This window comes from Vibrio sp. V09_P4A23P171 (assembly GCF_963875615.1).
GTDB lineage: Bacteria > Pseudomonadota > Gammaproteobacteria > Enterobacterales > Vibrionaceae > Vibrio > Vibrio anguillarum.
In genome coordinates this window covers 1-57,103 of sequence record NZ_CAWNMR010000003.1, presented here as the reverse complement: position 1 = coordinate 57,103, position 57,103 = coordinate 1, and the positions used below count along the sequence as shown (strand labels likewise).

Annotated in this window: 54 protein-coding genes, 9 tRNA genes and 1 pseudogene (1 of these 64 cut by a window edge); 25 read left to right on the top strand and 39 right to left on the bottom strand. The window is 45.5% G+C overall.

Features of this window, described 5'->3' with window-relative positions; translation table 11 throughout:
* The 9 genes from AACT23_RS01480 to tldD all read left to right on the top strand — a co-directional run.
* On the top strand, positions 1–1,506 hold the 3' portion of the coding sequence (locus AACT23_RS01480; protein WP_094128166.1) for a DUF6701 domain-containing protein. 2,916 nt of this gene lie to the left of the window's left edge; the window shows 1,506 of its 4,422 coding nt (coding positions 2,917–4,422); its start codon lies beyond the left edge, outside the window; it ends in the stop codon at positions 1,504–1,506.
* Positions 1,507–1,676: 170 nt separating this feature from the next.
* On the top strand, positions 1,677–2,720 hold the full coding sequence (locus AACT23_RS01475; RefSeq protein WP_013857874.1) for a rod shape-determining protein: 1,044 nt from the start codon (positions 1,677–1,679) through the stop codon (positions 2,718–2,720).
* Between the two features lie 51 nt (positions 2,721–2,771).
* On the top strand, positions 2,772–3,659 hold the full coding sequence (mreC, locus tag AACT23_RS01470; RefSeq protein WP_013857873.1) for a rod shape-determining protein MreC: 888 nt from the start codon (positions 2,772–2,774) through the stop codon (positions 3,657–3,659).
* The gene (gene mreD, locus AACT23_RS01465) at positions 3,649–4,137 is read left to right on the top strand and encodes a rod shape-determining protein MreD (protein ID WP_013857872.1); all 489 of its coding nucleotides are present in this window, start codon (positions 3,649–3,651) and stop codon (positions 4,135–4,137) included. The genes mreC and mreD overlap by 11 nt, the downstream gene beginning before the upstream one ends.
* Complete coding sequence (locus AACT23_RS01460) at positions 4,134–4,700, top strand: Maf family protein (RefSeq protein WP_026027832.1); 567 nt, start codon at positions 4,134–4,136, stop codon at positions 4,698–4,700. Before mreD ends, AACT23_RS01460 begins: the two co-directional genes overlap by 4 nt.
* A gap of 22 nt (positions 4,701–4,722) precedes the next feature.
* Positions 4,723–6,192: a ribonuclease G gene (gene rng / locus AACT23_RS01455; RefSeq protein ID WP_019281135.1), complete on the top strand. Its 1,470-nt coding sequence runs from the start codon at positions 4,723–4,725 to the stop codon at positions 6,190–6,192.
* 10 nt (positions 6,193–6,202) lie between these two features.
* Positions 6,203–10,087, top strand: a complete 3,885-nt coding sequence (locus AACT23_RS01450) for a YhdP family protein (RefSeq protein WP_094128163.1) — start codon at positions 6,203–6,205, stop codon at positions 10,085–10,087.
* Positions 10,088–10,097: 10 nt separating this feature from the next.
* Positions 10,098–10,931: a carbon-nitrogen hydrolase family protein gene (locus tag AACT23_RS01445; RefSeq protein WP_094128160.1), complete on the top strand. Its 834-nt coding sequence runs from the start codon at positions 10,098–10,100 to the stop codon at positions 10,929–10,931.
* Complete coding sequence (gene tldD / locus AACT23_RS01440) at positions 10,928–12,373, top strand: metalloprotease TldD (RefSeq protein ID WP_013857867.1); 1,446 nt, start codon at positions 10,928–10,930, stop codon at positions 12,371–12,373. Before AACT23_RS01445 ends, tldD begins: the two co-directional genes overlap by 4 nt.
* 117 nt (positions 12,374–12,490) lie before the next feature.
* Here the strand turns inward: tldD and arcA are convergent, their stop codons facing one another.
* Positions 12,491–13,711 carry an arginine deiminase gene (gene arcA, locus AACT23_RS01435; protein ID WP_094128157.1) on the bottom strand — a complete coding sequence of 407 codons (1,221 nt, stop codon included), beginning with the start codon at positions 13,709–13,711 and terminating at the stop codon, positions 12,491–12,493.
* 686 nt (positions 13,712–14,397) lie between these two features.
* On the opposite strand from arcA, the gene rraB reads away from it, so the two are divergent.
* Positions 14,398–14,823 carry a ribonuclease E inhibitor RraB gene (gene rraB / locus AACT23_RS01430; RefSeq protein WP_017046663.1) on the top strand — a complete coding sequence of 142 codons (426 nt, stop codon included), beginning with the start codon at positions 14,398–14,400 and terminating at the stop codon, positions 14,821–14,823.
* Positions 14,824–14,986: 163 nt separating this feature from the next.
* Positions 14,987–15,790: a glycosyl hydrolase 2 galactose-binding domain-containing protein gene (locus AACT23_RS01425; protein ID WP_094128154.1), complete on the top strand. Its 804-nt coding sequence runs from the start codon at positions 14,987–14,989 to the stop codon at positions 15,788–15,790.
* Between the two features lie 11 nt (positions 15,791–15,801).
* Here the strand turns inward: AACT23_RS01425 and AACT23_RS01420 are convergent, their stop codons facing one another.
* From AACT23_RS01420 to argR, 5 genes are all read right to left on the bottom strand, one after another.
* The gene (locus AACT23_RS01420; RefSeq protein WP_064624308.1) at positions 15,802–16,194 is read right to left on the bottom strand and encodes a DUF2061 domain-containing protein; all 393 of its coding nucleotides are present in this window, start codon (positions 16,192–16,194) and stop codon (positions 15,802–15,804) included.
* A 168-nt stretch (positions 16,195–16,362) separates the two neighbouring features.
* Positions 16,363–16,800: a universal stress protein gene (locus tag AACT23_RS01415; RefSeq protein ID WP_013857847.1), complete on the bottom strand. Its 438-nt coding sequence runs from the start codon at positions 16,798–16,800 to the stop codon at positions 16,363–16,365.
* A gap of 84 nt (positions 16,801–16,884) precedes the next feature.
* Positions 16,885–19,458, bottom strand: a complete 2,574-nt coding sequence (locus AACT23_RS01410; protein WP_094128151.1) for a TRAP transporter permease — start codon at positions 19,456–19,458, stop codon at positions 16,885–16,887.
* A gap of 287 nt (positions 19,459–19,745) precedes the next feature.
* Complete coding sequence (locus AACT23_RS01405; protein WP_026027829.1) at positions 19,746–20,714, bottom strand: TAXI family TRAP transporter solute-binding subunit; 969 nt, start codon at positions 20,712–20,714, stop codon at positions 19,746–19,748.
* 463 nt (positions 20,715–21,177) lie between these two features.
* The gene (gene argR / locus AACT23_RS01400) at positions 21,178–21,651 is read right to left on the bottom strand and encodes a transcriptional regulator ArgR (protein ID WP_013857844.1); all 474 of its coding nucleotides are present in this window, start codon (positions 21,649–21,651) and stop codon (positions 21,178–21,180) included.
* Between the two features lie 325 nt (positions 21,652–21,976).
* Between argR and mdh the strand changes: the two genes are divergently transcribed.
* Positions 21,977–22,912, top strand: coding sequence for a malate dehydrogenase (gene mdh, locus AACT23_RS01395; RefSeq protein WP_017043806.1), 936 nt, complete (start codon positions 21,977–21,979; stop codon positions 22,910–22,912).
* Between the two features lie 293 nt (positions 22,913–23,205).
* On the top strand, positions 23,206–24,612 hold the full coding sequence (locus tag AACT23_RS01390) for a basic amino acid/polyamine antiporter (RefSeq protein WP_094128148.1): 1,407 nt from the start codon (positions 23,206–23,208) through the stop codon (positions 24,610–24,612).
* A 97-nt stretch (positions 24,613–24,709) separates the two neighbouring features.
* Here AACT23_RS01390 and ispB read toward each other — a convergent pair whose 3' ends face one another.
* On the bottom strand, positions 24,710–25,681 hold the full coding sequence (ispB, locus tag AACT23_RS01385; protein ID WP_094128145.1) for an octaprenyl diphosphate synthase: 972 nt from the start codon (positions 25,679–25,681) through the stop codon (positions 24,710–24,712).
* 272 nt (positions 25,682–25,953) lie between these two features.
* Here ispB and rplU point away from each other — a divergent pair, with 272 nt between their 5' ends.
* From rplU to folA, 6 genes are all read left to right on the top strand, one after another.
* Positions 25,954–26,265, top strand: a complete 312-nt coding sequence (gene rplU / locus AACT23_RS01380; protein ID WP_010320620.1) for a 50S ribosomal protein L21 — start codon at positions 25,954–25,956, stop codon at positions 26,263–26,265.
* 21 nt (positions 26,266–26,286) lie between these two features.
* Positions 26,287–26,544: a 50S ribosomal protein L27 gene (rpmA, locus tag AACT23_RS01375; protein ID WP_010320621.1), complete on the top strand. Its 258-nt coding sequence runs from the start codon at positions 26,287–26,289 to the stop codon at positions 26,542–26,544.
* 221 nt (positions 26,545–26,765) lie between these two features.
* Positions 26,766–27,938 carry an Obg family GTPase CgtA gene (cgtA, locus tag AACT23_RS01370; RefSeq protein WP_010320622.1) on the top strand — a complete coding sequence of 391 codons (1,173 nt, stop codon included), beginning with the start codon at positions 26,766–26,768 and terminating at the stop codon, positions 27,936–27,938.
* Between the two features lie 116 nt (positions 27,939–28,054).
* The gene (locus AACT23_RS01365; protein ID WP_013857840.1) at positions 28,055–28,816 is read left to right on the top strand and encodes a threonine/serine exporter family protein; all 762 of its coding nucleotides are present in this window, start codon (positions 28,055–28,057) and stop codon (positions 28,814–28,816) included.
* Positions 28,804–29,292 (top strand): threonine/serine exporter family protein, encoded by a 489-nt coding sequence (locus tag AACT23_RS01360; RefSeq protein WP_094128142.1) that lies wholly within the window; start codon positions 28,804–28,806, stop codon positions 29,290–29,292. Before AACT23_RS01365 ends, AACT23_RS01360 begins: the two co-directional genes overlap by 13 nt.
* Before the next feature lie 43 nt (positions 29,293–29,335).
* Positions 29,336–29,818 (top strand): type 3 dihydrofolate reductase, encoded by a 483-nt coding sequence (folA, locus tag AACT23_RS01355; RefSeq protein WP_017045398.1) that lies wholly within the window; start codon positions 29,336–29,338, stop codon positions 29,816–29,818.
* A 46-nt stretch (positions 29,819–29,864) separates the two neighbouring features.
* Here the strand turns inward: folA and apaH are convergent, their stop codons facing one another.
* The 6 genes from apaH to lptD are packed head-to-tail and all read right to left on the bottom strand — an operon-like array spanning position 29,865 to position 36,656.
* Positions 29,865–30,680 carry a bis(5'-nucleosyl)-tetraphosphatase (symmetrical) ApaH gene (gene apaH, locus AACT23_RS01350; protein WP_013857837.1) on the bottom strand — a complete coding sequence of 272 codons (816 nt, stop codon included), beginning with the start codon at positions 30,678–30,680 and terminating at the stop codon, positions 29,865–29,867.
* An 11-nt stretch (positions 30,681–30,691) separates the two neighbouring features.
* Positions 30,692–31,072, bottom strand: a complete 381-nt coding sequence (gene apaG / locus AACT23_RS01345; RefSeq protein WP_013857836.1) for a Co2+/Mg2+ efflux protein ApaG — start codon at positions 31,070–31,072, stop codon at positions 30,692–30,694.
* Positions 31,073–31,132: 60 nt separating this feature from the next.
* Positions 31,133–31,939: a 16S rRNA (adenine(1518)-N(6)/adenine(1519)-N(6))-dimethyltransferase RsmA gene (gene rsmA, locus AACT23_RS01340; RefSeq protein WP_013857835.1), complete on the bottom strand. Its 807-nt coding sequence runs from the start codon at positions 31,937–31,939 to the stop codon at positions 31,133–31,135.
* Positions 31,940–31,952: 13 nt separating this feature from the next.
* Entirely contained in the window at positions 31,953–32,945 is a 993-nt protein-coding gene (gene pdxA, locus AACT23_RS01335) for a 4-hydroxythreonine-4-phosphate dehydrogenase PdxA (protein ID WP_017050645.1), read from the bottom strand.
* A complete protein-coding gene (gene surA / locus AACT23_RS01330; RefSeq protein ID WP_019282297.1) occupies positions 32,935–34,230 on the bottom strand; it encodes a peptidylprolyl isomerase SurA in 1,296 nt (431 codons plus the stop codon). The genes pdxA and surA overlap by 11 nt, the downstream gene beginning before the upstream one ends.
* 56 nt (positions 34,231–34,286) lie before the next feature.
* Positions 34,287–36,656: an LPS assembly protein LptD gene (gene lptD / locus AACT23_RS01325; RefSeq protein ID WP_094128139.1), complete on the bottom strand. Its 2,370-nt coding sequence runs from the start codon at positions 36,654–36,656 to the stop codon at positions 34,287–34,289.
* A gap of 149 nt (positions 36,657–36,805) precedes the next feature.
* On the opposite strand from lptD, the gene djlA reads away from it, so the two are divergent.
* Entirely contained in the window at positions 36,806–37,660 is an 855-nt protein-coding gene (djlA, locus tag AACT23_RS01320) for a co-chaperone DjlA (protein WP_017043798.1), read from the top strand.
* Positions 37,661–37,781: 121 nt separating this feature from the next.
* On the opposite strand, the gene AACT23_RS01315 is transcribed toward djlA, so the two are convergent.
* From AACT23_RS01315 to mutY, 12 genes are all read right to left on the bottom strand, one after another.
* Positions 37,782–37,857, bottom strand: a tRNA-Asn gene (locus tag AACT23_RS01315).
* Positions 37,858–37,888: 31 nt separating this feature from the next.
* Positions 37,889–37,964 (bottom strand) — tRNA-Thr (locus tag AACT23_RS01310).
* Between the two features lie 34 nt (positions 37,965–37,998).
* A tRNA-Asn gene (locus AACT23_RS01305) sits at positions 37,999–38,074 on the bottom strand.
* Between the two features lie 14 nt (positions 38,075–38,088).
* Positions 38,089–38,164 (bottom strand) — tRNA-Thr (locus AACT23_RS01300).
* Positions 38,165–38,219: 55 nt separating this feature from the next.
* Positions 38,220–38,295, bottom strand: a tRNA-Phe gene (locus AACT23_RS01295).
* A gap of 401 nt (positions 38,296–38,696) precedes the next feature.
* Positions 38,697–38,772: transfer RNA gene (locus AACT23_RS01290), tRNA-Asn, on the bottom strand.
* A 36-nt stretch (positions 38,773–38,808) separates the two neighbouring features.
* A tRNA-Phe gene (locus AACT23_RS01285) sits at positions 38,809–38,884 on the bottom strand.
* Between the two features lie 6 nt (positions 38,885–38,890).
* A tRNA-Thr gene (locus AACT23_RS01280) sits at positions 38,891–38,966 on the bottom strand.
* A 55-nt stretch (positions 38,967–39,021) separates the two neighbouring features.
* Positions 39,022–39,097 (bottom strand) — tRNA-Phe (locus AACT23_RS01275).
* 106 nt (positions 39,098–39,203) lie between these two features.
* Positions 39,204–40,334: a membrane-bound lytic murein transglycosylase MltC gene (gene mltC / locus AACT23_RS01270; RefSeq protein WP_013857830.1), complete on the bottom strand. Its 1,131-nt coding sequence runs from the start codon at positions 40,332–40,334 to the stop codon at positions 39,204–39,206.
* 78 nt (positions 40,335–40,412) lie between these two features.
* On the bottom strand, positions 40,413–40,685 hold the full coding sequence (locus AACT23_RS01265) for an oxidative damage protection protein (protein WP_010320634.1): 273 nt from the start codon (positions 40,683–40,685) through the stop codon (positions 40,413–40,415).
* Between the two features lie 21 nt (positions 40,686–40,706).
* Positions 40,707–41,762 carry an A/G-specific adenine glycosylase gene (mutY, locus tag AACT23_RS01260; RefSeq protein ID WP_013857828.1) on the bottom strand — a complete coding sequence of 352 codons (1,056 nt, stop codon included), beginning with the start codon at positions 41,760–41,762 and terminating at the stop codon, positions 40,707–40,709.
* Positions 41,763–41,937: 175 nt separating this feature from the next.
* Between mutY and trmB the strand changes: the two genes are divergently transcribed.
* Complete coding sequence (gene trmB / locus AACT23_RS01255) at positions 41,938–42,657, top strand: tRNA (guanosine(46)-N7)-methyltransferase TrmB (RefSeq protein ID WP_026027213.1); 720 nt, start codon at positions 41,938–41,940, stop codon at positions 42,655–42,657.
* Between the two features lie 143 nt (positions 42,658–42,800).
* Positions 42,801–43,721, top strand: coding sequence for a glutaminase B (gene glsB, locus AACT23_RS01250; protein ID WP_026028230.1), 921 nt, complete (start codon positions 42,801–42,803; stop codon positions 43,719–43,721).
* A gap of 83 nt (positions 43,722–43,804) precedes the next feature.
* Here the strand turns inward: glsB and hemW are convergent, their stop codons facing one another.
* The 7 genes from hemW to AACT23_RS01215 form a co-directional block, all read right to left on the bottom strand.
* A complete protein-coding gene (gene hemW, locus AACT23_RS01245) occupies positions 43,805–44,962 on the bottom strand; it encodes a radical SAM family heme chaperone HemW (RefSeq protein ID WP_019282295.1) in 1,158 nt (385 codons plus the stop codon).
* On the bottom strand, positions 44,962–45,561 hold the full coding sequence (locus tag AACT23_RS01240; RefSeq protein ID WP_094128136.1) for an XTP/dITP diphosphatase: 600 nt from the start codon (positions 45,559–45,561) through the stop codon (positions 44,962–44,964). Before AACT23_RS01240 ends, hemW begins: the two co-directional genes overlap by 1 nt.
* A 12-nt stretch (positions 45,562–45,573) precedes the next feature.
* Positions 45,574–46,005, bottom strand: a complete 432-nt coding sequence (locus AACT23_RS01235) for a DUF4426 domain-containing protein (RefSeq protein ID WP_013857823.1) — start codon at positions 46,003–46,005, stop codon at positions 45,574–45,576.
* Between the two features lie 42 nt (positions 46,006–46,047).
* Positions 46,048–46,338, bottom strand: coding sequence for a DUF167 family protein YggU (gene yggU / locus AACT23_RS01230; RefSeq protein ID WP_026028959.1), 291 nt, complete (start codon positions 46,336–46,338; stop codon positions 46,048–46,050).
* Positions 46,338–46,895, bottom strand: coding sequence for a YggT family protein (locus AACT23_RS01225; RefSeq protein WP_010320643.1), 558 nt, complete (start codon positions 46,893–46,895; stop codon positions 46,338–46,340). Before AACT23_RS01225 ends, yggU begins: the two co-directional genes overlap by 1 nt.
* A 62-nt stretch (positions 46,896–46,957) precedes the next feature.
* Positions 46,958–47,776, bottom strand: coding sequence for a pyrroline-5-carboxylate reductase (gene proC, locus AACT23_RS01220; protein WP_094128133.1), 819 nt, complete (start codon positions 47,774–47,776; stop codon positions 46,958–46,960).
* Between the two features lie 61 nt (positions 47,777–47,837).
* Entirely contained in the window at positions 47,838–48,539 is a 702-nt protein-coding gene (locus AACT23_RS01215; protein ID WP_017049526.1) for a YggS family pyridoxal phosphate-dependent enzyme, read from the bottom strand.
* 25 nt (positions 48,540–48,564) lie between these two features.
* Here AACT23_RS01215 and AACT23_RS01210 point away from each other — a divergent pair, with 25 nt between their 5' ends.
* Together AACT23_RS01210 and AACT23_RS01205 are read left to right on the top strand one after the other, a co-directional pair.
* On the top strand, positions 48,565–49,602 hold the full coding sequence (locus tag AACT23_RS01210) for a type IV pilus twitching motility protein PilT (RefSeq protein ID WP_013857819.1): 1,038 nt from the start codon (positions 48,565–48,567) through the stop codon (positions 49,600–49,602).
* Positions 49,603–49,612: 10 nt separating this feature from the next.
* Positions 49,613–50,719: a PilT/PilU family type 4a pilus ATPase gene (locus AACT23_RS01205; RefSeq protein WP_017048293.1), complete on the top strand. Its 1,107-nt coding sequence runs from the start codon at positions 49,613–49,615 to the stop codon at positions 50,717–50,719.
* Positions 50,720–50,802: 83 nt separating this feature from the next.
* Here AACT23_RS01205 and ruvX read toward each other — a convergent pair whose 3' ends face one another.
* The 7 genes from ruvX to metK form a co-directional block, all read right to left on the bottom strand.
* Positions 50,803–51,231, bottom strand: a complete 429-nt coding sequence (gene ruvX, locus AACT23_RS01200) for a Holliday junction resolvase RuvX (protein WP_017045508.1) — start codon at positions 51,229–51,231, stop codon at positions 50,803–50,805.
* Positions 51,232–51,313: 82 nt separating this feature from the next.
* A complete protein-coding gene (locus AACT23_RS01195) occupies positions 51,314–51,877 on the bottom strand; it encodes a YqgE/AlgH family protein (protein WP_017045507.1) in 564 nt (187 codons plus the stop codon).
* A 46-nt stretch (positions 51,878–51,923) separates the two neighbouring features.
* Positions 51,924–52,877 carry a glutathione synthase gene (gene gshB, locus AACT23_RS01190; protein ID WP_040122940.1) on the bottom strand — a complete coding sequence of 318 codons (954 nt, stop codon included), beginning with the start codon at positions 52,875–52,877 and terminating at the stop codon, positions 51,924–51,926.
* A 13-nt stretch (positions 52,878–52,890) separates the two neighbouring features.
* The gene (rsmE, locus tag AACT23_RS01185) at positions 52,891–53,622 is read right to left on the bottom strand and encodes a 16S rRNA (uracil(1498)-N(3))-methyltransferase (protein ID WP_013857814.1); all 732 of its coding nucleotides are present in this window, start codon (positions 53,620–53,622) and stop codon (positions 52,891–52,893) included.
* Positions 53,623–53,730: 108 nt separating this feature from the next.
* A complete protein-coding gene (gene endA, locus AACT23_RS01180) occupies positions 53,731–54,435 on the bottom strand; it encodes a deoxyribonuclease I (RefSeq protein WP_010320652.1) in 705 nt (234 codons plus the stop codon).
* Between the two features lie 134 nt (positions 54,436–54,569).
* Positions 54,570–55,070 carry a SprT family zinc-dependent metalloprotease gene (locus AACT23_RS01175; RefSeq protein ID WP_094128130.1) on the bottom strand — a complete coding sequence of 167 codons (501 nt, stop codon included), beginning with the start codon at positions 55,068–55,070 and terminating at the stop codon, positions 54,570–54,572.
* Between the two features lie 67 nt (positions 55,071–55,137).
* On the bottom strand, positions 55,138–56,292 hold the full coding sequence (gene metK, locus AACT23_RS01170; protein ID WP_026027375.1) for a methionine adenosyltransferase: 1,155 nt from the start codon (positions 56,290–56,292) through the stop codon (positions 55,138–55,140).
* Positions 56,293–56,621: 329 nt separating this feature from the next.
* Between metK and AACT23_RS01165 the strand changes: the two are divergent.
* A pseudogene (locus AACT23_RS01165) lies at positions 56,622–57,103 on the top strand (transketolase); the annotation flags it as partial.

Here is a 57,103-nt window from a genome sequence, read left to right as displayed (position 1 = left end):
CTCAATTTCAACCAAAATGGTGAGGCGAGCATTAACGTATCCTATCGTGAGGCTGGTAGCCTTGCTTTGAATGCCCGTTTAACGGGAAGTGGTGATGAGCAGGATTTGCAACTAACAGGTCAAACGACTTTTATACGAGTTCCTCGTGCTTTAGTGCTCAGCGCGACTAGCTATTATGGTGTTAGTGGAGCGTGTCCTAATGCCGATATTAGCTGTGATATTTTTGCTAGGGCGGATGAAAACTTTAATCTCAATATCAAAGCGGTTGCGGCTGAGCCCAATGAAGATAATGATTTTACCAATAATTTGGGTTTAACTAATTACCAACAGCAATCAATAACTCTGGATCATGTACTGAGAGAGCCAGCTAGTGGTTCTGCTGGTGCTATTGGTACACTGAATTACGATCATGAGCTGGGAGAGGTTACAACCGTTCAACAGAGTGTGACTGAAGTTGGTGTGTTTGATTTTTTATTAGTGCCACCGACTTCTTATCTTGGCATCGATTTAATTGAAGCTGGTTTGCCGATCGCTGTGACGTCAACAGGGCCGATAGGCCGCTTTATCCCAGCTTATTTTGCTGTCTCACCGATGACGGTTACATTAGCAGCAGCTTGCAACAGTGGTGAAAACTCTTTTACCTATTTAGGACAACCGTTTTCTTATGCGAGTAATCCCGGGCTCTATTTACAGCCTAAATCAGGTAGTGGTTCTGATACGCTTAATTATTTAATTGGCGATTGGTGGCGTTATAACAACCAATGGGCGGATAGAGCTTATAATGATGCTGTTGATGGCCTCACGATCGATTTTACGAACGAATTGATAGGACCAGTGACGCGTCAAGCAGCATCAACTAGTGGTGTGATCCTTAATAACGAGCAACTGCGTTATCAAAAGCCAGTGGATCTGAGTGTGCCGTTTAATGCAGACTTTAACTTACTCTTATCAGTCAATGACCTAAGAGATAGTGATGATGTTTGTTATCGAACGTCTTACTCAGAGCCTTGCTTAGATTATACCTTTGAAAATATCGACCAAACCATGCCACTGTATTGGGGACGTTTAACCATTGAAGATGTCTATGGCCCTGAAACACAAGGCTTACAGCAAAAAATCATCAGTGAGTATTATACCTCAGCCGGATTTGTGACCAACACTCATGATAACTGTACTGAGTTACCTCAGCTAAGTGTTTTTGAGTTTGAATCGGAAGATTTTAGTGTTAACCAAGCTGGATCTAAGCCTCCCGTTACCGTAACCATGCAGCCAGATACAAGCCCATTGACTTTAGATCAAGGGGTGAGAAGGCTAGACTATACCGCTCCGGGGGTAGGCAATCGCGGTGTGATCAAAGCGCTACTCGATTTAGAAGAGCATGGGCTGCCTTGGTTACGCCGTTATAATTCTCAAAGCGGAACCTGGGATGATAGTATCTCAGGCCGAGTACAGTTTGGATTGTACCGAGGCAGCGACCGGGTAATCTGGTGGCGTGAAAAAAATTAACCGGATAATTCACACAAATTCATGGAGATTTTTCTACCTAAGTTAGGAATCTGTTAGAAATTGCGTGTTTCAGTCCATGTTTATGCGTCAACGCCTTGCTGTGATCGCAAGGCATTGGTACATTTAGTGCAATTTTCTATCTTCTAATTCTTGCAGGACGAGCGAAGAATATGTTCAAAAAACTGCGTGGCATGTTTTCCAACGATCTATCGATCGATTTAGGTACCGCCAATACTCTTATATACGTTAAAGGACAAGGTATTGTCCTCGACGAGCCTTCCGTTGTTGCTATTCGCCAAGATAAAGGTCGTGGTGGAAAAAGCGTTGCTGCTGTCGGTCATGCCGCTAAGCAGATGCTTGGTCGTACGCCGGGGAATATTTCTGCAATTCGTCCCATGAAAGACGGCGTGATTGCGGATTTCTACGTGACTGAAAAAATGTTGCAACACTTCATCAAGCAGGTACATGACAACAGTGTACTCAAACCAAGCCCTCGCGTTCTGGTGTGTGTGCCTTGCGGCTCCACCCAAGTTGAACGCCGTGCGATTCGTGAATCAGCACTCGGTGCTGGCGCGCGTGAAGTGTATTTGATTGATGAGCCTATGGCGGCGGCCATCGGTGCTGGTCTGCGTGTTTCTGAACCTACGGGGTCAATGGTGGTCGATATCGGTGGTGGTACGACTGAAGTCGCCGTTATTTCCTTGAATGGTGTGGTTTACTCTTCCTCTGTGCGTATCGGCGGTGACCGTTTTGATGAAGCGATCATCAATTATGTGCGTCGTAACTACGGCAGCTTAATCGGTGAAGCGACCGCAGAGAAAATCAAACATGAAATTGGCTCGGCTTACCCCGGCGATGAAGTGATGGAGATTGAAGTTCGTGGTCGTAACCTTGCTGAAGGGGTTCCTCGTAGCTTTACTCTTAACTCCAATGAAATCTTAGAAGCACTGCAAGAACCGCTTTCCGGTATTGTTTCTGCGGTGATGGTTGCGCTTGAACAGTGTCCGCCAGAGCTTGCTTCTGATATCTCAGAAAATGGTATGGTATTAACCGGTGGTGGAGCGCTGCTCAAAGATATCGACCGCCTCTTGACCGAAGAAACGGGAATACCAGTCGTGGTTGCCGATAATCCTCTAACCTGTGTTGCCCTTGGTGGCGGTAAAGCGTTGGAAATGATCGATATGCACGGTGGCGACCTATTTAGCGAAGAATAATGGCTTTGGGAGCCATAAAGCTCCCATCATGACATCTAGGATTTTTATAGAATGAAGCCAATATTTGGTCGAGGACCATCTCTTCAGCTACGTCTCTTTTTTGCCGTGATTTTATCAGCCAGTCTTATGCTGGCTGATAGTCGTTTAGGTGCTTTTTCCAACGTTCGTTTTTTTCTTAATAGCTTAGTGGCTCCCATTCAATACATGGCGGATTTACCGCGCAGCATGTTTGATGATCTGTATGAGCGATTCGCCACTCATCAAAAACTGATTGAATCGAATCAACGTTTAAAACGAGAAGCGATCACCTTGAAAAGTGATTTGATCTTGTTTGATCAATACCGCGAAGAGAACCAACGGTTACGTAAATTGCTTGGATCTTCTTTTGTTCGTGATGAAAAGAAGGTTGTCACTGAGGTGATGGCGGTCGATACCTCACCTTATCGTCACCAAGTTGTGATTGATAAAGGGCGAACGGATGGCGTTTACGAAGGGCAACCCGTTATCAACGATAAAGGTATTGTTGGCCAAGTGACTTTTGTGGCGGCGCATAACAGCCGGGTGTTGTTGCTGACTGACACCAATAGTGCGATTCCAGTGCAAATTATTCGTAATGATATTCGAGTGATTGCTTCAGGGAATGGCCAGGTGGATCGTATTCAATTGGAACACATTCCCACCAGCACTGACATTGAAGTGGGTGACTTGCTCGTCACATCAGGTTTAGGAGGCGTATATCCTGAAGGTTATCCTGTCGCACACGTTTCGGTGGTCGACAAAGATACTCAGCGTGAATTTGCGTCGATCACCGCTGATCCCGTGGTGGATTTTGATCGTCTACGCTATTTGCTGTTGATCTGGCCTAACGAAGATAGGCAGCAGAAAGTATTGCAAGTTACGCCAGAGAAAATGTTAGAGGAAGCAACCGATGGCCAGTAGTGTCGTGAAAAGTAAATTGGTGATTGGTGCATCATTTCTCTTTGCTCTGGTTTTACAAACTATCCCTTGGCCGGGTGAGCTGGATCTACTGCGCCCATCGTGGTTACTGCTGGTGACATGCTATTGGGTTTTAGCATTGCCACATCGAGTCAACGTAGGGTCGGCTTTGATCCTTGGTTTGTTATGGGATCTGCTGCTTGGTTCAACATTGGGCATTCGTGGCATGATGATGGCCATTGTTGTCTACTTAGTGGCGATTAACTTCTTAGTGCTGCGTAATATGGCGTTATGGCAACAAGCCGTAATCATTGGCGTGTTATCTATGTTGCTTGAAGTGCTGATCTTTTGCGGCGAATATTTAATTCAAGATGTGACATTTAACCCGCTCTCACTATGGGTTGGTATGATCAATTGCATATTATGGCCTTGGATGTTCCTACTGCTTCGTCGTGTGCGACGCCACTGGCACCTTAGATGATGAATAAAAAAATTGTATTAGCTTCTGGCTCGCCAAGAAGACGAGAGTTACTGACTCAACTGGGTTATCAGTTTGATATTGTGGTGCCCAACGTTGAAGAATGCCGTAATGAGCATGAAGCCCCAGCAGTGTATGTTGAACGTTTATCACGTGATAAGGCACTGGCTGGTGTTGCTTTATCCAACCCTGCTTCGATAGTTATTGGGTCTGATACCATAGTCGTGCAAGGTGAAACAGTACTTGAAAAACCTGCTGATTTTGCTCAAGCACAACAGATGTTACGCAGCTTATCTGGTACAAAACATCAAGTGATGACAGCCGTAACCGTAGCAACACATGATCATTCTAAATCCGTCGTGGTAACGACGGATGTATGGTTTAAACCTTTGTCAGATGAAGAAATAGAACAATATTGGCAATCGGGTGAACCTTGCGATAAGGCTGGCAGTTATGGCATTCAAGGATTGGGTGGACGATTTGTAACGAAGATCGAAGGCAGCTATTACGCTGTTGTAGGATTACCATTATTCGAAACTGACCAGCTCTTGCACGAATTTATATAATTAAAAACATTGAGGTGTACTCATGAGTGCAGAGTTGCTACTAAACGTCACCCCGAGTGAAACTCGAGTGGCGATGATTGAAGGCGGAGTTCTTCAAGAGGTCCACATTGAGCGAGAAGCGAAACGCGGCATTGTGGGCAATATTTACAAAGGAAAAGTCAGCCGAGTTCTTCCCGGAATGCAGGCCGCCTTTGTCGATATTGGTTTAGACAAGGCCGCTTTTCTTCACGCTTCTGACATTGTTCCTCATACTGAATGTGTGGCTGAGAACGAAAAACAGCAGTTTCAAGTTCGTGATATTTCAGAGCTAGTTCGTCAAGGCCAAGATATCGTGGTGCAAGTAGTCAAAGATCCATTAGGCACTAAAGGCGCCCGTTTAACGACAGATATTACCCTACCTTCGCGCTATCTCGTTTTTATGCCCGGCGCAAGTCATGTTGGTGTCTCACAACGCATTGAAAGTGAATCAGAGCGTGATCGTCTCAAAAAAGTCGTGTCTCATTATTGTGATGAGCACGGTGGGTTCATTATTCGTACCGCCGCTGAAGGGGCTGATGAGAAAGAGCTTTCACAAGATGCCGCCTTTCTTAAACGGCTATGGCTGAAAGTGTTGGAGCGTCGAGTTAAATACAAAACACGCTCGACACTGTATGGCGAATTGGGTTTAGCTCAGCGTATTTTACGAGATTTTGTCGGCACCGATTTGACGCGGATCTTAGTCGATTCGCGCCTTGAATTTGAGAACCTCAAAGAGTTTACCTCAGAGTTTGTGCCTGAGTTAACCGATAAGCTTGAACTGTATGAAGGTGACAAGCCTATTTTTGATATGTACGACACCGAAAACGAGGTTCAGCGTTCTCTCGAGCGTAAAGTGGAGCTCAAGTCTGGTGGATACCTTATCATCGACCAAACCGAAGCCATGACCACGATTGATATCAATACTGGCGCATTTGTTGGCCGTCGTAACCTCGAAGAAACCATTTTTAATACCAATGTTGAAGCGACCCAAGCCATTGCCCGTCAGTTACGTTTGCGCAACTTAGGGGGCATCATCATTATTGATTTTATCGATATGATGTCTGAAGAGCACCGTAAGCGAGTGCTCAACTCCTTAGATGCCGCCCTGGTTAAAGATCGCGTCAAAACGAATATTAATGGTTTTACGCAGTTAGGCTTGGTGGAGATGACGCGTAAGCGCACCCGTGAAAGTATTGAACACGTGTTATGTTCAAGTTGTCCAACCTGTGAAGGCCGCGGCAGTGTGAAAACCGTTGAAACCGTCTGTTTCGAAATCTTACGTGAAATCACGCGTGTCAACCGTGCTTACGATGCGGATAAATTTGTGGTTTACGCATCCCCTGCGGTGGCAGAAACCTTGCAAGGTGATGAGTCTCATGCTCTTGCTGAGTTGGAAGTGTTTATTGGAAAAGAAGTGCGCATCCAAGCGGAGCCACTTTATATTCAAGAACAATTTGACGTTGTGATGATGTAGTAGGGCTTTTGTGATCTCAACTTTTACGCGCCTTTGGCGAATAGTATTGTGGTTTATCGTTTGCGTGCTAGTGGTGCTGGCTGTTGCTGTCACCACCTTGCGTGTGTTTTTGCCACAAATGAATCGTTTCCAAGGCGAAATACAAACGTTGATCAACCAAAATTCAGGTTTTGAATTTGAATTAAGTGAGGTCACTGGTTTTTGGCGTAATACTCACCCGTCAATTGCACTTAAGGGGCTAAAAGCAAAGCTACCTGATGGATCGCAAATTCACTTTTCTGCGCAGCAAATCGATGTTGAATTTGACCTCATTCAGTCAATACTGCAAATGCAACCTGTGGTCGCGGATCTCAGTATTCATCAACTCAAATTGGATATTCGCTCGGTAAACTGGCTTGATCTACAGGCTGAAGATAACCAACAGAGCCGCACACAAGGCAATGTCATTCAACGTTTAGACAACCTACTGTTGCGGCAATTGGATGATTTTGCGCTACTCGACTCGACGGTTTTCTATCAATCTGTCGCGGGGGAGATTCGCCAGTTAGATATTGAACGTCTTCGGTGGAAAAATAACGCTCAGCAACATAAAGCTGAAGGCGTGGTGAGTATCGCTGATACCAGTATTAACTCTCTGTTAGTGAGTGCTAACTTTGAAGATCATGGTTCACTACGCGATATTTCAGGTCGCTTCTATGTTAGCGCTGACAATATCAAAATAAACCCGTGGTTGACTCGTTATCTCAAAGACGAAACCGGCATTAAGAAAGGACAGGTGAGTTTTAATGCCTGGCTGACCTTAGAACATAACCAACCCAAAGATGGCTATGTCGAACTTAAGCCCTCTGAACTGGTTTGGGGTGAAGAGCGTCAGCATGAACTGTTGTTAGAGTCGGGAATCATCAAACTGTTACCTATTGAACAAGGATGGCAAGTTAACGCTTACTCACTTCAGTTGCGCACGGATGACGAAGTGTGGCCTAAACTTGATGTCGCGTTTGAATGGCAACCGACGCAATGGCGTTTGAACTTATCTCAGTTGGACATAAAAACTTTGCTTCCCTTTGTGAAAATGATGCCCGATTCCAGCAAAACGAACGAACTTTTGCAGCAATTGGATTTGGGGGGCACCTTAGAAGATATTCGGCTCAGCAAAGGAGATAGCCTGCAATCGCTTCGTTATTCTGCCGAACTCAGTGATGGCGCCATGGCGCAATGGCAGTTATTGCCACAAGTACACCATCTCAAAGCCTCCATTGCAGGTAGCATGGAGAGTGCTCGCGCCAAAGTAACGCTGATTGATGACGTGTTACCTTATGGTGAGGTTTTCCAAGCACCATTGAATATTCGTCAAGGTGAAGCCGATGTTGTGTGGCAAAAGCGAACTGATGGTTGGTCATTGTGGGCCAGTAAAGTGACTGCGGCGACGCCTGACTTACAAGTGCTTGGATCATTTCGTCTCGATTTTCCTGAAAAACGCAGCCCTTTACTTTCATTTTATGCGGAAGCGGACTTATACAATGTAGGTGAAACTTGGCGTTATTTGCCCACCTTAGCATTGGGGCGCAAGTTAACAGACTATCTCTCTACTGCGATTCAAGGCGGTAAAGCCAACACCGCTAAACTGCTTTGGTATGGTGAACTTGGCGATTTTCCCTACCAACAAAACACTGGCGTATTCCAAGCTTGGGTTGGTTTAAAAGAGGCGAAATTTAGTTTTGATACGGCGTGGCCGCCGATCACCAATTTGCAACTCGATCTGCTGTTTGAAAACGATGCGATGTACCTTGATTCACACTCTGCGACCTTAATGGATGTCACTGCCCAGCGGATCACAGGGCGAATACCTGAACTAGCCGAAGGTGGACACATCGAAATCGAAGCCAGTGCAACAGCCCAAGGCAATGCCGTACGCGACTATATGACCTCAACGCCTTTAGTGGATTCGGTGGGAGCGGCGTTAACGGCGATCCAAGTCAGTGGCGAAGTGCAATCTGAATTTCAGCTTCGTATTCCTTTTGATAGTGAGCAGGAACCCCGAGCGTGGGGTTGGGCGAATTTAAATAATAACCACGTGGAAATTGATGCACCGCCAATGGTGCTTGAGGGTGTCTCTGGCAAAATTGAATTTGATAATGACGTTGTGACGGCAGCCGGTTTGTCGGCTGATCTGCTGACTCAACCGATCGCGATTGATTTTAAAGGTGAAAATGCCAGCCAAGGTTACGCGGTGAATATTGATGTGGTGGGAGACTGGGATATTAAACCCCTGACGCCTTTTGTCGGTGAGCGCTGGCTAAACCGTTTAAAAGGGCATGCTCCTTGGCAAATGGGCGTTGATATTCAGCTCAATGATGTCGGTTTCACTTATCAAATCGACACCTTAGCCGATTTAAAAATGGTAGAAAGTGATTACCCTTACCCGCTAAAAAAAGCCTTCAACGTGGCAGGCAAAGCCCACTTGCAAGCGTCGGGTAACCAAGAGTCGATCACCGCTCGTCTACAATTACCACAAGCGAAATACCAAGCTGAAATCGATATCACATCGAAAAAACCACGCCTGACGGCCACCAATCTCATAGTAGGGAGCGGCAATTTCAAAATCAGCCCAGTGGTTGGCCACCATGCGCAGATCCGCAGCGATACCTTTAATTTGGATGAATGGTTGAGTTTGGCCAATGAGCCTCAGCCGAAGAAAAAATCAGCTCTAGCGGAGATGAATACTCCCGAGATCCCACCACCAGAGAGAGTGGACATCAACGTCAAAGCACTTCTACTAGCGGGCATTGAGTGGCACGATGTTGATTTTAATGCCAGACGTAAAAATCTCGGTTGGTACGCACAGCTCGAGAGCCAAGAAGCAAAAGGCCAAGCGAGTTATATTGAACCTTATGATTTGTCCGTCTCGCTTGAACGCTTGCACGTTTACATTCCTGAGCTGGAGGACAGCTCCAAAAAATCACTGTTGGTTGATCAAGATCGCCAGTCTGAGCCGCTTATTACTGATTTTGACCGACAGTTTCATCGATTGGTGCCAAACTTAACTTTGGCCATTGATGATCTTTGGTTGCAGGGTTACAAGGTGGGCAAGATGAATATGGACTTCCAGCGGCAAGGTGATACTTTGCAATGGAAGAAGATTGATATCAGTAGTGGTTCAAACCAAGTCAATATCAGTGGTGCTTGGACGTTGAATAAAGATGCACAAGGTGATGAGCGTAGCCATACCCAACTGAATCTCACCATGAAAGGTGACAATAATAGCGATTTGATGGAGCGCTTTGGCATCAGCTCCGGTATCCAAAGAGCGCCATTTGAAATGTCGAGTCAAACCGAATGGGATGGCGCGCCTTGGTCAATGAAGATCGACAGCTTAGAAGGCAAGATAGAGACTACTATGGGTAAAGGTGTCGTTTCTGATGTCAGCGGTGCCGCTCGTTTACTCGGATTATTCAGTTTAGATTCCATTATCCGTAAAATGCAGCTCGATTTTAGTGACGTGTTTGATAAAGGAATGGCCTTTAACTCAATTACGGGCAGTGGTGAAATTTCGCAAGGGATTTTTGTTACCAACAACATCAAAATGGATGCTGTTGCCGGTGAAATGACCATTAAAGGCTTAGCGGATCTCAATAGCCGTACTGTTGATGCTGAGGTGAATTTTGTACCAGACATCACATCAGGAATTCCCGTCTTGACGGCTTTTGCGGTGACACCGCAAACAGCGCTGTATGTCCTAGCTATTACGACCGTGATTGCACCTGTGGTTGAGGTCTTTACCCAAGTCAACTATGAGGTTAAAGGACCAATTAATTCACCGGTTGTTAAAGAGCTTTCACGTAGTAGGGGCGAGTTTAAATTGCCAGAAAAGTTGAGAAAATTGACTGAAAAATAGGGAAGTAGGCATGGATCGCGTTGGACTTATTCAAATGACGTCAAGCTCTGAACCTGCGCAGAATTTGGCCTATATCGAACAGCAAGTGTCACTACTTGTGGCGCAAGGTGCGAAGTGGATTGTCACGCCGGAAAATGCACTGGTGTTTGGCACGCGACAACAGTACCACCAACATGCCGAGCCATTGGGACAAGGCCCTTTGCAGAGCCAATTGGCTGCTATGGCTCGCTTTCATCGGGTGTGGCTGTTGGTGGGCAGCATGCCTATCCGCCGTGAGGTTGGGGTAACGACCACCTCCTTGCTGTTTGACGCCAGTGGCGATCTTGTCGCGCACTACGACAAATTACACATGTTTGATGTCGATGTTGCTGACGGCCACCAGCGCTATCGAGAATCGGAAACTTTTACCTGCGGCACAAAGCTGAGTGTTGCGTCGACGCCATTTGGTCAAATTGGCCTTTCCATCTGCTATGATGTGCGCTTTCCGCACCTCTATTCCCAATTAAGAGTGCAGGGTGCTCAGATATTAGTGGTTCCTGCGGCCTTTACGGCGGTGACCGGAAAGGCACATTGGGAAGTCTTGTTAAGAGCCCGAGCGATAGAGAATCAGTGTTGGATTGTTGCGGTTGGGCAAACTGGGCTTCATCCATGTGGGCGCGAGACATGGGGTCATTCGATGGTCATCAGCCCGTGGGGTGAGGTTATTGCAAGCTTAAACCAGCAAGTGGGGAATTTAGTCGCCGATATTGACTTGGCTTACGTTGAGCAAGTTCGACAAAAAATGCCCATTGCTGCACACACCCGATTCACGAATCAGTTTATAGATAATAAGAGCAAACTATGAGTATTAACCGCATTGAAGATGCACTATTAAAACCTGCAGGATTAACCGAGCAAGATATTGCGGATACACTAGCGACAATTGCCACTCGTCAAATTGATTATGCCGATATCTATTTTCAGTCGAGCTGGCATGAATCTTTAGTGCTCGAAGACAGCATTATTAAAGACGGCTCATTTAATATCGATTGCGGTGTTGGTGTGCGCGCCATCACTGGTGAAAAAACGGGTTTTGCTTATTCAGATCAAATCCAATTAGAAGGTTTGAAACAGAGTGCAATAGCCGCACGAGGTATTGCGCAGCAAGGTAAAAGTGGCTGTGTTCAAGCCTTTAAACGTAGCGATAATCAAGCCTATTATGCGGCGGATAACCCACTAGCCAGTTGGGAAAAAAAGCAAAAAACAGAATTACTGCAAGAGCTGGATGCTTACATTCGTACCAAAGAGCCTTTGATCCAAGAAGTCTCGGTGAGCTTAAGTGGTGTGCATGAACAGATGTTAGTTGCTGCAACCGATGGGACTTACGCAGGCGATATCCGCCCGTTGGTCCGTTTGTCGATCAGCGTGTTAGCACAAAAAGGTGATCGCCGCGAGCGAGGCAGCTCTGGTGGTGGTGGTCGTTTTGGTTATGACTTTTTCCTCACCGAACAAGATGGCCGTAAAGTTGCGTTTCAGTTTGCCGATGAAGCTATCCGACAAGCCTTAGTCAACCTTGAAGCTGTCGCAGCTCCTGCTGGCGCGATGCCTGTTGTGCTCGGTTCTGGTTGGCCGGGCGTCTTGCTTCACGAAGCGGTAGGGCATGGCTTAGAAGGTGATTTTAACCGCAAAGGATCTTCTGTTTTCTCCGGTAAAATTGGCCAGAAAGTAACCTCAACGCTTTGTACGATTGTTGACGATGGCACACTGAAAGATCTGCGTGGCTCGCTCAATGTCGACGATGAAGGTGTCAATGGTCAATACAACACCTTAATTGAAAATGGCGTGTTGAAAGGCTACATACAAGACAAACTCAACGCACGTTTGATGGGGGTGAACCCTACGGGTAATGGGCGTCGTGAATCGTACGCACATTTACCGATGCCGCGCATGACCAACACTTATATGTTGCCGGGTGAACATACGCCAGAAGAGATCATTTCAACAGTGAAGAAAGGCGTTTATGCGCCCAACTTTGGCGGTGGCCAAGTGGATATCACCTCGGGTAAATTTGTGTTCTCTGCCTCTGAAGCCTATATGATTGAAAACGGCAAAATTACTTATCCAATCAAAGGTGCAACCTTGATCGGTTCTGGCATTGAGGCAATGCAACAAGTCTCGATGGTGGGTAACGATTTGAGCCTTGATCGCGGCGTTGGAGTGTGCGGTAAAGCAGGACAAAGTGTGCCTGTTGGAGTAGGGCAACCTACGCTTAAGCTAGATTCGCTCACTGTTGGTGGCACCGAATAACGTTGTTACTCGCTCAGAGCTGACGTGGTTTGTATCGCGCAGCGTAAGCAAATAAAAAGCGGCGTTTTGATGCGCCGCTTTTTTATCTCTTTTATTCACTGCGTTGAATTGAAAAAGTTAAATATCATCTCGCTCGATCGGGCAACTCATGCAGCGCGCGCCGCCTCGGCCTCGGCCGAGTTCATTGCCGGGGATGGTTAATACTTTGATGCCTGCCTTATCGTATTTCTCGTTAGTGTAGACATTGCGCTCGTAGCCAATCACAACTCCGGGTTTAACCGTTAACACGTTGTTGGCGTCATTCCATTGCTCACGTTCAGCCTCATAGCTATCACCACCAGTGGTGATGATTTTGAGTTTGTCCAAACCTAACGCGCGTTCAATCGCATTAACATAACTTGGCATTGAATCGACGTTTATCCCGCCATCGCCTTTTGGCGTTAAACGCCATGTTTCTAAATCATGACGCATAATTTCGGGGTAAACAGAAAAGGTGTCGACATCCATATGTGTCATCACCGTATCTAAATGCATACAAGAGCGGTGTTTAGGCAGGTTAACGGCAATCACCTCTTTGGCCTGCCCATGTTTAAATAAACTCGCAGCAAAATTTTCTACCCCTTGCACAGTCGTGCGTTCGGAAATACCAATCAACACTGCACCTTTACCGATCACCAGTACGTCGCCCCCTTCAATATTGGCATTATCGTAGTGCAGATCTTCATCACCGAAATACTTGATAAAATTCTCTCCTGCAAATACAGGATGCCAACGATAAATGGCGCGTAAATGGTTGGTTTCACGTTGGCGTGCTGGTTTCATCATCGGATTAAGCGATACGCCGCCATACACCCAGCAAGAGGTATCGCGGGTAAAGAGATGATTGGGCAACGGTTCAATCACAAAATCTAACGGACGATGCATTTTAGGTAGCATCGAAGAGGAGTGGATGGGCAGTTCGGAATAAGCAAGACCACCGAGTAGCAGAGTGGCGAGGTGTTCGTTATCCATGTCAGCTAAATAGCAGCGCAGATCGCGCGCCAAAGTGGGACCATAGCGAAAATCAGAAATTTGCGTATCGAGCAACCACGCTTTGGCATCGGCAACGGCTAAGGTTTCGACTAAGAGATCATGCAATAACAGCACTTCAACATCTTGGTCCTTCAATGTGTTGGCAAAGGCATCATGCTCTTTTCCTGCATCTTCTACGGCAAGCACATCATCAAATAACAGTTCATGACAGTTCGACGGTGTGAGATGAGTTAAGGCACGCTCTGGCCGATTGAGTAATACTCGGCGCAGTTGCCCAACTTCAGATCCAACGTACAGCTTATTCATTTTGTATCCCTACTCTTATTTCTCATGTTCTTTATGACAAGCTTAAGCGATCGATGCAAGTCTACTTAGTGGTGATATTAGCTGTTATTTTGTAAACTTATAGTTGTGTATGCTTCAAAATGTGTGCTTATTAAAAAATAACTCTAAAACTAGCCAAATAAGCCTAATAACGACAAAGTGCTTTGTTATGCGTTTTTGGCTCAGAGGAGGGTGAATTAAGCATGAAGAATAAGTGATTTTCTATGCGGTTATTTACATAAAAAGTGCATAATGTGGGCAGGTTTAGCCAAAGCGACCTTTTTCGCTATGCATGAATGTTTGATAAACAGGCAGTTTAATGCGGTGAAAGAGCAAATCATCAGGCAGATAATCTACTGAATTAGCAAAATGAAAATAAATTGTTAAATTAAAGTGTTTTTTATTTGGTCTGTACTTGATTGAGCAGTGATCCTTTAGAAAGATAAAGATCACGGTACGTTGTTGGTGGCAATTTTAGGCGAACCATGCCATATTTCGTCGAAATTCATTTATACCCTTCCGACGTGAAGTTGCAGCGGTGCTGGCTACGTTTGCTCACCCCAGTCACATAGTTTATCTATGTTCATGGGGATGAACTCACTTGCCGCCTATCTGCAACGCCAAGTTGATGGAGTATAGTCTACATTTAGCCAAATCTGGAGCACCTTATGTCTCAACCTCAGCAAGATGACTACGTATCCGTTGAAGAGTTAATCGAAATTCAAAAAGAAGATACTCGCGACATCATTCAAGCCCTGCTCGAAGATGGCAGTGATCCAGATGCGTTATATGAGATAGAGCACCACCTATTTGCTGAAGATTTTGACACGCTAGAAAAAGCGGTTGTTGAAGCCTTTAAAATGGGCTTTGAAGTGCTTGAAGCAGAAGAAACAGAAGATGAAGACGGCAATAAACTATTGTGCTGTGACGCGACTATGCAATCGGTACTGAAGGCCGAAGCGATCGATGAACAGGCAGAAAAGCTTATTCAACTTGCTGAAAAATATGACATTATTTACGACGGCTGGGGCACTTACTACGAAGGTGAAGATGCGCTATACGACGATGAAGAAGATGAAGACGACCAAGAGTGATTAGGCGTTATTTACCTTGATGTGAGATACCAGCCCTTTGGCTGGTATTTTTTTAGCTATGCAAAGCTAGCGGGGCACTTTAGTGACGAATCATTATTTTTGTCAGCACATCTTTATTTATTTTGTATATAATCGCTCAACATTGATCTAGCTCAAGTTTATTATGCGAATTTCTCTTGCTGGCTTTTGGCAGCTTTCACCGTTGACTGATTTATCGATCCCGCAAGATGATCTTTGTTTTCCTGCGCCTCTTAGCCAAGTATTACCTCACGATATGACAGAAGCACAAATTGCCGAGCAAGAGTGGCATTTGATGCATGATGTTGAGGTGGATGAAGTGATGCTTGGTTTTGCTGCAATTGATCTTGTGCTTGAGGGGATCGATTTTTATGCGGAAATACGTTTAAACGGTGTGGCACTATTTGATTGTGATGGCAGTCAAGCGGTGTATAAAAAAGACATTCGGCCTTTGCTGCAACTCGGCCGCAATCGATTCGAAATTTTGTTTGTTGAGCAAGAAGAAGAGTGGTTGCTGGAGGATCAAGATTTACCGCAATTATGCCCATTGGGACACCACTCGGTGAAGAAATACGATGAGCGAATAGGTATTTGGCAAGAGCCTTATCTGCAATGCATTCGTCATGTTCGTTTAGAGCATGTTACCACTGAACAAATCTGGCACTATGGTGGTGGCTGTGAGTTTTTGGTTCACTTACATTATCAAACCTATGCACCAGGATTAGTTTCCGCGGTGGTGAAATTTAATGGTATGAGCTATCAGTTACCTATTGATGTGCGCCATCAGCACGCCAGTGCTTTATTTCAAGTGGAAGCGCCGAAGTACGCAGATCTTACACAGCTTAACCCGAATGATTTGTATACCTTATCGGTGCAACTTGATGGTCAGCAGCAATCCTTCCATATCGCGTTAAGCGAAGATCTCTGTGTTACCCATTTTCCTATCTGATCAACGTACAGTTAATGAGAGCATTTCATTGGTGACCATTCTTGCGGATGCCTCTTTTGCCAGAACTTCTCGTAGAAGTAGTAAGCACACGTATTAATGCTCGGTTCGATCATGGCTAAAACACCACCAATGACAAAACTTCCTGTCATGATATATGCCACGCTAAATGCAACACTGAAGTGCACTACAGCAAAGCTACCTGTTTTAATTTTGGCCGATTGTGAGTAGCGGCGCAGTGGGGCGTAGTGCGCCCATACTTTTTCGTGAAAGTAAAAAGCAACGGTATTGACCATCGGCTCAAGCATGGCAATCAGACTACCAAGAATAATGTCGCCCGTAAGTAGATAAACGACGGTAAACGCAATACTGAAATGGATCGCGGCAAAGCTAAGCGTTTTTTTCATAATGTTCACCTAAACGGTTATCGGGTTGATGTAAACATTATTGATAATTATTCTCAACAAGTAAAGGTAATTGAGCCTATTAGTTTGATAGCCAATTCCTAACTGAGGCGCTTATCGTTGGCATAAAAAAAAGCGCCTCATGCGCTTTTTTATGACGATGCAGGGTTTCTATCCTTGCGGCTTGACAACCAGTACATTGATTGGCGAGTTTTGCACTACTTTACTGGCTACCGATCCCAGCATCACTTTATCGATCTTCGATCGTTTATGGCTTGGCATGATAATCAAATCAGCTCCGAGCTTTTCTGCGTAATCTAAAATGGTGGTGTAGGCTTTACCTTCCGCTACATGCAGTTTGTAGATTATTTCGTCAGCGATATGTTGATCAGCAAACTGTTTTAGCTGTTGCTTGACATCTTCTTTCATTTTCGCCGCGGCATCTTTCGGGAAGTATGTGGCGACCATCGACATGTGGATACCAGGTAATACATTTAAAAGATGAATTTCAGCATTGGAATGTGTCGCGTGCCAAACAGCAAGTTCAACGGCTTTGTCAGAAAAGCCTTTTTCATTAAGGTCCACTGGAACAAGGATGTGTTTATACATTATGGATTATCTCATCTACGATAGGGTGCTTTAGAGCACCTTGTTTCCGTAAAGTATATGCCTAGCTCGTGCTAGGCATATTGATTAAGCGCGTATTTCTTGTGTTCTCATACGGCGTTTTTGATTCCAAGCTAGCGTCAGCACTAATAATAATGCAGGTAAGAAAACCCACTCTTTCATTGGCCGTTGGCTTTCCAACACAACTGAGCGGATTTCCCAATCAAAATCTATGCCTGCAGCTTCAGCTGGACTGCCAAACTCAATCATATCCACCAGCATACGATTACTGGTTTCTTTCAGGGTTAGCCCCATTGATTGAATACGCTGTTCTGCCGTTGACGCTTGATCATCAAAAGGGAGTAGTACTGTTTTTGATAAGTAATCACCTTCAATGGTTTCACCAGCGACGATAAGCTCTATCGATTGACCCACATCGAGGTTTTCTACAATTTGCGCTATCTCTGTGCCTGGGTGCAGCTCGCTCGCAGGATAAATCATGTCCCACCAAAAACCGGGTCGGAAGAACGAGAACGTCAGCACCAACAGCAAGACGGTTTCCCACCACTTATTGCGAGTGAGCCACCAACCTTGAGTCGCAGCAGAAAACAGCAGCATTGCGGTAATGGCCGAGAAAATGGTTAACGCTAAGTGCCACCATGTATCAATTCCCATTAGCAGTAGTTGAGTGTTGAATACGAACATAAAGGGCAAAATGGCGGTACGAATATCGTAAGCAAACCCTTGAATACCTGTACGAATAGGGTCTGATTTAGCGATAGCAGCTGCGGCAAATGCCGCCAAGCCAACTGGTGGGGTGTCATCTGCCAAAATGCCGAAATAGAACACAAATAAGTGTACGGCAATCAATGGGATGATAAGACCATGAGCGGCTCCCAGTGTCACAATGACGGGAGCCATTAAGGTTGATACGACGATGTAGTTGGCAGTGGTCGGTAAGCCCATACCAAGAATGAGGCTGATCACGGCGGTAAAAATCAGCATCAGTATGACGCTGCCACCGGATATAAACTCAACAAAATCGGTCATCACTAAGCCAATGCCAGTCAAGGTGACTACACCAACGACGGTTCCTGCGGCGGCGGTTGCCACACCAATGCCAATCATATTCCGCGCGCCTGAAACCAAGCTTTCGGCAAGATCAACAAACCCAGCCTTCACTTGCGTGTTCAAATCGTTGCTCTTATTGAGTAACGACATGATTGGTCGCTGAGTGATCAAAATGAAGACCATAAATATCGTGGCCCAAAAAGCGGATAATCCGGGCGAGAAGCGCTCGACCGTCAAACACCATACTAGCACCACAATAGGTAGCAGGTAATGAAGCCCTGATTTTACCGTCGGCCCAGGGTCGGGTACTTCTTGGATATCCATATCCATTGCACTTTCTGAGGCGTAGCGAGACGAAATTTTAATCAGAGCGACATAAGTCAGTAAAAGCGCGACCGTAACAATTGGAGTAGCGGCGTCACCAAACACTTCTTTGGTCCAACCAATGCCGTAGTAAACAACAGCGCTGAGAACGCAAAGCCCTAAAATAGTACCCGTAAATGAAAGTAAGCTTTGCACCCATGTTGGTGTATGACGGCGAGGTAGGCCTTTCATTCCTGCTTTGCAGGCTTCCAAATGGACAATATAAATTAAGGCAATATAAGAGATAAGCGCTGGTAGTAGCGCCGCACGGATCACTTCAACATAGGAAATACCGACATATTCCACCATTAAAAATGCGGCAGCACCCATGATTGGCGGGGTCAATTGGCCATTGGTGGAAGCGGCTACTTCAACAGCGCCCGCCTTTGTTCCGGGAAAGCCGACACGTTTCATCAAGGGAATGGTAAAAGTACCGGTGGTAACTACGTTTGCAATCGATGAGCCAGACACTAGCCCCGATAAGCCTGAGGCTACAACCGCTGCTTTCGCGGGACCGCCTCGCATGTGGCCCAACAGTGAAAAGGCCACTTTGATAAAATAGGAACCTGCGCCAGCTCGTTCAAGCATTGCGCCAAATAGAACAAACAAGAACACAAAAGAGGTGGAAACCCCAAGAGCCACCCCAAAAACCCCTTCAGTAGTCAGCCATAAATGAGACATCGCTTTGTTTAGGCTCGCTCCTTTATGAGCGATCACATCCGGCATGTAGGGGCCACCAAAGGTGTAGAGCAAAAAGAGTGCTGCGACCAACATTAGCGGTGGCCCTAATGCTCGACGTGTTGCTTCAAGTAATAACACCATCCCTGTGACGGAGACCGCTATATCAATCAAGGTTGGCGCACCGGAGCGACCAGCCAACTCATTGTAAAATAAATAGATGTAAGCAGCAGAGAAACTGCCCGCCAATGCCAAAATCCAATCAATCAATGGAATGCGATCGCGTGGTGAGTTCTTTAACGCAGGGTAGGCAGTAAAGGCGAGAAAAACAGCGAATGTGAGGTGAATGGCTCGTGCTTGCGTATCGTTTAAGATGGCAAAGTTAAAAATAAAGGGCAGCGGTGAAGCATACCAAAGTTGGAATAGTGACCAACATAGTGGGACAAACCACAAAATGCGCCCCGGCAAGCCGTGAGGGTTTCTTGCGCCGGTATCAGATTGCGCTACCATTTCCTGCACATCGGTTGACGGAGTAAGTGTCTTCGTCATGTACGTTATCCTTATTATTGGCTGCCTACGTCTCGGTTGGTCACAGGGTCAATTCACTGCTAATGAGAAGTGGGCTATTGCGGAACAGAACAAAAGGTGGGTTGTTAAATCATTTAAAACCCAAATGTGCCCAGAGAGTCGTTGTAAACGTAAGAGGACAGGCCATCATCGCTGACCATAACGCCAAGGGATAAAGGGCATATCGCTCGTGACTGAAAGGGCAATCAAAGGAGACGTTCAGCCTCCTTTGATTCGGTATCGCTATTGTTGGTTTTCGCGATGCGAAATTATTTTAGCAGACCGATTTCTTTGTAGTATTTTTCTGCGCCAGGGTGAAGAGGAATGGAGATCCCCGCTTTCACCATGTCTTCTTTTTTCAAGTTAGCAAAGGCAGGGTGAAGACGTTTAAAGGTATCAAAATCTTCAAATACCGCTTTGACCAAATTGTATGCGACTTCATCAGACACATCAGTGCTTGATACCAAGGTCGCAGCCACACCAAAACTGGTTACATCTTTATCTGTTCCACGGTACATGCCAGCAGGAATCGTGCTGTAAGCGTAGTAAGGGTTATTGGCAACAATTTTTTCAATTTCAGGGCCAGTAGCAGAGACGAGTTTTGCATCGCATGAGGTCGTTGCTTCTTTGATTGAACCATTTGGATGGCCAACCATATAAATAAAGGCATCTATTTTATTGTCGCACAATGCTTGAGAGCGCTCAGAGCCTTTGAGCTCAGAAGCCAATTTGAAGCTGTCATTGGTCCAACCAAATGCATCCATCACCACTGCCATGGTGGCCCTGTCACCAGAACCTGGATTACCAATGTTGACACGTTTACCTTTCAAGTCAGCCACGTTTTCAATGCCAGAATCCGCGCGGGCAATGATATTAAAAGGTTCGGTATGAAGGGAAAATACTGCGCGCAGTTTTTTATTCGGGCCTTGCTCGGCAAATTCACTGGTACCGTTATAACCATGGTACTGCCAGTCAGATTGAACAATACCGAAATCGAGTTCACCTGCACGAATCGTGTTCACGTTATAGATCGATCCGCCCGTTGATTCTACTGAGCAGCGAATGTTGTGATCTTTACGCCCTTTATTAACCAGCTTACAAATAGCACCACCTGTCGGGTAGTAAACACCAGTGACGGATCCTGTACCAATCGTAATGAACTCTTGTGCGCTTAACGTACCTGTACCCATGACCGCTGCTGCAATAATTCCAACTTTAATCAATTTATTCAATGCCATGAATTTTCCTTCCTTATTCATTATTAACCCCATAGATAATTGTTGTTACACCCTTCCCACCTGAAGTTGCTGTGGTGTTGGCTACGTTCGTTCACCCCAATCACAGAATTATCCATGCTTATGACGACTGACTCACTTGCCGCCTACCCGCAACTTCAAGTTGTTTGGGTATCGGGGGAGTTTCCTCATCTAGAAACGGCATCTTTTTCAATCCGTATGTTGAAAAAGTGGCTAAATAATACCAAAAAATCGACACATAATTACAGGAATGTTAAAAAATGTAGCGAAATTGGCTATCAATAAGCGTCATTGTCAGAGCCAAAATATGGCAATAGCTTGCCTATCAAGGAGTTATTCCTCTTTCTGCTGTGACAACTTATTGCTGAAGATGTGAAGAGAATCACGCCGACTTGCCTCAGTGTGATTCTACTAGAGAGTGAGATGAAATGCGTTTAGTGACAAATTACCCTGCGTAATCAAATAGATCACAGACTGAATCAAACAGCTGCTTTGTCGTTACGTTCAGTGTCGGTGTGATAAAAATGGTATCGTCACCTGCCACCACACCCAAGATGCCTTCTGATTTGCCCAGTGAATCAAGTAACCGAGCAATAAGCTGCGCCGCTCCTGGTCCGGTATGAATCACTACCAGCGCGGCATTGTGATCTATATCTAGCACTAATTCACGCAGTGAACTTGATACGGTTGGTACACCGAGTTCAGCAGGAAGACAGTAGACCATCTCCATTTTTGCGTTGCGAGTGCGTACCGCGCCAAATTTAGTCAGCATGCGAGATACTTTGGATTGGTTGATATTATCAAACCCTTCATTACGCAGGGCATCGACAATGTCACCTTGAGATCCAAAACGTTCTTCTTTTAATAGATTTTTAAAAGCACGAACCAGATTATCTTGCTTATCATTATTGTTGCGCATAGTTATCGTCTTCGATTAGCCATTTATTGCTGCATATTCTCGCATAGCTATGCAGTCATCGCCAAATTATCGTCCAAAAGTGTCTAAAAGGTCACTGTAAACTTTTATGTAAAACTTTGGTCGAATGGCAACTTAACTCTTTGTCGGTAAAGATAAACAAGGTCATAATTGCCATCGGTGCTGTAGCACGATTTTAGCGAATTGCGCGAGGTCGCAAAGCTAGCGTTAATTGATTGTAATCATATTGTGATTGCTATAGTTTTCTAGCTTAAAAATACCCTACACAAAAACATTTATAAGAGATTTATTCTCAAGGAGAACTACGATGAAAGTAGCTGTTATTGGTGCCGCTGGTGGCATCGGTCAAGCCCTAGCACTTCTACTTAAAAACCATCTTCCTGCTGGTTCCGATCTGGCGCTGTATGACATCGCACCGGTGACTCCGGGCGTTGCTGCCGATCTAAGCCACATTCCTACTCCCGTATCGATCAAAGGCTATGCTGGCGAAGATCCAACACCTGCGCTTGAAGGTGCGGATGTAGTCCTTGTTTCTGCTGGTGTCGCTCGTAAGCCGGGTATGGATCGCGCAGATCTGTTTAATGTTAACGCTGGCATTGTGAAAGCATTGGCTGAAAAGATTGCGGTTGTCTGTCCGAAAGCCTGTGTGGGCATTATCACCAACCCTGTTAATACAACAGTACCTATTGCAGCGGAAGTCTTGAAAAAAGCAGGCGTTTACGACAAGCGTAAGCTATTTGGTGTGACAACGTTGGATGTGATCCGCTCAGAAACGTTTGTCGCGGCGCTAAAAGATAAAAACCCTAGCGAGATTATTGTGCCTGTGATTGGCGGCCACTCAGGCGTCACTATCCTTCCTTTGCTTTCGCAAATTGAAGGGGTTGAGTTCACGGCTGAAGAAGTGGAAGCACTAACTAAGCGCATTCAAAACGCAGGCACCGAAGTGGTGGAAGCGAAGGCGGGTGGCGGCAGTGCAACACTGTCAATGGGTCAAGCGGCTTGCCGTTTTGGCTTATCATTAGTCAAAGCACTACAAGGTGAACCAGGTGTTGTGGAATGTGCCTACGTTGACGGTGGTAGTGAGCATGCCTCATTCTTTGCACAACCGATTAAACTCGGTAAAGAGGGTGTCGAAGAAGTGTTGAGCTATGGTGCATTGAGTGCCTATGAACAAGCCGCGTTAGATGGAATGCTGACAACACTGAAAGGTGATATTCAGCTAGGTGTTGATTTCGCCAAATAAAGAATAACCTTATCTTATACAAAAATGCCGCTTGCTCATCCAAGCGGCATTTTTTATGGTTTTTACCAATATTTTTGTATGATGATGCTTTGAACTGTGTAATATGCGGTTTTTTTTACTGAGCAGTGCATTATTTTCGTCGTGAACTTACAAACTTTTTGATCCCTAGCAATGAATTTGACTATTGACTCACTATCTCAGTGACCGCGATCACATAGGGATTGATGTCTGATAAATATGTTCTCTAAAATAGCGCCTTCCTCTAATGTGTAAACACTCACTGGATAGTTCCCATGGATAATAAGCTTGGTTTGGGCTCACTGACAGCACTGGTCATTGGTTCAATGATTGGCGCTGGTGTTTTTAGCCTGCCACAAAACATGGCCTCAGTCGCCAGCCCTTTGGCGGTAATGATCGGTTGGGGGATCACCGGCGTTGGTATGATCTTTCTCGCGCTCTCTTTTCAACAACTTGCCATTCATAAACCTCATATTAATAGTGGCGTATTTGGTTTTGCTCGAGAAGGATTTGGTGACTTTGCGGGTTTTTGTTCCGCATGGGGTTACTGGTTTAGCGCCATGGTGGCTAATGTCTCTTATCTGGTAATTGTTTTTAGTACCTTAGGTATGCTGTTTGATACACCAGATAACGTGATGTTTGGGGCGGGTAATACGTGGCTTTCCATTGGGAGTGCATCGGTATTACTTTGGTTGGTGCATGCGTTGGTCAAAAAAGGAGTACAAACGGCCGCATTCATTAATCTGATTACCACCTTTGCTAAAATGATCCCTCTAGTGTTGTTCATCATTTGTGCCGCTTTTGCTTTTTCTTGGGACAAATTCACATTGGATTTTACAGACTTACACTTCGGTATTGGCCATGATCTGCTGGATCAAATAAAAAGCACCATGTTGATCACGGTATGGGTGTTCATCGGAATAGAGGGAGCGGTTGTTGTGTCGAGCCGCGCTCGCCACCGTGCTGATATCGGTAAAGCGACTATTCTCGGTTTGCTTACAGCGTTGACCATTTATGTATTGGTCACGTTATTGTCGATGGGCGTGATTAAACCGGTTGAATTGGCGCAATATCAGAACCCTTCAATGGCCAAAGTGCTGACGACTATTCTTGGTCCTTGGGGTGAGTACATCATAGGTGTTGGATTAATTATTTCGGTATGTGGTGCTTTTCTTAGCTGGACGGTACTGGCCTCCGAAGCGCCATTTTTATGTGCTAGAGATAAGATGTTTCCTGCCATCTACGCCCAGCAAAACGAAGCGGGGAGCCCAGTAAAAGCGTTAACTCTAACCAATATTTGCATTCAGGTCTCACTGATTCTGGTGATGTACGCAGGCAGTACCTACGATACGCTGCTGATCTTCGCTTCAGAAATGATCCTTGTTCCCTATTTTTTGATCGGCGCCTTTACGTTAAAGATCGCGATTGAACAGAAGAATAAAGGCAAACTTCTGGTGATAGGTTCTTGTGCCACCATTTATGGGATTTGGCTTTTGTATGCCTCTGGTTTGCACTATTTGATGCTCTCCGCGCTACTCTACTTACCTGGGCTCTATTTCTACATGAAAGCCAAACGAGAGCAGGGCATTCATCCTTTTCAAGGCAAAGAAAAGTTAGGAGCTTGTGCTTTAACGATCGTGGCTGTTTTTGCATTTGGCATGATTTGGCAAGGCGGGTTTTAAATAACGCTTAGAATCAAAAAGAGCCTCAATTGAGGCTCTTTTTGTAGCGGTGCATTTCTAGGCAAAGGTCGATTCTTCGTCCAAGCTAGCTGCTGTTCTACTTTGTCCTATTCACAGCCATATGAGCTAGAGCTATCAGTGCTTGTTTATATTCACTTTCTGGCAGGATAGACAGCTCATTGATCGCTTTATCGGCTTCTTTTAGCGCTTTGTTGGTTGTGTATTCAAGCGAGCCTGTCTGTTTCATTGCCGCTAGAATCTCATCAAGCTGTTCCATGCCATTGGCTTTTTCGATGGCCTCACGGATCATCTCTTTTTGTTCGGGTGTACCATGCTGCATTGCGTACAATAGAGGAAGTGTTGGTTTGCCTTCCGCTAAATCATCGCCCACATTTTTGCCCATTTCACTGCCATCAGAGGTGTAATCCATCACGTCATCAATGAGCTGGAAAGCCGTGCCAAGGTACTTACCATAGTTCTGTAGTGCCGTTTCAATTTCAGGAGAAGCATTACTTAATATCGCACCAATCTGGGTCGCTGCTTCAAACAAACGCGCCGTTTTCGAGTAGATCACCTGTAGGTAATTTTCCTCGGTAGTGTTTGGATCATTACAGTTCATCAATTGTTGCACTTCGCCTTCAGCGATAACGTTCACCGCATCGCTCATCAGCTCAAGGATCCTTAACGATCCTAGTGTAGTCATCATTTGGAAGGAACGCGTGTAGATGAAATCCCCCACTAACACGCTCGCTGCATTGCCAAATGCCGCGTTCGCTGTTGCCTTGCCACGGCGCATATCTGATTCATCGACAACGTCGTCATGCAGCAAGGTTGCCGTGTGGAGGAATTCAATAAATGCAGCGGCAGTCGTGTGCGCTTCACCTTGATAACCAAGGGCTCGAGCCGACAAAATAGCCAGCAAAGGACGCAGACGTTTCCCACCTCCGCTGACGATGTAGAATCCTAATTGATTGATTAAAGATACATCAGAGTTGAGCTGAGCTTGAATCGTTTCATTCACTTTTGCCATGTCATCGGCAGTAAGCGTTTGGATAGCTTTAAAATCCATGGTTAATCCGGCTGAAGTTAGAACCTATAAGGTGTTGTGTTCTTCTATAATTCTCGAATAATACACTAAAAAACGTTGATTAATACAAGGCTTAAAGGCATGATTGCGCCACTTTTCATTGGCGATTAGCTTTTCGCCAATTTTTTCAAAATATGGCTTGTCTTGGGGTACTCATTCGCGTAGAATCTGCGCCCTATTGATGATTAGTTTAGCGCACACCCAAATTGCTCAAATAAAAAGCATACGGCTGTGCGGAAAGAGCGGAGTAAAATATGTACGCTGTTTTCCAATCTGGTGGTAAACAACACCGTGTAAGCGAAGGTCAAACTCTTCGTTTAGAGAAATTAGACGTTGAAACTGGTGCAACTGTTGAATTTGATAAAGTTCTACTAGTTGCTAACGGTGAGCAAATCACTGTTGGGGCACCTCTTGTTGAAGGCGGTAAAATTACTGCTGAAGTAGTACAACACGGTCGTGGCGATAAAGTTAAAATCGTTAAGTTCCGTCGTCGTAAACACTCTCGTAAACAACAAGGCCACCGTCAGTGGTTCACTGAAGTGAAAATCACTGGCATCAACGCTTAAGTAATTTAGGAGAGTTTAACAATGGCACACAAAAAAGCTGGCGGTTCTACTCGTAACGGCCGCGATTCAGAAAGCAAACGTCTTGGTGTTAAGCGTTTCGGTGGTGAATCTGTTCTTGCAGGTAACATCATCGTTCGTCAACGTGGTACTAAGTTCCACGCAGGCACTAACGTTGGTATCGGTAAAGACCATACTCTTTTCGCTCTTACTGAAGGTAAAGTGAAATTTGAAGTTAAAGGTCCTAAAAACCGTAAATTTGTTAGCATCGACGCTGAATAAATTTATACCTAACTGAACTCAAAAGCCCTGCCGTTACGGTGGGGTTTTTTATTTATCAGCCGAACAGATAAGAAGACACTCTAATCACTAGAGTTTCTCCTTATGTGTTCCAATTGTGGATAAAACGAAGGATGATCACGGTCGATCCTGAATGTGTATCTGCTAGAATTTATATCATTGTGTGACAATGATATCGCAACGCAAAGAGCGTGGAGTAACAAATGAAATTCGTTGATGAAGCGATAATTAAAGTCGAAGCGGGTGATGGCGGTAACGGTGTCGTGAGCTTTTGGCGTGAAAAATTCGTGACGAAAGGCGGCCCTGATGGCGGCGATGGCGGCGATGGCGGCGACGTTTATATCCAAGCCGATGAAAACTTAAATACCTTGGTTGATTACCGATTCCAACGCTTTTACGCTGCTGAGCGCGGCCAAAATGGTGGTGGTGCTAACTGTACAGGTAAGCGCGGTAAAGACATTACTTTGAAGGTGCCTGTTGGGACTCGAGCGGTTGACATTCACACCAATGAAGTTGTGGGTGAAGTTGCAGAGCATGGCAAAAAAGTGATGGTCGCTAAAGGTGGCTGGCATGGTTTAGGTAATGCTCGCTTTAAGTCATCCGTTAACCGTGCACCACGCCAAAAAACCATGGGTAAAAAAGGTGAGGTGCGCGAATTACGCCTTGAGCTTTTATTGTTAGCTGACGTGGGTATGCTTGGCTTGCCGAATGCGGGTAAATCAACCTTTATTCGTTCTGTTTCAGCAGCGAAGCCAAAAGTCGCTGATTACCCCTTCACTACGTTGATCCCAAGTTTGGGTGTCGTGAGTGTGGTTCCTGAGAAAAGTTTCGTGATCGCTGATATTCCGGGCTTGATTGAAGGCGCGGCCGATGGTGCTGGTTTAGGTATTCGCTTCTTAAAGCACTTAGAACGTTGCCGAGTGTTGCTGCATATGATCGACATTCTTCCTATTGATCAAAGTGATCCTGCGCAAAATGCGCTGACCATCTTTGATGAGCTAGAGCAATACAGTGAAAAAGTGTCACAAAAACCTTGTTGGTTGGTGTTCAACAAAGTTGATCTGATGCTTGAAGAAGAAGCCGATGAAAAGATCCAAGAGATCTTAGATGCGCTAGCTTGGGAAGGGCGATACTTCAAAATTTCGGCAGTAAACCAACAAGGTACGGCGGATTTGTGCCGTGAGTTGGCTGACTATATGGAAACGTTACCTCGTGAGCAGGAAGAGCTCAGTGAAGCTCAGAAAGTCGATTTCATGTGGGATGATTACCATAAAGATGAGATGAACAGCCAAAATGTGATCACTGAAGATGGTGATGACTGGGATGATTGGGACGACGAAGAAGATGACGGCCACGTTATCTATGTTCGTGATTAATTTTCCTGAATTGATTGAGCCGCAATAATTATTGCGGCTTTTTTATAGCTAAATCATATTTAAAGCACCCAATTTCGGGCACACTATTGGGCTTTTAGGACGTTCGGAAAGGAATCATGACATCCAAACAGAGGCTTGTTTCTCGATTGATCGCCCAAGCTGGGCAAATGTTGTTGGCTCATGGTGCGGAAAGTACACTTGTGGGCGATATTATGCGTCGCATGGGAGCGGCCTGTGGCATGAGTGAAGTGGAAGTATCGCTCTCGGCGAGTTCACTTGTGCTAACCACGGTTTACGATGGCCATTGCATTACGACTGCGCGCCGTTGTCCTGATCGTGGGATCAATATGCGGGTAGTGACGCAAGTCCAGCGCATCTGTATCATGATGGAAAAAGGGATTTTAGATTATTCCCTTGCGCAGAAAAAACTCAATCAGATCAGCCCTGAACGCTACAACCGTTGGTTGGTTGTGGTGATGATTGGTCTTTCTTGTGCTGCATTTGCTCGTTTAGCTGGTGGAGATTGGACGGTGTTTACGATGACGTTCATTGCTTCTGCGGCGGGTATGATTGTGCGCCAAGAGATTGGGCATCGCCAATTTAATCCGCTCGTCAACTTTACGGTGACCTCATTTGTTACTTCGATCATTTCAGCGCAAGCTATCATCTACCAGCTAGGCAATAAACCAACCATTGTGATGGCTTCTTCTGTACTGATGTTAGTCCCCGGTTTTCCTTTAATTAATGCGGTCGCGGATATGCTTAAAGGTTATATCAATATGGGTATTGCCCGTTTTGTGATGGCAAGTTTGCTTACGTTGGCAACGAGTTTGGGCATCGTTGCGGCGATGAGCGTGACGGGTGTATGGGGGTGGTAGCGATGGATTGGATGAATTTATTACTCGGTTTAGCCAATGACATGTTTTTTGCTGCAATCCCAGCCATTGGTTTTGCTTTGGTGTTTAATGTTCCTGCACCAGCCCTAAAATATTGTGCGTTAGGTGGTGCGATTGGTCATGGCTCACGTTACTTAATGATGCAATTTGGAATTCCCATTGAGTGGGCGACTTTTTTTGCTGCAACTATCGTTGGAATGATTGGCGTGCGTTGGTCGCGTAAATTTTTAGCTCACCCTAAAGTGTTTACGGTAGCGGCTTTGATCCCAATGGTTCCCGGGGTTTTTGCCTTTAAAGCGATGATTGCAATGGTTGAAATTAACCATCTTGGTTTTACGCCAGAGCTGCTGGCGATACTGATGGATAATTTTTTAAAAGCGATGTTTATTATCGCGGGCTTAGCGGTTGGCCTTGCGGTGCCGGGTTTGTTATTCTATCGGCGCAAACCCATAGTGTAAGGGAATGGGCTATCTTTCGTGATGACACTTTAGGATCTTATTTATGATCATCAGCATGATTGCCGCGATGGCAGACAATCGGATTATTGGTAAAGACAATCAAATGCCATGGCATTTACCGGCAGATTTTGCATGGTTTAAACGCTGTACGTTGGGCAAACCAGTGATCATGGGGCGAAAAACTTATGAGTCTATTGGTCGCCCGTTACCTGGTCGCCATAATATCGTGATCAGTCGTGATGCTTCATTGGCAATTGAAGGGGTAAGTATTGTCTCTTCGATTGAAGAAGCCATTGAGGTTGCGGGTCATGTGGATGAAGTGATGATCATTGGTGGCGGCTCTATCTATCAAGCCTGTATGCCACAGGCCAATAAACTATACCTCACCTTTATTGACTTAAATATTGAGGGAGATACGCAATTTCCCGAGTGGGGGAGTGAGTGGCAAGAAGTTCATCGAGAAATGTATCAAGCGGATGATAAAAATGCTCACAACATGCAGTTTGTGGTTTTTGATAAGCAATAGAGGATTTCGGATCGATATTAAGCAACGATCCGGATCTTTTTATTCGTTAGCCTTTATGGGTTAACGCTGGTTGAGTGAAGTAGTGTTTATCTTCCCAGCGTAGCATGGTCAAACATCCTCCCCACACACAGCCAGTATCAAGCCCTATCACTTCGTCGCTGCGGTAACCTTCTAATGCAGCCCAGTGGCCAAAGAGGACTGTTTTATCGAGTTTAAGGCGTTTGGGTAGGGCAAACCACGGTAACAATTCTTCATCTTTTATTTCTTGAGGGGGAAGTTTGCACGCCATATCAAGACGCCCATCAGCAAAGCAAAAACGCATCCGAGTATAGGCATTGATGGTATAGCGATAGCGGTCAATCCCTTCTAGCTTCGAGCTCCACATATCAGGTGTGTTGCTGTACATCTGCTCGATAAGCCAACGCCAACGATCACTTTGCAAAATACTTTCGACTTCTTTTGCTGCTTGACGTGCAGTTTCAAGATCCCACAGAGGAGAAATCCCCGCATGGCACATAACAAAGTCAGCATGTTCAGCGAGGAGCGGTTGATGGCGCAACCAAGTGAGCAGCTCTGTTGCATCGTTCGCTTGTAATATGGGTAAGGTTTTATCACGAGGTTTACATGGGTGGATGCCCAGCGAGACGGCCAGTAGGTGAAGATCGTGATTGCCTAGAACGATACGCGCCGAACTACCCAATTGTTTGATAAAACGTAGCGTTTCTAGAGATTTAGGGCCTCTTGCTACTAAGTCGCCAGCTACCCACAGTGTGTCTTGTTGTGGTTGGAATTGCACTTGAGCCAATAAACACTGTAGTTCATCAAAACAGCCTTGAATGTCGCCGACAATATAGTTCGCCACGGCTACCTCTTTTAATTTAAAACATTAGGAATAGCGAGACGAAAAGGCTCAATTTCAACAATAAATTCAGCGTCCGCTTCATCTAACATAATGTAATGACCTTGCATCACACCGACTGGCGTTTCCAACGCCGTACCACTGTTATAGCGGTACTCATCATTGGGCAAGATAATCGGTTGTTCCCCGACCACGCCATCACCTTCCACAGACATCTGTTTGCCATTCGCATCGGTAATTAGCCAACGGCGGCTCATCAGCTGTACTTGCTGGTTGCTGAGATTACGGATGGTGATCACATAGGCAAAGATATAGCGGTGTAAATCGGGATTGGACTGCTCGGGGAGATACTGGGTATGGACTTGGATTTTGATACAAGGTTCAGAGATATCCATGTTAACTCCTTGTTTTTATAGATGAGCGATAGACATTGGCCGTTTATCGCTCAATCGTTATTAGGCGTGATGAGCGTCTAACCAGTTTGCCATAGCAACAAACTGTTCAAGTGTTAGGTTTTCCGGGCGCATGCCAGGGTTGACCCCAAGTTCTTCTAGCGTTTCCACCTCAATCAAACCTTTGTAGCAGTTGCGTACGGTTTTACGACGTTGGTTAAAACCATCTCGGCAGACACGCTCTAACCACTTCATGTTTGTCGTTGGATGCGGCAGTACTTCATAAGGCACCAAACGCACCACGGCTGAATCAACTTTCGGTGGCGGCACGAAAGCCGTTGGCGGAACTTCCAACACAGGAACCACTTTACAGAAATACTGCGTCATAACCGTTAAGCGCCCGTAAGCTTTACTGCCGGGACCGGCAGCTAAACGGTTGACCACTTCTTTTTGCAGCATGAAGTGCATATCTTGAATATCTTTATGGAATTCAAATAAGTGGAACATTAATGGCGTTGAAATGTTGTATGGCAAGTTGCCGAAAATGCGCAGTTTATTATTCGGCTTCACCAACTGCGTAAAGTCAAAGCGCATCGCATCGCCTTCGTGAATCGTCAATTTACTCGATAATTCTGGGTGGTTGCGCAGGCGCTCAGCTAAGTCACGGTCTAGCTCAATAACAGTGAATTTATCCACTTCGCGGCCGACTGGCTCAGTTATCGCTCCAAGACCGGGGCCGATCTCAACCAAATTTTGTCCCGGACGAGGGTTAATCGCAGAGACGATGCCATCAATAATGTATGGATCGTTTAGGAAGTTTTGACCAAAACGTTTACGCGCTTTGTGCCCTAAGTGGACATCATTTCTCATAGTTTTCTCGAAATTAATTAGGTTTCTTTTCTACCAAGTCAATCGCGTAGGCGAGTGCTGTTCTAAAGCTCCCTGTATCCGCAAGCCCTTTCCCTGCCAATTCGAGTGCGGTGCCATGATCGACCGATGTTCTTATAAAGGGTAGACCAAGAGTAATATTTACTGAACGACCAAAGCCTTTGTACTTTAATACGGGCAGGACTTGGTCGTGATACATGCCTAAAACAGCATCGGCATCTTGCAAGTATTTGTCATTGAAGATGGTGTCGGCTGGTAGTGGGCCAATCAAATTAATGCCATCTTGCTGACGAATTTTTTCTAGTGTTGGAGTGATGGTTTCTATCTCTTCACGGCCCAGACAGCCATCTTCTCCCGCGTGTGGGTTTAAACCACACACATAAATTTTGGGTTGAGCAATGGCAAATTTTTCCACCAAATCTTTATGCAAAATAGTGATGATTTTTTCTAACCGCTCGACCGTTACTGCCTTTGATACATAAGCCAGTGGAATATGTGTTGTCACTAGCGCGACTCTCAACCCTTCTGTTGCGAGCATCATAACCACCAGTGGAGTATTAGATTTTTCAGCAAAGAATTCAGTGTGGCCGCTAAATGCAACGCCAGCTCGGTTGATCACCCCCTTGTGCACAGGGCCGGTGACAATAGCATCAAATTCATCATTCATACAGCCTAAAGCGGCTCTTTCTAATGTATTTAATACATAATGTCCATTGGCTTCATTCAGTTTCCCCGTTATCACCGGTGCGCCGAGGGGAATATGATCCACTACTAACCGTCCCGCTTGCTGTGGTTTTGGTGCAGAGGTGACTGAGTAGTCTTCCAATATAACGTCAATATTGAGCTCTTTAGCGCGCTCTGCAAGCAAGCTTTTATCCGCGCATACCACCAGTTGATGTGCCCAATCTTCTTTTGATAAGGCCAGCACCAAATCTGGGCCAATACCCGCGGGCTCGCCAGCGGTAACCACGATGCGTTTAATTGTCATCTTGGTTGTCCTGTATAATTTCTACAAAGGCACTGGCACGCATTTCTTGTAGCCATGCGCTGGCTTCTTCATTGAATTTTCGATTAAAAAGAATGCGATAAGCTTTGTTTTTCAGTGCAGAGTCGGTGCGGTCGACTTCACGGCGATCAAGCACTTCGACAATATGCCAACCATGAACGGTTTTAAAGGGTTCGCTGATTTGCCCAACCGATAATGTTTCGATTTGATGCTGAAACTCCGGCACGTACAGATCCGGTGTTTGATAACCCAATTCGCCATTTTGCGCCGCAGAGCCGGGATCTTGGCTGTATTGCTGCGCCAATTCACCAAAGGTCGCTTCACCTGCCTTAATGCGACGAATGAAGTCATGTAGCTCTTTTTGTACGCCGTCATCGCTTAAAATGACCGTGGGTTTGATTAAAATATGGCGTGCATTAACTTCCGTGACCGCGACGGTTTCTAATCCTTTGACGTCATCAATTTTAAGAATGTGGAAACCGACGCCACTGCGAAATGGCCCAATAATAGAGCCTTTGTTTTGCATTTTGATTTGGTCGGCAAAAATTGTCGGCATTTCTTCTTTGCGCATCCAGCCCCAATCACCACCTTGCAGCGCTTTCGGACCTTTTGAATAGGTATAAGCCATGGTGCTGAAATCCGCTCCTTGGTTGAGTTTTTCGACTAAGGTTTTGGCTTGCTGTTCTACTGCGGCCTTATCTTGAGTGTCGTCAACACGCAGTTGGATGTGGCTGATTTTATATTGCACCGTTGCATTGGTTTCTTGCGCAAGAATATTGGCTAAGTTGTCCACTTCGTCCGGTAATATATTGATCCGGCGACGAACTAAAGCATTGCGCGCTTCACTTGCTGCAATTTCTTTACGTACTTGTTCGCGAAATTCGGCATAAGTCAGCCCTTCAGCAGTAACAGAAGCGTTAAGCTGTTCCAGGGTTTGATTATTGTTTTTCGCGATGTCGGCGATCGCGTCACTGAGTCGGTTATCGTCAATGCGAACGCCAATGCGTTGTGCTTCTTGTTGCTGAATGGTATCAATAATCAATTTTTCAACCACTTGCTCACGCAGCACTGTGTCTTCGGGTAGCGTTTGACCATTTTTCTTTGCATTAATGGTCAAGGTTTTTAATGCACCATCAATGTCACTCTGTAAAATAACGCCACTATTGACGATGACGGCGACGCGATCGAGCTCAACAGGAGTAGCGTATGCGGTGTTTAGGCTTAATGTTGCCATCAATCCAATCAGTGTGTGTTTCCACAATTTCATTTGTAGTCCTATCAAAATGAGCAAGGGCCTTTACGCTTAAGCAAAGGCCGGATAAATTAGTTGTTTAGGAAAAATGGACGACCATAACTTAATGAATTTCCAGCGCTGTCTACGCCCGTCGTTCCGGAACCTGCACCAATCGTGGTGCCAAAACCGACAATACCAAAGTTCAAACTAAAGTTATTTTCGTAGAGTGGCGTAGCATTAGGGTCAGTAACAAAATCACCATCCCATTTCCGCAGTTGATTACTATAAGTAAAACCAATATACCAACAATCTGAGGTGTAGCTTAGGTTAGCCAGCCACTCCAGGCTCTTTTCCGTGGTTAAATCGTAGAAGTACTGTCCGCTAGCATTCCACTTTTTGGAGATCTGATACCCAGCCAGTAAACCAGCTTGTGAAATGCCATCTTTGGTAATGGCATTGATATTGGTAATTGTATCGCCAACGGTATTATCAATATACTCTTTGGTGACGTAACGATAGTTAGTTTGAATGTATCCAGAACCCACTCGGTACTCGAGAGTACTATTGGCGAGCTGCATCGTACTGCTATCAATGTCGTATTGAACCCCGCCATGGTAGAAGAGTAAATCATCATAGTTGAAGTCCATTTCGACGGCCCAAGCCGAATAGTTGGAGTTGTTGGTTGAATTATCTCCCTCATTAGGGGAGGAATTCTTGAGATCTTTTTTGAGGTAAAAAATCTGGCCAAAAGAGATATTTAAACGTTCTTTATACTGATCGTCGAAAAACCGTGAAGAGGCACCGTAGCTGATCTGATTTGCCGGGGCAATATAATCGACACCACTGTATTTACGGCTGCGGAATAAACCATAATAATCGGTTTGCAGTAGCGTTGTATCATACAACCCGATATTGCGCTGATCTTCTCTCGGTACGTACAGGTACTGAATCTGCGGCTCAAGTGTCTGCGTATAGTCATCAAACAGAACCGTATCTCTTTCCAGTACTAATCCCGCATGAGTTCTAAATTCCGGAATGATGCGTGAAACGCTCTCTTTTAGGTCTTTATAGTTATCCGAATTGAGGTCAACACCGCTGAGATCTTGTTGGTAATAAGTACCAAGCACTCGCGCTTCGGTTGTCCAAGTGCCCCAGGTGTTACTGAGAGGAATAGTAAAGCCTGGTTCAATGTGCGCTCGGGTGGCTGCAGGTTTTCCTCTTGCATCGGTTTCAAAACGCGATAGATGGCTCACCATATCAAAGTTCAAATACGGTAATAATTCGGGGGCATAGTAATTAAACGCAATCTGTGGCATCAAGCGATAGGGTTGGTTGGTGCTAGTTTTGTCTTCTGTAAGCAGCTGAAAGTCGCGAACCAGTATCGATGAATCCCAATTGTGGGTCCGGTAGGTGGCTTTACCTTCTTGGATAAGCTGACCATCTTCTCGGTTACCGATACCTGAGTCTAAGTCACTAAAGTAGCTAATGTCACTGACTTGAGAGTAGTCAATTTCAAACTTCCAAGCTTGGTTGAAAATACCACTGTGTTGGTATTGGAAGCCCCAGCGGCTGCCCTTTTCCGGATGTTTTTGATCATCAGGTAAATATTCAGATTTAATGTTACCTGTACCAAAATCATTCAGATAACGGAATTCACTGTTTAATTGCGTACCGCGTTCTTGCATATATTTAAAGGTCGTTTCTAGGTCATAGTTTGGCGCTAAGTTCCAATAAATAGGTACTTGGGCTTCAAAACCATCGCTAGAACCGTAAGAAACGGTAGGGTATAAAAATCCCGTTTTACGTGTGTCGCCAATCGGCACCGTAAGAAATGGCAGATAAAAAATCGGAATATTTTGAATCTCGAAGCGCGGATTATAAAAAGTGGCTTGCTCTTCATTTTGGTCAATATCAATGCTGGATGCTTTTAATCGCCATGCATTATTGCCTTCAGGGCAAGAGGTAATCGAACCATCTTCTATCTCATAAACGGCCTTACCTGTTTTGGAAATATACACAGCTTCACCACGGCCGGGTTCACACAAAAATTGATATTTTGTGTTCTCTAATGTCATTAAATCTGTATTAAGATTGTTGGTGGCTTTGTCAGAAATGGTCCTTACTTCACCGTCACTGAAGTTGACATTACCTTGCGCAACTACAATATTATCTTTCTGATGCAGGGTAACGGTATCCGCTAGAATGCGTTTTTTACCTTGAACAACGACCACATTGCCTGAGTAGTTTGCGCGTTCACCGTTCACGGCTTCTAGCGTATCAGCCTCGACATTAATCGGTTGCTGACTTGAGTTTTCTGCTTCAGGTTCGTTGATCAAACATTGATCTATAGCGGGCATTTCCTGCACACTATTGTCTAACATAGCTTCTGCTTGAGTCTGTGGCACAAAAAGAGCTGCGCTAATTGAAGCGGCTAACAAGGTGCGGGAAAAACATGACATCGAGTTGTACTATCCTGTTTGAACTTGATTGATTCGGAAGATGGATGGCCGAATGTAAAATAAAACGTTTCTTATCATAAAGGAAATTGAAGCTCCCGGCACTATCAGACCGCTTTACTCCTGAAAAATTCATAGATTGAGAGCACATAATGCATATTTTTGGCAAAATTCTTGGCGCTTTTTTTGGCTTCTTATTTGGAGGACCGTTTGGCGCATTTTTTGGTTTGTTTCTCGGGCATCAATTTGATAAAGCTCGTCGTTTGAATCAAGCGGGGTTTAAAACTAGCTCATTTGGTTCTGGGCCAAGCCAAACTGAGCGACAAGACGAATTTTTTAAAGCCGCTTTCGCGGTCATGGGCCATGTTGCTAAAGCGAAAGGGCAAGTCACCAAAGAAGAGATCCAGCTAGCTACCATCATGATGGAGCGTATGAACTTACATGGTGAGCAACGTAAAGCGGCTCAAGATGCGTTTCGTGAGGGGAAAGAGAGTGGCTTTCCTTTAGAGGAAGTGTTGGAGCGTGTGCGCCTTTCTACGGGTGGACGCTTTGACTTGTTGCAATTTTTCCTCGAATTGCAAATATCAGCCGCGTTTGCCGATGGGGATGTTCACCCTAGCGAGCGCAATGTACTGCACAAAATCGCTCGTAGTTTGGGTTTCTCATCCGATCAACTGGAAAGACGCTTGCGTATGCAAGAAGCGGCCTTTCGTTTTCAACAAGGCGGAAATTTTGGTGGCCAACAACAAGGCTACCAGCAATCTGGGCAGTGGCAACAAGCCGCGCAAGCTGAACGCCTCACTGATGCTTACGATGTGTTAGGCGTGAGTAAAGATGCGGATGCTAAAGAGATTAAACGTGCCTATCGCAAATTGATGAATGAGCATCACCCAGATAAATTGATGGCCAAAGGCTTACCACCAGAGATGATGAACGTTGCGAAAGAAAAATCGCAAGAGATCCAAAATGCGTACGATTTGATTAAGAAAGAGAAGGGTTTTAAGTAACCGGCTATCGTGAATTACCGCGAACGTTCCAATCGATTGAGCTGGTGCAAACTGGCTCTTTTTATTATGAGCATACGCAAGACACAAAAAAAGCCAAGTTTGAAAACTTGGCTTTAGAAAGTGGCTCCCCCTGCAAGACTTGAACTTGCGACATACGGATTAACAGTCCGCCGTTCTACCGACTGAACTAAGGGGGAACAGAATGTTTGCTTATCTTATGCAGATAAATGGTGCCGACTACCGGAATCGAACTGGTGACCTACTGATTACAAGTCAGTTGCTCTACCTACTGAGCTAAGTCGGCGCCGAATCAATAAGCAGTGCTCATTGATGAAAAGTGGCTCCCCCTGCAAGACTTGAACTTGCGACATACGGATTAACAGTCCGCCGTTCTACCGACTGAACTAAGGGGGAACAGGTTTAAAGAATGGTGCCGACTACCGGAGTCGAACTGGTGACCTACTGATTACAAGTCAGTTGCTCTACCTACTGAGCTAAGTCGGCACATTTTTATCTTTAAATTTATTGTCTGTGCTAGGCACCAACAATTTAGAAACTGTGGTGCCCGGAGGCGGAATCGAACCACCGACACGAGGATTTTCAATCCTCTGCTCTACCGACTGAGCTATCCGGGCGACGGGGTGTATTAAAAGGTTTTTCGCATTTAACGTCAACAGTAAAATGCAAAAAAAATGTCGTTTGTTGTTTTTCTATACTTAGTGACTCGTTTTTACCCATTTTCGTTAAAAATTAGTGTCAGATTAGATAGGGAAAGAGGCGTTGAAAAGAAAATAGGAGCTTTGAATGGAGCAAATAGCGAATAAAAGCGCGTTGAAAAACACACGTTTATCCGCTTGGTTACACTAAAGGAGCAAACTCACCAGACTGGTTTTAGTTTTTGACGGAAAATGGACTGACCCATAATTTAATCGTTGTAGAGGTAATCGTTGTAGAGGTAATCGCTGTAGAGGTAGAGGGGATTGGATAAATATGACAGGTAATAAAAAAGCCAAGTCGTTAGACTTGGCTTTAAAAGTGGCTCCCCCTGCAAGACTTGAACTTGCGACATACGGATTAACAGTCCGCCGTTCTACCGACTGAACTAAGGGGGAATTATCTGTGTAAGTCTAAGACTTCGCACCAAATAATGGTGCCTCGAGGCGGAATCGAACCACCGACACGAGGATTTTCAATCCTCTGCTCTACCGACTGAGCTATCGAGGCAATAAATGGTGCCGACTACCGGAATCGAACTGGTGACCTACTGATTACAAGTCAGTTGCTCTACCTACTGAGCTAAGTCGGCGCACTTTATTTATTGCTTGCTGCTACTTTAACAAAAGCACCAACAATTTAATTTGTGGTGCCCGGAGGCGGAATCGAACCACCGACACGAGGATTTTCAATCCTCTGCTCTACCGACTGAGCTATCCGGGCAACGGAGCGCTATTAAACGGATTTTCCCTTCAATCGTCAACTGCTTTTTGGAAATTTTTTGAAAAAACGGTTTGTTTGCTGCGAATTTAGACAAAGCTGCGCTTTTTTATCCACCTGCGTTAAATTCCTTCTTGAATTTTGTTACTTTTTCTAAGTACCTTCTCGATTCAGCATTAGGGTGTTTTTGGGTCAGCGCCCAATAGACTTGATTGGGTTGCAGTGAATTTAAGTCCCTCATCGCTCGTTTCCTATCTTTACTAAAGGTATTGAGTACTCCTCCTGTACCGCCGTTGTAGGCCGAAATCATACTGTATTCGAGCGACGTTGGATGGCTGACCTCTTTGAGGTAGCGGTTTTTCAGAATATAAAAATAGGCCGTTCCCGTATCAATATTTTTTTCGGGATCAAACAGATATTCAGGACTGGGCTCACCAGATTTATTTTTGACCAGTTTAAAAACATCTCGACCTGCGGTTTTAGGAACCACTTGCATCAAGCCATACGCATTGGCCCAACTGACAGCGTAGGGGTTAAAGCTACTTTCAGTTTTTATGATCGCGTAGATCAGATCTTCGGGAATGTTATATTTTTTCGAGGCTCGGTGCACGATGTCGGCGTATTTATAACCTCGTTTAGAGGCATGATCCGCTACCATAGGAATTTCCACATAGTAGGCTTTTTTGAAATCAACGTTCTTAACTTTTAATTTATTTTCAATAAGATAATCAGCAAATCGATTCGCGCGCCAACCCCACTGGATCGGTTGTTTATCTTGATCAAGCACTTGGTTGTACAAAAATGGCTGACCATTCAATTCGATATTTTGTGAAGAGAAAAGGTCAACGTGTGCGGGATCATCAGGCGTGAGCAAGGTGGTAATAATGGCATTGCGCAGATGTTTTTTGGGGTCAGTTGGGGAAACTGTTTCGATAATAATGGTTCCCGTGGAGAAATTGACTTCGGAACGACTCAGGTAATTATCGATGTATTTTACATAGTTGCTTTTACCGGCGACTTTGATCTCTTTACTGCCCCAGCGTTTCTCAATGTTGCCAGAAAAACTGCTGATCAGTGCATCTAAGGCGGCGGTATCTTTGACAAATTGCCCGGGTAATTGCGCTAAGTTTTTGGCAAAACGGTTGGTCGGCTCATAGTCGACGCTGTATATGCGTTCAACTAATTCTCGGCTACAACCGGCCAGTAGCATTGCAATAAAAAAGTAAGTCAGCTTTCTCATTATCTTCCCAATACAAAAATGACATCAGAGCGTTTACCATGATGTCATTGATTATCCTCGAAATAAATAAGGTATCTCTTATTTGCTTGGTGGCGTGTAGCCTTCGATATGGACCTCTTTTCCTTCAAATAGGAAGTTGGTCATTTCGGTTTCCAGCAATTTACGATGTTCAGGGTCCATCATATTGAGTTTTTTCTCGTTGATCAGCATGGTTTGCTTATGCTGCCATTGTGCCCAAGCCTCTTTTGAGATGTTGTCAAAAATACGTTTACCTAATTCACCTGGGTACAGTTGAAAATCCAAACCGTCGGCTTCTTTATTTAGTCGAGCACAAAATACAGTGCGGCTCATGGTCACTTCCTCTTCGGTGTTTTAAGGGTTAATTTCAAATGGAAGGCTTTCTAGCAACTGTTTTACAGGAGCGGCTAAGCCGATTTGTTCCGGTTGGGCTAAGTTATACCAAAGACCTTTGCTTGCTTCCATGATGATGTTCGGTTGTTGAGATAACTCCACCAAGATCGGTGTGATCTCTAAATGATAATGGCTAAACGTGTGGCGAAAAGCGATGAGTGGGCGAATAGAGCGGATAGCGCTCTCTTTGATGGCTCTGTGATCAAGTTGATCTTCGATGGCGCTATTGGGGTTTTCAGGGAAGCAAAATAATCCACCCCAAATTCCACTTTGAGGGCGCTGTTCTAACCATACTTGATGGTTATGGTGCAGCATCACAAACCAAGTTTGTTTGGTTGGTTTGTCTGTTTTTGGTTTTTTGCCCGGATAATCGAGTGGGTTATTTTGTTTATTGGCGATGCAAAAAGATTCAACTGGGCAGAGCGTGCATTTCGGTTTGCTGCGTGTGCAGACCATCGCCCCCATATCCATCATGGCTTGGTTATATTTATCAACATCTTGCGCTGGCGTATTTTGTTCGGCATGTTGCCACAACTGAGTTTCAACTTTTTTTTGCCCCGGCCAGCCTTCGACAGCAAAACAGCGGGCTAAAGTACGCTTTACGTTACCATCTAAAATGGCGTGCGGCTGCTTATAAACCGAAGAAAGCACCGCCGCAGCGGTTGAGCGGCCAATACCCGGTAGAGCATTCATCTGTTCGATATCAAGGGGAAACTCACCGCCATATTCGCTGGCCACTATTTTGGCTGCTTTGTGTAGATTGCGCGCACGTGCGTAATAACCAAGGCCGGTCCATAGGTGCAGTACCTCGTCTTGTTCTGCATTGGCCAGATCAATCACGGTTGGAAAACGTTGCATGAAGCGTTCGAAATAAGGGATTACCGTGGCGACTTGAGTTTGTTGGAGCATAATTTCCGACAGCCAAACGCTGTAGGCCGTTTTGTTTTGTTGCCACGGCAAATGTTTGCGCCCATAGGCGTCATACCATTTTAAAATGGCGTTAGCGAAAGGTGTCACGACAGGCTCTTTGGTTTATAGTTTTAGTGGAGCAAAATTGCACCACATAAATGTGACGTTGTAAAACGGACAAATTGTGTGGATTTATCCAACAAGTTTATTTCGATAACACTTGCACCGAGAATAATTCTTTGGATAATCCCCGCTTTGATTAATCAATGTGCAGGCAAGATCAATGAGTGAAGTAACCACCAACGAATATACCGAAGAAGGCAAAATACTGCGTCGAATCCGTAGTTTCGTTCGTCGTGAGGGTCGATTAACCAAAGGCCAAGAAGCGGCAATGAATGAATGTTGGCCAACAATGGGTATTGATTTCCAGCCACAATTGCTCGATTGGGCGGCGGTTTTTGGTAACGATAACCCGGTGGTTTTAGAAATCGGTTTTGGTATGGGCGCTTCATTAGTTGAAATGGCTAAAAATGCACCGCAAAAAAACTTCTTTGGTATTGAAGTGCATAGCCCAGGTGTTGGCGCCTGTTTGTCAGCCGCTCGTGATGCTGGCGTGACTAATTTACGCGTGATGTGCCATGATGCAGTGGAAGTGTTTGAACACATGATCCCTGATGGTAGCCTGCATACACTGCAACTGTTCTTCCCTGATCCTTGGCACAAAAAACGTCACCACAAGCGCCGTATTGTGCAGTTAGAATTTGCGGAAATGGTGCGTCAAAAACTAAAAATGGAAGAGGGTATCTTTCATATGGCGACGGACTGGGAAAACTACGCTGAGCATATGATTGAAGTGATGAATCAAGCGCCGGGCTTTGCCAATATTGCCGCAGAAGGTGACTATATTCCTCGTCCAGAAGAGCGTCCTTTGACTAAATTTGAAGCGCGTGGTCACCGTTTAGGTCATGGTGTGTGGGATATAAAATATAAACGCACCGCGTAACGACTCACTTTTGTTGCTGCAACAAAATTAGCGATTAAAGAAAAGCCAACATTGTTGTAATGTTGGCTTTTTCGGCCTTAGCGCCCTACGAAAATCATTATAAAAATAGAGAAAAACATTTCTCACCCGAGGTAAAGTCACCCATGAAGCTAACACCCAATCTACTTGCTGATATTTTGTGTGAGGTTCGCCCACTGATCGGCAAAGGAAAAGTCGCCGATTACATTCCTGCTTTAGCCAAAGTACCGAATAACAAGCTGGCGATCGCGGTTTACACCAATCAAGGTGAAGTGATTTCGGCTGGAGATGCCACGGAAGGATTCTCAATTCAATCCATCTCTAAAGCTTTGAGCTTAACGCTTGCTATGATGCTTTATAAACCAGAAGAGCTATGGCTTCGTGTCGGAAAAGAGCCTTCAGGCCAAGCGTTTAATTCGATGATCCAGCTTGAAATGGAGCAGGGCATTCCGCGTAACCCTTTTATCAATGCTGGAGCTATTGTGGTGGCGGATATGCTGCATAGCCGTTTATCAGCCCCTCGGCAGCGCTTACTGGAGTTTGTACGTCAGTTGTCGGGTGAAGAGGGCATCGTATACGACAAAGTGGTAGCGGCTTCAGAAATGATGCACAGCGATCGCAATGCTGCCATCGCCTATTTGATGCGATCGTTTGGTAATTTCGATAATGACGTTATCCCGGTGCTGCACAACTATTTTCACGCTTGTTCACTTAAAATGAGCTGTGTTCAATTAGCGAAAACCTTCAGTTATCTGGCGAATAAAGGGGTGTCCGTGCATACCAAGGAAGCGATAGTAACGCCGACACAAAGTAAGCAGATCAATGCCTTATTGGCGACTTGCGGTTTGTATGATGGCGCAGGAGAGTTCGCTTATCGTGTTGGCATGCCGGGTAAATCGGGCGTAGGTGGCGGTATTATTGCTGTTGTTCCTGGGGAGATGACGATTGCGGTTTGGTCGCCAGAGCTTGATGCGTCAGGTAATTCTTTAGCGGGCACTAAGATGTTAGAACTCTTGGCTGAGCGTATTGGTCGCTCTATCTTTTAAGTTCAATATTTTCTGACAGCCCGTGTTTTTGGCAAAAGATTGGCTACCGATTAGGTTAGCCAATCTCTGTTGGGGTTATCTTTTTAGTCGTCAGCCATAAAGGCTTCGAGCAAGTCATTAAGAAACAGTTTTCCTTTTTCTGTGATTTGCCAGTGACTTTCGGTTTGCGTTAAATAGTGTTCGGCTAGTGCCCAATCTATCGTTGGTTGAATCACGCTTAAACTTAATCCAGTTGTTTCAACAAAGTCTTGTTTCGGACAAGGTTCCATCAAGCGAAAGCGGTTCATGAAGAATTCAAAAGGGCGATCCGCAGCGGCGACTTCAAATTCGTCATCCAAGTAAGGTTTGAGTAAATTGAGATAGCCACGCGGATGCTTCACCTTAGTGGTGCGTACAATACGCCCATCGTTAAAGCTGAGCTTGCCATGCGCGCCACAACCAATCCCTAGATAATCACCAAAGCGCCAGTAATTTAAGTTGTGTTGGCATTGATAGCCGGGCTTGCTATAGCCAGAAATTTCATACTGCACGTACCCAGCGGCGGCCAATTTTTGGTGACCCAGCTCAAAAATATCCCACAGTGCGTCATCATCTGGCAAAGTAGGCGGTTTAAAGTAGAAAACCGTATTAGGTTCAATGGTCAGTTGATACCAAGAAAGATGAGGTGGGTTTAGTGCAATCGCTTTGTCTAAATCAGCCAGCGCTTGTTCACAGTTTTGATCGGGTAAGCCATGCATCAAATCTAAGTTGAAGCTGTTTAAGCCAATTTGATGAGCTAATTGAGCGGCATTAACCGCTTCTTGCTGACCATGAATTCGCCCTAAACGTGCCAGTTTTTGTGGCTCAAAACTTTGTACACCAATCGAGATGCGCGTCACCCCTGCTTGTCGATATCCAACAAAACGGTCAGCCTCTACCGTGCCCGGGTTAGCTTCCATGGTGATTTCAATCCCAGGCTTAAACGCAATACGCGCTTCAATGCCTTGCAGCAGGCGAGCAATACCTTCAGCAGAAAAAAGACTCGGTGTACCACCGCCAATAAAAATGGAATGCAATGGGCGAGGATGGTCTGCAAGGCGGTATTTGGCGATATCGGTATCGAGATCCTCCAATAGCGCATCAATGTATTCACGTTCAGGAATATCGTGCTTTAGCGCGTGAGAGTTAAAATCACAATAGGGGCATTTTTGTACACACCACGGGATGTGCACGTACAAACTCAGCGCGGGTGGTTGCAACATTATGAATTTTGCTCGCTTAAGGTTTTAAATAGCATTTTTAGCGCTTTGCCACGATGTGAAAGCTGCTTTTTACGTGCAGGTAGCAGTTCAGCTGAAGCGCAGTTATCTTCAGGGACAAAGAAGATCGGATCATAACCAAAACCGTTACTGCCGTGAGCTTGGTGCAAGATGCGACCTTGCCACGTACCATGGCAGACCAATGGTGTTGGGTCATTTTCGTGACGCATGAAAACCAGCACGCAATGAAAATGAGCGGTGCGTTGTTCGTCTGGTACGCCTTCCATCGCAGCTAATAATTTTTCTAGGTTTTGTTGGTCACTGGCATTTTCACCAGCGTAGCGCGCCGAGTAAATCCCCGGAGCACCTTGCAGATAATCCACTTCTAAGCCGGAGTCATCGGCAATCGCAGGTAAGCCAGTGATTTTGGCAGCATGTCGTGCTTTGATGATCGCATTCTCAATAAAGGTGGTGCCAGTTTCCTCGGCTTCTGGGACGTTTAATTCTGTTTGCGCCACCACATCAAAACCGAAATCAACCAGCAGATCAGCCATTTCGCGCACTTTGCCTTGGTTTCCTGTGGCTAATACTATTTTTTTCATTGTGCTGTTTCTCTATTCTTCGACGTAGAATTTTTGGGTAAATTTAAGCTTACCGGTACCTTTTAAGCCCGCATCAACCTCAATGTCAAAACTCAAATTCTCTTCATTGGTAATGGGGAATTCAGCGAGGTAATAAATCGCGTTGCCCTCTTTGAATTGTTTAAATTCAAGTTCACGTACCTGACCGATTAGGTTTTTCGCATTGCCTTTGAGTGTCGCTTCCATAGCTGGTTTACCTAAGGCCGAGTTATCTAATACGCTGATGTTTAAAATAGCCGAGTAACCATTACGTTTTAACTGATAACTGCGCGCCACTTGTGGCGTTAAAAATGTTGAGTTGAAAGCTGAGTAGTGAACTTCAACATTCTTGATGGTTTGAAACTGCTCGGCGAGTGTGGGTAGCGAAATAAAGGCTATAACAAACGCTATCATCCATTTACGCATGTGGTGCTCCTTACAAAACAGAGTGGGCTAAATAAAAAGCCATCACAAGATGGCTTCAATCGGCTCTGGTATCACTTGAGGTGAATGAATTCGGACTTGTTTATGGCGTCCCAATTCCCCTTTTTCTATCTCGATTAAACCTTTGGCGACTTTAAATTGTTTGGCCAAGAATTTGGTTAAATGCGCGTTGGCTTTGCCATCAACAGGCGGTGCGGTGATGGCAATTTTGAGTTCCTCACCATGCAAGCCGACGATACTATCGCGGCTTGCTTTGGGTTGGATGTAGAGCTTGAGGATTAGATCCTCTCCCTCTTGCCAAACAGCAGATGACATTACAACTGATACCATACTGGGCCAATAAAATCGCCCATTAGGAAGTTAGCAAACTGCAGCACAATAAACAGCACCAATACACTTAAATCAAAACCACCCATCGCTGGTAGGATACGGCGGATCGGCGCAAGCATCGGCTCGGTTAATTGATGAAATACGTATTCAATCGGGCTGCGGCCTTGGCTAACCCAACTAAGAATAGCGCGGATCAACAGCACCCAGAACAGTAAACCGCCAGCGGCTTTGACTAACGAGAGTAAGCCTAAGAATAAAAAGTAGACGCTAAAACTAACTGCACCACCTGATGCCACCAGCATTAAGGCAATAAATTTCAATACGCACAGCACGTACGCAAAGAGAACCGTGGCCAAATCTAGGCTACCAATGGATGGAATCGCTCGGCGCAGTGGGCCAACCACAGGTTGTGTTGCTTTGACGATAAACTGGGAGAATGGGTTATAGAAATCGGCACGCGCTGCTTGTAACCAGATACGTAAAATTACGACCATGATGTACAGATCAAACAGGGTGGAGATCAAAAAACTCATTGAATTCATAGCTAGCCCTTAATATGAGTAGAGTGTCGTTTGCGCTATAGCTTAGTGAAACGCCACTAGGATTAAAACAGTTTTTCCATTTCTTGTGCACGAGTTACGGCCGCTTGCATCGCTTGTGCAACGATATTGGCAAGTTGATGCTCGTTAAAGGTGCGAATCGCCTCGGCGGTGGTGCCGCCTTTGGAGGTCACTTGTTCACGCAATGTCGAGAGTTCAATCTCAGGGTTTGCCACCACCATTTCGGCTGCGCCTAACGCCGCTTGTTGTACTAACAAACGGGCCGTTTCTTTATCAAAGCCTTGAGCGATGGCTTCATTTTGCATCGCTTCCATAAACAAAAAGAAGTAGGCAGGCGCACTGCCTGCGGCGGCGATGATGCCATTAATGGCGGACTCGTTTTCAACCCAGCACACTTCACCAACGGCTTGTAGCAATTGTGCGGTAAAGCGTTTGTCTTGCTCTGATACGCTTGGAGCGGCAAATAGACCGCTCATGCCTCGATTGATCAGCGAAGGTGTATTGGGCATGGCGCGTACTAGTTGTAGTTCGGTTGCCAGCATCTCATTAAGGCGCGCCGCAGAAACACCTGCTGCAATGGAGATCACCAACTTATTTCTAAAATCAATGGATTGCAAAGGTTGACAGACACTGGCCATCAACTGCGGTTTGACCGCCAGTACCACCACATCGGCTTGCTGCGCTGCGGCAAGATTATCGCTGGTGGTGTGAATGCCACAAGCACTTTCCAGTGGTTTGCGTCTTGTTTCTGACGGTGCGGTCGCGGTAATTCTATCAGCTGGATAACCGCTGGCGACTAAGCCTGCAATAATTGCTTTGGCCATATTGCCTGCACCGATAAAAGTGATGTTTCTCTGCTGCATCTGCTGACCTCTAATTGCTTGTCGCTGATTGATTATTATGTGGTTGATAGATAAGCCAGTGCTAAGCGTAATCACGCGCACCAAAAATAGCGGTGCCGATCCTCACCATAGTGCTACCAGCTTCAATCGCCGCTTGCATGTCGCCACTCATGCCCATTGAGAGCGTATCTAACCCTGAAAACCGTTCAGACAATTGCGCTTGTAAGCTCGCCAGTTTTTGAAATGCGGCAAGTTGCGCAGCGTAATCGGGGACATTCTCAGGAATAGACATCAGTCCTCTTAACGTGAGGTTGGGTAGCGCGGATATCAACTCTGCCAACTCAACTATTTCGTGTTCACCAATGCCCGATTTCGAGCTTTCGCCGCTGGTGTTGACTTGAATCAAGACCTGTAGTGGTGGCATGCCTGCTGGGCGTTGATCATTTAAACGCTGGGCAATTTTACTTCGATCCACCGTATGCACCCAAGCAAAGTTCTCGGCCACAATGCGCGATTTATTGGACTGAATTGGGCCGATAAAGTGCCATTCTAAATCCAGTTCGGGGTGCAAGGTATTGAAGTATTGAACTTTATCCGCGCCCTCTTGCACATAGTTTTCACCAAATAAACGTTGCCCAACGCGCGCCGCTTCTAGAATCGCCTCGACAGGTTTGGTCTTACTGACCGCTAAAAGTTGCACTCTCTCTCGAGCGCGTCCACACTTTTGTTGTGCACTTTCAATTTGTGAAGTGATCTGTTCAATGTTTTGTTGAATACTACTCATAGCCTGACTTTACTAAGGAAATTAAATGGATATCGCTGAGCTACTGGATTTTAGTGTAAAGCACAACGCTTCGGATCTACACCTATCTGCAGGTGTTCCACCTATGGTACGGATAGATGGTGAAGTAAGAAAGCTCGGAGTGCCTGCTTTTACTCATGCTGACGTGCATCGTTTGATTTTTGAGATCATGAACGATGCTCAGCGTAGTGAATTTGAAGAGAAACTGGAAGTGGATTTCTCATTTGAGCTGCCTAATGTAGGGCGTTTTCGTGTCAATGCTTTCCATCAATCTCGTGGCTGCTCTGCGGTTTTCCGGACGATTCCTACGGTGATCCCAACCTTGGAAGAACTACAAGCGCCTGACATTTTTAATAAAATCGCCAATTATGAGAAAGGATTGGTGCTGGTGACTGGGCCAACAGGGTCGGGTAAGTCGACCACACTGGCAGCAATGGTTGATTACATTAATTCTCATCACAACAAACACATTTTAACCATTGAAGACCCCATTGAGTTTGTGCATAGCAACAATAAATGTTTGGTTAACCAACGTGAAGTACACCGAGATACCCACAGTTTTAAAGCGGCGCTACGCTCGGCGCTGCGCGAAGATCCGGATGTAATCTTGGTCGGTGAGCTGCGCGATCAAGAAACCATCAGCTTAGCGTTAACCGCGGCTGAAACCGGGCATTTAGTGTTCGGCACGTTACATACCAGCTCTGCGGCGAAAACCATCGACCGGATCATTGATGTGTTTCCCGGTAGTGATAAAGAGATGGTTCGTTCAATGCTCTCTGAATCATTGCGAGCCGTGATTGCGCAAAAGTTGCTAAAACGTTTAGGTGGGGGCCGCGTCGCATGTCATGAAATTATGCTTGCCACTCCAGCGATTCGTAACTTGATCCGCGAGGATAAGGTTGCGCAGATGTACTCTATCATCCAAACGGGTGCGGCGCATGGCATGCAAACCATGGAACAGAATTCCAAACAGTTGATTGCGCAAGGTATTGTCGATCAAGAAGAAGTGCAGAAAAAACTGGAAGTCAATTCATCACCATTTTAAGAGAGAGCTCATGGAACTGAACCAATGTCTTGAGGGTATGTTGACTCAAAAAGCTTCCGACTTGTACCTCACCGTAGGAGCGCCAGTGTTATTTCGCGTCGATGGAGAGTTAAGAGCTCATGGCGAAAAGTTATCCCAAACGCAGGTGATGGCGTTGTTAGATGCCATGATGGATGAGGATCGCCGCCGTGAATTTCAACGTACACGTGAAGCCAATTTTGCAGTGGTGAGAGAGATTGGCCGCTTTCGTGTCAGTGCTTTTTTCCAACGTGAGCTGCCCGGTGCGGTGATCCGCCGCATTGAAACTCATATCCCCACTTTTGAAGAATTAAAGTTACCGGGTGTGTTGCAAGATCTCTCGATTGCAAAGCGTGGGCTGGTGCTGGTGGTAGGCGCGACGGGGTCGGGCAAATCGACCACCATGGCGGCCATGACAGGTTATCGTAACTCGCACCGAACTGGGCATATTTTAACAGTGGAAGATCCGATTGAGTTTGTGCATGAGCATCAGCGTTGTATTGTGACACAGCGAGAAGTGGGGTTGGATACCGAGAGTTACGAAGTGGCGCTGAAAAACTCGCTGCGCCAAGCCCCTGATATGATTTTAATTGGTGAGATCCGTTCACGTGAAACGATGGAATATGCGATGACCTTTGCCGAGACAGGTCATTTATGTATGGCAACGTTACATGCTAACAATGCCAACCAAGCGCTTGAGCGAATTTTGCATTTGGTTCCTAAAGAGCAAAAAGAGCAGTTTTTGTTTGATCTATCAATGAACCTCAAAGGCGTCGTGGGGCAGCAGTTGATCCGCGATAAAAATGGCAAGGGACGACATGGTGTGTTTGAGATTTTACTCAACAGCCCTCGAATTTCCGATTTGATCCGCCGCGGTGATCTGCACGAATTGAAAGCGACGATGGGCAAATCAAAAGAAGTGGGGATGCAGACTTTTGACCAAGCACTGTATCAACTGGTCGTTGAGGATAAAATCAGTGAACAAGATGCACTGCACAGCGCTGACTCGGCTAACGATTTACGTTTAATGTTAAAAACAAAGCGTGGCGAAGGGATCAGCAGTGGCACATTGGATAACGTGCAGATTGATATGGAATAGTCGCAGTTTAAGACGAACAATCCCGAACTCGATTCGGGATTGTGCTGCACCGCTGTATTAAAGTGAAGTTGCGCGAGGTTAAGTTACGCGCCCCATTGCGCTTCAAACCAGCTCTCTAAGATCACTACAGCTGATTGGCAATCGACATTGCCTTTACTCAGCGCTTTATAGCCGCCCATGGCAAATAAGTCGGCGCGGGCTTCCCGGGTTGAAAGCCGTTCGTCATGCATCTCGACGGCTAAGCCAAAGCGCCCGTGTAAACGCTGCGCAAATTTTTTGGCTCGCGGAGTAATGGTTTCTAATGCTTTGCCGTGCAAATCTGTTGGTAGCCCTACCACCAATAAATGGGGTTGCCACTCTTTGATCTGCTTTTCGATCTCTTCCCAATGTGGAATTCCGTCATTGGCTTTAAAGGCTTTAAGTGGCGATGCGGTGCCTGTAACTTCTTGGCCAATCGCACTGCCGATGCTTTTGGTGCCAAAGTCAAAAGCCATAATGGTTCTGGATGTCATAATCAGTATCTTGAATGTTGCAACGAAGGCTCTAAAAAGGCGCGTTACCTAGTTAGAGCCGTAAAGGTTAGAGCCGTAAAAGTTAAGCATGCCCAGCTTGCGCTGAGAGTTGGATGGGATCAATGCCGAGTTTTTTAATCGCCTGATTCCACTTATCGTGAATGGGCGTATTAAAGATAACCTCTGGATCGGCCTCAATGGTTAACCAAGAATTTTCAGCCAGCTCTAACTCAAGCTGACCCGGCTCCCAGCCTGAATAACCCAGAGCCACAAGATAGTGACTTGGTTCGGCATCCGTGCCCAGTACCGCTAAAATATCTTTCGATGTGGTGACGGCAATGTCATCGCTCATACGGATGCTGGATTCATAATGATCTTTCGGTCGATGTAGAATAAACCCACGATCTTCAGAAACAGGACCGCCATTCAATACGGGCCTTTTTAGGCTATCAAGTTGAAGCTTCGGGTAGCTTGGCTCAACATCGACTTGGTTTAACATGCCGCCCACGGTGATATCAATCGGCACATTAATCATCAAGCCCATCGCCCCCTCTTCATTGTGCTCACAGATGTAAATAACACTGTGCTTGAAGTAAGGGTCTCTCATACTTGGCATGGCGACTAAAAAATGATTTGTAAGATTCATACTGCCTCCAACCTATCGCAAATTACTGGGCAAGAGTTTGCCCAGTTCAGCATGACTTGTTGATTCGACGCTCAATCGCGTCCATCAACTTACCGGTAATTGAGATATCAAAGGCGGCCTCTATTTCACGAATACACGTAGGGCTCGTCACGTTGATCTCAGTGAGCTTGTCGCCAATAACGTCAAGTCCGACAAAGATTAAGCCTTTTTCTTTCAATGTTGGAGCAATAGTTTGAGCAATTTTTTTATCGGTTTCGCTTAGCGGACGCGCTTCACCACGGCCACCAGCTGCCAAATTGCCACGGGTTTCACCTTGTGCCGGAATTCGCGCTAGGCAGTAAGGCATTGGTTCACCATCGACCACTAAAATACGTTTATCACCGTTGCTGATGTCAGGTACAAAAGTTTGCGCCATACAGTAGTTTTGGCCGTGGTTAGTTAATGTTTCGATAATGACAGATACGTTTGGATCACCCTCTTTAACGCGGAAGATAGATGCCCCGCCCATACCGTCTAACGGTTTTAAAATCACATCACCATGTTGCGCGCGGAAGGCTTTAATTTTTTCCGCTTTACGCGTCACTATGGTGGTTGGCGTTAGTTCAGGGAACCATGCCGTAAACAGCTTCTCATTGCAGTCACGTAAGCTTTGCGGCTTATTGACGATTAATGTTCCTGCTTCTTCTGCTCGTTCTAGAATGTAGGTTGCGTAGATATATTCAGTGTCAAACGGCGGATCTTTACGCATCAACACTGCATCGAGATCAGCCAGTGGAATAGTTTGCTCAGATAAAAACTCATACCAACCGTTCGGATCTTCTTTTAATGTCACCACTTTGGTATCGGCAAAAGCGACACCTTGATCTAAGTGTAGATCATTCATCTCCATATAGTGGATTTCATAACCACGACGCTGCGCTTCTAGCAACATGGCAAAGCTGGAATCTTTTTTGATGTTAATGGACGAGATAGGGTCCATGACGATACCAAGTTTAATCATTGTTTTTCTCCGGTTAGCCAAGATCGCCAAAGCGAACTTGAAGAGCAGTAATAGCCGTTAAGGCCGCAGTTTCAGTACGCAGTACGCGTGGGCCTAGCAAGGTTTCTTCAAAATGGTACTGTTCAGTCATGCTAATTTCTGATTCTGATAAGCCCCCTTCAGGGCCAATCAACAAACGGACTTTATTGATGGGTTGAGGCAGGGTATTAATCGAATACTTCGCACGTGGATGTAAGTTGAGCTTGAGCGCATCACTGGGTTCGGCACACCACTCTTCCAATTGCATAATTGGGCGGATCAGCGGCACTATATTGCGGCCGCACTGCTCACAAGCGCTGATTGCAATTTTTTGCCACTGTTCAAGTTTTTTCTCAAAACGTTTGGCATCTAATTTCACGCCGCAACGTTCAGAAATCAAAGGCGTGATGGTATTGACGCCAAGTTCGACCGATTTTTGAATGGTGAACTCCATTTTGTCTCCACGCGAGATCACCTGCCCAAGGTGTAAATTAAGAGGCGATTCACAGCTGCTTTCGACTCTTTTCAACACATTGACCAGCACATTTTTTTTGCTGACCTCGGTAATTTCCGCTGGGAATTCCGCGCCACTGCCATCAAAAAGCAGTACTTCTTGGCCCGCTTGCATGCGTAACACCCGGCCAATATGCCCAGCCGCATCATCATTGAGAGCAATAATGCTTGAGGGTTGAAGAGGAGTCGGATGATAAATTCTAGGGATACGCATGGATAGTTCCTACCTGACGTTTAATAGCCATTAACATGGATGCTTTACACTGAAAAAACAAGGGGCAAGGGCGAGTTTCAATCACGAAAATGGCCCACAAAAAGTACCTTATGAACGGCACTGTTGCTGCACAAATGGGTTGTGGTTGCCTTGAACTTTGGCAATTCGCTGATCGCGTTTGCATTCCCACTCATCGGCTGGGTATTGGCGATTCCAAGCTTGCATTAGTTGTGTTTGGGACTTGGATAACTGAAAGCCATAGTTTTGGCTCATGTACAGATAGGTACGAGCAATTGAGCCACGTGCTCTATCGGGTGGCATGACTTTGCGTTGTTTAAAATCGACCTGCATTTCACAACGGCCATAGCTTTCACCTTCTACGCCATTCCACTGACTGAAATTGTAGTTTGAACGATCGCCGTTGACTTCGCCAATCGCCGGCGTCAGGTTGTGAAGGTCAGCTTCCATCGAACGAAAAATAGTATCATTTTTGGTGCAATTTTTACGCCCACCTTGTTGCCAGCACTGACGCTGGTGGCCAAATTGCCAAGCAGGGACGACGTGTTCCCATTCAATACGGCTGGCGCGAGTTTGTTGTTTGCGAACTTGGTAACCACAAGCTTGTAAGTCGGGCGTGCCTTTCTTACCTTGCCATGCAATGTCACAACCGCAGTAAAAGCTCACTGGATGATCATGATAGATTTTCAATGCTTCTTTTTTAGCTTGAGAAAAGGAAGCGGGAGGCGCAGCTAGGGCACAAAACGAGAACAGAGCTAAGCTGCTATTCACAAGCAATAAGCGAAAATAGGACATCGTTTAGACTGATATAAGTATGGTTTTTATTAGTCTAACACTCAGATTAAAGAATAATAAATGATGTTTTTGTTGTTAATTGCAGATGAGTGTAACCACTGCTGTGGATTCAAGTAGCAGCAACCAAAGTTTATTTAGGAAAGCTGCACGCCAGTAAAATGGAGCGTTTGTGCACAGTGTTGACAGCGGTAGGTGGCTTGATTGCGCATCACTTTATTGTGACGACGGACAGTGAGCGGATAATGCGCACAGGCGCAGTGATATTCAAAGGTTTTGCCTTGCACAGAAGAGACTTCAAAGCGATGAGTGGTATTGGCTGGTAAATGAAACACTTGATTCATCACGGCCTGCCACTCTTTACCGTGTGGACGAACACGACCATAGCGCTGGTAGGTAATTAGGTGGGCGATTTCATGTGGGATCACTTCATCGAGAAAGGTGCGTTGATTTTCAGCAAACAGCACTGGATTCAGTCTGATTTCCCAACGTTGTAAATAAGCCTTACCTGCCGCCTTTCCCCGCAACTGATAGTTGATATTCGGCATAGGGAAGTCGTGTTGAAAATAGTGACGAGCGGTTGTGATGCACTGTTTTGCTTTTACTTGCGCGCGGTAATGTAGCTCAAAATTAGGCACAGATTCATTCCTAGAAAAAAGCCCTTGCGAATGAGCAAGGGCTTACAAATTTAAACTAGGTTGAAAATTACTTCAAGCCAGCAAAGTCACGCAGGATGGCGGCTTTGTCAGTCGCTTCCCAAGGAAACTCTTCACGGCCGAAGTGACCGTAAGCGGCGGTTTTCTTGTAGATCGGTTGCAGCAAATTGAGCATTTCTTGTAGGCCGTATGGGCGTAGGTCGAAGTGCTGGCGTACCGCTTCAATGATGATCTCTTGTGATACTTTTTCAGTACCAAAGGTTTCGACCATGATTGAGGTTGGATCTGCGATACCAATGGCGTATGACAACTGAATTTCACAGCGGTCAGCAAGGCCTGCCGCTACGATGTTTTTCGCTACATAACGCGCTGCGTAGGCTGCACTACGGTCTACTTTTGATGGATCTTTACCAGAGAATGCACCACCACCGTGACGCGCTGCGCCGCCGTAGGTATCAACAATGATCTTACGACCAGTTAAACCACAGTCACCCATTGGGCCGCCAATCACAAAACGACCGGTTGGGTTGATGAAGAATTTGGTCTCTTTGCTAAGCCACTCGGCTGGCAACACTGGCTTGATGATCTCTTCCATGACGCCTTCGCGTAGGTCAGCTGTCGAGATAGAGTCGCAATGTTGCGTTGAAAGAACGACTGCATCAATTCCGACAATTTTACCTTGGTCATATTGGAAGGTAACTTGAGATTTTGCATCAGGACGTAGCCAAGAAAGCGTGCCATTTTTACGCACTTCTGCTTGTTTTTGCATCAAGCGGTGAGCGTAGGTGATCGGTGCTGGCATCAGGATTTCAGTTTCGTTGGTCGCGTAACCGAACATAATACCTTGGTCACCGGCGCCTTGTTCTTTAGGATCGGCCTTATCAACACCTTGGTTGATATCAGGTGACTGTTTACCAATGGTATTCAAAACGGCGCAAGAATTGGCATCGAAACCCATCTCTGAGTTGACGTAACCAATTTCACGAACGGTTTGGCGAGTAAGCTCTTCAATGTCCACCCATGCAGAGGTAGTGATTTCACCACCAACCATGACCATGCCGGTTTTCACGTAAGTTTCACAAGCAACGCGCGCTTTGATGTCTTGTTCTAGAATCGCATCCAAAACTGCATCAGAAATTTGGTCTGCAATTTTATCTGGATGGCCTTCTGAAACGGATTCAGAAGTAAACAGGTGCTTAACCATGAGAGCTCCACTTTTAATCGTTGGACTATGGCAAGCTTCGCTCACCATCGTTATTCATTAGTTTATGTAGGTGTTTCTACATCTAGACGTCTATTCTAGTTTTGAATGGTCGAATTACAAGTTATTTTTACGCCTGTCTGTAAACCAAACGTTTGCTTAAATTTAGATGAAAAATTGGAGTTTGGTTTTTTATCCTAAAAATAAGCGCTAAAGAGCACTATTTCTCCAGTAAAACGTTTGCAGTGAGAAAAGTGCTTTGAGAGAATAGCCGCGCTATTTTCAGCCCATTTCCGTTAATTTGAATTCGCTTAATGCACTCAGGAGCAGACATGTCTTCCCGTAACCTTGTTTCTAATAAAGAACTCGCCAATGCCATCCGTGCTCTTAGTATGGACGGTGTTCAACAAGCTAACTCTGGTCACCCTGGTGCACCGATGGGTATGGCGGATATCGCTGAAGTTCTTTGGCGTAGCCACTTAAACCATAACCCACAAAACCCACAATGGGCTGACCGCGACCGTTTTGTGCTGTCAAACGGCCACGGCTCAATGCTGATTTACTCTTTATTGCACCTGAGCGGTTACGCGCTGTCGATTGATGATTTGAAAAACTTCCGTCAATTGCACTCAAAAACACCGGGTCACCCAGAATACGGTTACGCGCCGGGCATTGAAACCACCACGGGCCCACTAGGCCAAGGTATTACCAATGCGGTCGGCATGGCGATGGCTGAAAAAGCACTGGCGGCGCAGTTCAACAAACCGGGTCACGACATCGTTGACCACTTCACTTATGTGTTCATGGGTGATGG

What these genes read in the sequence shown, in the direction of transcription:
- yggU (WP_026028959.1), bottom strand. Translation starts at nt 46,338, where the DNA reads ATGTCATCTGCTGTTTGGCAAGAGGGAGAGGATCTAATCCTCAAGCTC.
- rplU (WP_010320620.1), top strand. Translation starts at nt 25,954, where the DNA reads ATGTACGCTGTTTTCCAATCTGGTGGTAAACAACACCGTGTAAGCGAA.
- rpmA (WP_010320621.1), top strand. Translation starts at nt 26,287, where the DNA reads ATGGCACACAAAAAAGCTGGCGGTTCTACTCGTAACGGCCGCGATTCA.
- gshB (WP_040122940.1), bottom strand. Translation starts at nt 52,877, where the DNA reads ATGATTAAACTTGGTATCGTCATGGACCCTATCTCGTCCATTAACATC.
- AACT23_RS01460 (WP_026027832.1), top strand. Translation starts at nt 4,134, where the DNA reads ATGATGAATAAAAAAATTGTATTAGCTTCTGGCTCGCCAAGAAGACGA.
- mdh (WP_017043806.1), top strand. Translation starts at nt 21,977, where the DNA reads ATGAAAGTAGCTGTTATTGGTGCCGCTGGTGGCATCGGTCAAGCCCTA.
- surA (WP_019282297.1), bottom strand. Translation starts at nt 34,230, where the DNA reads ATGAAATTGTGGAAACACACACTGATTGGATTGATGGCAACATTAAGC.
- metK (WP_026027375.1), bottom strand. Translation starts at nt 56,292, where the DNA reads ATGGTTAAGCACCTGTTTACTTCTGAATCCGTTTCAGAAGGCCATCCA.
- AACT23_RS01210 (WP_013857819.1), top strand. Translation starts at nt 48,565, where the DNA reads ATGGATATCGCTGAGCTACTGGATTTTAGTGTAAAGCACAACGCTTCG.
- trmB (WP_026027213.1), top strand. Translation starts at nt 41,938, where the DNA reads ATGAGTGAAGTAACCACCAACGAATATACCGAAGAAGGCAAAATACTG.
- ispB (WP_094128145.1), bottom strand. Translation starts at nt 25,681, where the DNA reads ATGGATTTTAAAGCTATCCAAACGCTTACTGCCGATGACATGGCAAAA.
- AACT23_RS01410 (WP_094128151.1), bottom strand. Translation starts at nt 19,458, where the DNA reads ATGACGAAGACACTTACTCCGTCAACCGATGTGCAGGAAATGGTAGCG.
- AACT23_RS01445 (WP_094128160.1), top strand. Translation starts at nt 10,098, where the DNA reads ATGGATCGCGTTGGACTTATTCAAATGACGTCAAGCTCTGAACCTGCG.
- AACT23_RS01405 (WP_026027829.1), bottom strand. Translation starts at nt 20,714, where the DNA reads ATGGCATTGAATAAATTGATTAAAGTTGGAATTATTGCAGCAGCGGTC.
- AACT23_RS01265 (WP_010320634.1), bottom strand. Translation starts at nt 40,685, where the DNA reads ATGAGCCGCACTGTATTTTGTGCTCGACTAAATAAAGAAGCCGACGGT.
- AACT23_RS01240 (WP_094128136.1), bottom strand. Translation starts at nt 45,561, where the DNA reads ATGAAAAAAATAGTATTAGCCACAGGAAACCAAGGCAAAGTGCGCGAA.
- endA (WP_010320652.1), bottom strand. Translation starts at nt 54,435, where the DNA reads ATGTCCTATTTTCGCTTATTGCTTGTGAATAGCAGCTTAGCTCTGTTC.
- lptD (WP_094128139.1), bottom strand. Translation starts at nt 36,656, where the DNA reads ATGTCATGTTTTTCCCGCACCTTGTTAGCCGCTTCAATTAGCGCAGCT.
- hemW (WP_019282295.1), bottom strand. Translation starts at nt 44,962, where the DNA reads ATGTTGCAACCACCCGCGCTGAGTTTGTACGTGCACATCCCGTGGTGT.
- folA (WP_017045398.1), top strand. Translation starts at nt 29,336, where the DNA reads ATGATCATCAGCATGATTGCCGCGATGGCAGACAATCGGATTATTGGT.
- rng (WP_019281135.1), top strand. Translation starts at nt 4,723, where the DNA reads ATGAGTGCAGAGTTGCTACTAAACGTCACCCCGAGTGAAACTCGAGTG.
- AACT23_RS01365 (WP_013857840.1), top strand. Translation starts at nt 28,055, where the DNA reads ATGACATCCAAACAGAGGCTTGTTTCTCGATTGATCGCCCAAGCTGGG.
- glsB (WP_026028230.1), top strand. Translation starts at nt 42,801, where the DNA reads ATGAAGCTAACACCCAATCTACTTGCTGATATTTTGTGTGAGGTTCGC.
- AACT23_RS01215 (WP_017049526.1), bottom strand. Translation starts at nt 48,539, where the DNA reads ATGAGTAGTATTCAACAAAACATTGAACAGATCACTTCACAAATTGAA.
- AACT23_RS01420 (WP_064624308.1), bottom strand. Translation starts at nt 16,194, where the DNA reads ATGAAAAAAACGCTTAGCTTTGCCGCGATCCATTTCAGTATTGCGTTT.
- AACT23_RS01425 (WP_094128154.1), top strand. Translation starts at nt 14,987, where the DNA reads ATGCGAATTTCTCTTGCTGGCTTTTGGCAGCTTTCACCGTTGACTGAT.
- proC (WP_094128133.1), bottom strand. Translation starts at nt 47,776, where the DNA reads ATGCAGCAGAGAAACATCACTTTTATCGGTGCAGGCAATATGGCCAAA.
- rsmE (WP_013857814.1), bottom strand. Translation starts at nt 53,622, where the DNA reads ATGCGTATCCCTAGAATTTATCATCCGACTCCTCTTCAACCCTCAAGC.
- AACT23_RS01195 (WP_017045507.1), bottom strand. Translation starts at nt 51,877, where the DNA reads ATGAATCTTACAAATCATTTTTTAGTCGCCATGCCAAGTATGAGAGAC.
- djlA (WP_017043798.1), top strand. Translation starts at nt 36,806, where the DNA reads ATGCATATTTTTGGCAAAATTCTTGGCGCTTTTTTTGGCTTCTTATTT.
- AACT23_RS01205 (WP_017048293.1), top strand. Translation starts at nt 49,613, where the DNA reads ATGGAACTGAACCAATGTCTTGAGGGTATGTTGACTCAAAAAGCTTCC.
- tldD (WP_013857867.1), top strand. Translation starts at nt 10,928, where the DNA reads ATGAGTATTAACCGCATTGAAGATGCACTATTAAAACCTGCAGGATTA.
- AACT23_RS01360 (WP_094128142.1), top strand. Translation starts at nt 28,804, where the DNA reads ATGGGGGTGGTAGCGATGGATTGGATGAATTTATTACTCGGTTTAGCC.
- argR (WP_013857844.1), bottom strand. Translation starts at nt 21,651, where the DNA reads ATGCGCAACAATAATGATAAGCAAGATAATCTGGTTCGTGCTTTTAAA.
- AACT23_RS01390 (WP_094128148.1), top strand. Translation starts at nt 23,206, where the DNA reads ATGGATAATAAGCTTGGTTTGGGCTCACTGACAGCACTGGTCATTGGT.
- AACT23_RS01475 (WP_013857874.1), top strand. Translation starts at nt 1,677, where the DNA reads ATGTTCAAAAAACTGCGTGGCATGTTTTCCAACGATCTATCGATCGAT.
- mreD (WP_013857872.1), top strand. Translation starts at nt 3,649, where the DNA reads ATGGCCAGTAGTGTCGTGAAAAGTAAATTGGTGATTGGTGCATCATTT.
- rraB (WP_017046663.1), top strand. Translation starts at nt 14,398, where the DNA reads ATGTCTCAACCTCAGCAAGATGACTACGTATCCGTTGAAGAGTTAATC.
- AACT23_RS01415 (WP_013857847.1), bottom strand. Translation starts at nt 16,800, where the DNA reads ATGTATAAACACATCCTTGTTCCAGTGGACCTTAATGAAAAAGGCTTT.
- AACT23_RS01235 (WP_013857823.1), bottom strand. Translation starts at nt 46,005, where the DNA reads ATGCGTAAATGGATGATAGCGTTTGTTATAGCCTTTATTTCGCTACCC.
- cgtA (WP_010320622.1), top strand. Translation starts at nt 26,766, where the DNA reads ATGAAATTCGTTGATGAAGCGATAATTAAAGTCGAAGCGGGTGATGGC.
- pdxA (WP_017050645.1), bottom strand. Translation starts at nt 32,945, where the DNA reads ATGACAATTAAACGCATCGTGGTTACCGCTGGCGAGCCCGCGGGTATT.
- apaG (WP_013857836.1), bottom strand. Translation starts at nt 31,072, where the DNA reads ATGGATATCTCTGAACCTTGTATCAAAATCCAAGTCCATACCCAGTAT.
- mreC (WP_013857873.1), top strand. Translation starts at nt 2,772, where the DNA reads ATGAAGCCAATATTTGGTCGAGGACCATCTCTTCAGCTACGTCTCTTT.
- AACT23_RS01225 (WP_010320643.1), bottom strand. Translation starts at nt 46,895, where the DNA reads ATGAATTCAATGAGTTTTTTGATCTCCACCCTGTTTGATCTGTACATC.
- rsmA (WP_013857835.1), bottom strand. Translation starts at nt 31,939, where the DNA reads ATGAGAAATGATGTCCACTTAGGGCACAAAGCGCGTAAACGTTTTGGT.
- arcA (WP_094128157.1), bottom strand. Translation starts at nt 13,711, where the DNA reads ATGAATAAGCTGTACGTTGGATCTGAAGTTGGGCAACTGCGCCGAGTA.
- ruvX (WP_017045508.1), bottom strand. Translation starts at nt 51,231, where the DNA reads ATGACATCCAGAACCATTATGGCTTTTGACTTTGGCACCAAAAGCATC.
- mltC (WP_013857830.1), bottom strand. Translation starts at nt 40,334, where the DNA reads ATGAGAAAGCTGACTTACTTTTTTATTGCAATGCTACTGGCCGGTTGT.